The sequence below is a fragment of the Peribacillus sp. YIM B13472 genome (genome assembly GCF_042788005.1).
GTDB lineage: Bacteria > Bacillota > Bacilli > Bacillales > DSM-1321 > Peribacillus > Peribacillus simplex_E.
This window is the reverse complement of sequence record NZ_JBHZPG010000007.1, coordinates 115343-173013: the sequence shown is the minus strand read 5'-3', so window position 1 is coordinate 173013 and position 57671 is coordinate 115343. Positions and strand designations below refer to the sequence as shown.

At 40.0% G+C, this 57671-nt stretch carries 56 protein-coding genes, 1 other RNA gene, 1 riboswitch and 1 other annotated feature (2 of these 59 running past the window's edge); of the genes, 10 read left to right on the top strand and 47 right to left on the bottom strand.

Going from position 1 to position 57671, the window contains the following annotated elements:
- Together ACFX4I_RS08345 and ACFX4I_RS08340 are read left to right on the top strand one after the other, a co-directional pair.
- Window positions 1-184, top strand: partial view of a DUF2238 domain-containing protein gene (locus ACFX4I_RS08345; protein WP_377419985.1) — the 3' portion only. The gene continues 395 nt to the left of window position 1, outside the view; only the last 184 of its 579 coding nucleotides appear in the window; the start codon falls outside the window, past its left edge; its stop codon occupies window positions 182-184.
- 4 nt (window positions 185-188) lie between these two features.
- Window positions 189-764 carry a DUF2238 domain-containing protein gene (locus ACFX4I_RS08340; protein ID WP_377419983.1) on the top strand — a complete coding sequence of 192 codons (576 nt, stop codon included), beginning with the start codon at window positions 189-191 and terminating at the stop codon, window positions 762-764.
- A 229-nt stretch (window positions 765-993) separates the two neighbouring features.
- Here ACFX4I_RS08340 and ACFX4I_RS08335 read toward each other — a convergent pair whose 3' ends face one another.
- Window positions 994-1464 carry a hypothetical protein gene (locus ACFX4I_RS08335; protein ID WP_230300628.1) on the bottom strand — a complete coding sequence of 157 codons (471 nt, stop codon included), beginning with the start codon at window positions 1462-1464 and terminating at the stop codon, window positions 994-996.
- Window positions 1454-1834, bottom strand: coding sequence for a hypothetical protein (locus ACFX4I_RS08330; RefSeq protein ID WP_377419981.1), 381 nt, complete (start codon window positions 1832-1834; stop codon window positions 1454-1456). Before ACFX4I_RS08330 ends, ACFX4I_RS08335 begins: the two co-directional genes overlap by 11 nt.
- Before the next feature lie 509 nt (window positions 1835-2343).
- Here ACFX4I_RS08330 and ACFX4I_RS08325 point away from each other — a divergent pair.
- On the top strand, window positions 2344-2790 hold the full coding sequence (locus ACFX4I_RS08325) for a DUF5392 family protein (protein ID WP_230300626.1): 447 nt from the start codon (window positions 2344-2346) through the stop codon (window positions 2788-2790).
- 185 nt (window positions 2791-2975) lie between these two features.
- Here the strand turns inward: ACFX4I_RS08325 and ACFX4I_RS08320 are convergent, their stop codons facing one another.
- The 13 genes from ACFX4I_RS08320 to hmpA form a co-directional block, all read right to left on the bottom strand.
- Window positions 2976-4007, bottom strand: a complete 1032-nt coding sequence (locus tag ACFX4I_RS08320) for an aromatic ring-hydroxylating oxygenase subunit alpha (RefSeq protein ID WP_141993513.1) — start codon at window positions 4005-4007, stop codon at window positions 2976-2978.
- A gap of 65 nt (window positions 4008-4072) precedes the next feature.
- The gene (locus ACFX4I_RS08315; RefSeq protein WP_377419979.1) at window positions 4073-5515 is read right to left on the bottom strand and encodes an aldehyde dehydrogenase family protein; all 1443 of its coding nucleotides are present in this window, start codon (window positions 5513-5515) and stop codon (window positions 4073-4075) included.
- A gap of 74 nt (window positions 5516-5589) precedes the next feature.
- Entirely contained in the window at window positions 5590-7020 is a 1431-nt protein-coding gene (locus tag ACFX4I_RS08310) for an amino acid permease (protein WP_377419977.1), read from the bottom strand.
- 58 nt (window positions 7021-7078) lie between these two features.
- Window positions 7079-8260 carry a Glu/Leu/Phe/Val family dehydrogenase gene (locus ACFX4I_RS08305; RefSeq protein ID WP_377419975.1) on the bottom strand — a complete coding sequence of 394 codons (1182 nt, stop codon included), beginning with the start codon at window positions 8258-8260 and terminating at the stop codon, window positions 7079-7081.
- A gap of 85 nt (window positions 8261-8345) precedes the next feature.
- The gene (locus tag ACFX4I_RS08300) at window positions 8346-10010 is read right to left on the bottom strand and encodes a thiamine pyrophosphate-dependent enzyme (protein ID WP_377419973.1); all 1665 of its coding nucleotides are present in this window, start codon (window positions 10008-10010) and stop codon (window positions 8346-8348) included.
- Window positions 10011-10093: 83 nt separating this feature from the next.
- Window positions 10094-11587 carry a sodium:solute symporter family protein gene (locus ACFX4I_RS08295; protein ID WP_377419971.1) on the bottom strand — a complete coding sequence of 498 codons (1494 nt, stop codon included), beginning with the start codon at window positions 11585-11587 and terminating at the stop codon, window positions 10094-10096.
- Complete coding sequence (locus ACFX4I_RS08290; RefSeq protein WP_034307824.1) at window positions 11587-11778, bottom strand: DUF3311 domain-containing protein; 192 nt, start codon at window positions 11776-11778, stop codon at window positions 11587-11589. Before ACFX4I_RS08290 ends, ACFX4I_RS08295 begins: the two co-directional genes overlap by 1 nt.
- Window positions 11779-11856: 78 nt before the next feature.
- The gene (locus ACFX4I_RS08285) at window positions 11857-12831 is read right to left on the bottom strand and encodes a hydroxyacid dehydrogenase (protein ID WP_377419969.1); all 975 of its coding nucleotides are present in this window, start codon (window positions 12829-12831) and stop codon (window positions 11857-11859) included.
- Window positions 12832-13019: 188 nt separating this feature from the next.
- Complete coding sequence (locus ACFX4I_RS08280; protein ID WP_377419967.1) at window positions 13020-14954, bottom strand: sigma 54-interacting transcriptional regulator; 1935 nt, start codon at window positions 14952-14954, stop codon at window positions 13020-13022.
- Window positions 14955-15633: 679 nt separating this feature from the next.
- Window positions 15634-16068 (bottom strand): general stress protein, encoded by a 435-nt coding sequence (locus tag ACFX4I_RS08275; protein ID WP_377419965.1) that lies wholly within the window; start codon window positions 16066-16068, stop codon window positions 15634-15636.
- Window positions 16069-16148: 80 nt separating this feature from the next.
- Window positions 16149-17396 (bottom strand): glutamate-5-semialdehyde dehydrogenase, encoded by a 1248-nt coding sequence (locus ACFX4I_RS08270; RefSeq protein WP_377419963.1) that lies wholly within the window; start codon window positions 17394-17396, stop codon window positions 16149-16151.
- A gap of 38 nt (window positions 17397-17434) precedes the next feature.
- Window positions 17435-18523, bottom strand: a complete 1089-nt coding sequence (gene proB / locus ACFX4I_RS08265; RefSeq protein ID WP_214789145.1) for a glutamate 5-kinase — start codon at window positions 18521-18523, stop codon at window positions 17435-17437.
- A 57-nt stretch (window positions 18524-18580) separates the two neighbouring features.
- Window positions 18581-18795, bottom strand: a binding site (T-box leader).
- A 62-nt stretch (window positions 18796-18857) separates the two neighbouring features.
- Window positions 18858-20066, bottom strand: coding sequence for an NO-inducible flavohemoprotein (gene hmpA, locus ACFX4I_RS08260; protein WP_230300622.1), 1209 nt, complete (start codon window positions 20064-20066; stop codon window positions 18858-18860).
- A 171-nt stretch (window positions 20067-20237) separates the two neighbouring features.
- Between hmpA and ACFX4I_RS08255 the strand changes: the two genes are divergently transcribed.
- Window positions 20238-20702 carry an RrF2 family transcriptional regulator gene (locus ACFX4I_RS08255; RefSeq protein ID WP_076365790.1) on the top strand — a complete coding sequence of 155 codons (465 nt, stop codon included), beginning with the start codon at window positions 20238-20240 and terminating at the stop codon, window positions 20700-20702.
- A gap of 226 nt (window positions 20703-20928) precedes the next feature.
- Here the strand turns inward: ACFX4I_RS08255 and ACFX4I_RS08250 are convergent, their stop codons facing one another.
- The 4 genes from ACFX4I_RS08250 to ACFX4I_RS08235 all read right to left on the bottom strand — a co-directional run bounded on the left by ACFX4I_RS08250 (window position 20929) and on the right by ACFX4I_RS08235 (window position 22348).
- Window positions 20929-21126 (bottom strand): HD-GYP domain-containing protein, encoded by a 198-nt coding sequence (locus ACFX4I_RS08250; protein ID WP_377419962.1) that lies wholly within the window; start codon window positions 21124-21126, stop codon window positions 20929-20931.
- Window positions 21127-21216: 90 nt separating this feature from the next.
- Window positions 21217-21411 carry a hypothetical protein gene (locus ACFX4I_RS08245; protein ID WP_377419961.1) on the bottom strand — a complete coding sequence of 65 codons (195 nt, stop codon included), beginning with the start codon at window positions 21409-21411 and terminating at the stop codon, window positions 21217-21219.
- A gap of 74 nt (window positions 21412-21485) precedes the next feature.
- The gene (locus tag ACFX4I_RS08240; RefSeq protein ID WP_192205281.1) at window positions 21486-21671 is read right to left on the bottom strand and encodes a zinc-finger domain-containing protein; all 186 of its coding nucleotides are present in this window, start codon (window positions 21669-21671) and stop codon (window positions 21486-21488) included.
- Window positions 21672-21676: 5 nt separating this feature from the next.
- Window positions 21677-22348 (bottom strand): reverse transcriptase-like protein, encoded by a 672-nt coding sequence (locus ACFX4I_RS08235; protein WP_230300619.1) that lies wholly within the window; start codon window positions 22346-22348, stop codon window positions 21677-21679.
- A gap of 222 nt (window positions 22349-22570) precedes the next feature.
- On the opposite strand from ACFX4I_RS08235, the gene ACFX4I_RS08230 reads away from it, so the two are divergent.
- Together ACFX4I_RS08230 and ACFX4I_RS08225 are read left to right on the top strand one after the other, a co-directional pair.
- The gene (locus ACFX4I_RS08230) at window positions 22571-22984 is read left to right on the top strand and encodes a reverse transcriptase-like protein (RefSeq protein ID WP_230300618.1); all 414 of its coding nucleotides are present in this window, start codon (window positions 22571-22573) and stop codon (window positions 22982-22984) included.
- The gene (locus ACFX4I_RS08225; protein WP_076365784.1) at window positions 22968-23876 is read left to right on the top strand and encodes a DMT family transporter; all 909 of its coding nucleotides are present in this window, start codon (window positions 22968-22970) and stop codon (window positions 23874-23876) included. The genes ACFX4I_RS08230 and ACFX4I_RS08225 overlap by 17 nt, the downstream gene beginning before the upstream one ends.
- 44 nt (window positions 23877-23920) lie before the next feature.
- Here the strand turns inward: ACFX4I_RS08225 and ACFX4I_RS08220 are convergent, their stop codons facing one another.
- From ACFX4I_RS08220 to ACFX4I_RS08185, 8 genes are all read right to left on the bottom strand, one after another.
- Window positions 23921-24214 (bottom strand): DUF6123 family protein, encoded by a 294-nt coding sequence (locus ACFX4I_RS08220; protein WP_048688421.1) that lies wholly within the window; start codon window positions 24212-24214, stop codon window positions 23921-23923.
- A gap of 109 nt (window positions 24215-24323) precedes the next feature.
- Window positions 24324-25199 carry a 5'-3' exonuclease gene (locus tag ACFX4I_RS08215; RefSeq protein WP_230300690.1) on the bottom strand — a complete coding sequence of 292 codons (876 nt, stop codon included), beginning with the start codon at window positions 25197-25199 and terminating at the stop codon, window positions 24324-24326.
- 85 nt (window positions 25200-25284) lie between these two features.
- Window positions 25285-26112: a sulfurtransferase gene (locus ACFX4I_RS08210; protein WP_377419960.1), complete on the bottom strand. Its 828-nt coding sequence runs from the start codon at window positions 26110-26112 to the stop codon at window positions 25285-25287.
- Between the two features lie 12 nt (window positions 26113-26124).
- Complete coding sequence (locus ACFX4I_RS08205) at window positions 26125-26886, bottom strand: nucleotidyltransferase domain-containing protein (RefSeq protein ID WP_309518795.1); 762 nt, start codon at window positions 26884-26886, stop codon at window positions 26125-26127.
- A gap of 16 nt (window positions 26887-26902) precedes the next feature.
- Complete coding sequence (locus ACFX4I_RS08200; protein WP_377419959.1) at window positions 26903-30616, bottom strand: dynamin family protein; 3714 nt, start codon at window positions 30614-30616, stop codon at window positions 26903-26905.
- 190 nt (window positions 30617-30806) lie between these two features.
- Window positions 30807-30974: a hypothetical protein gene (locus ACFX4I_RS08195; RefSeq protein ID WP_377419958.1), complete on the bottom strand. Its 168-nt coding sequence runs from the start codon at window positions 30972-30974 to the stop codon at window positions 30807-30809.
- Window positions 30975-31153: 179 nt separating this feature from the next.
- On the bottom strand, window positions 31154-31684 hold the full coding sequence (locus ACFX4I_RS08190) for an isoprenylcysteine carboxyl methyltransferase family protein (protein WP_309518792.1): 531 nt from the start codon (window positions 31682-31684) through the stop codon (window positions 31154-31156).
- Window positions 31684-32772: a type III polyketide synthase gene (locus tag ACFX4I_RS08185; RefSeq protein WP_377419956.1), complete on the bottom strand. Its 1089-nt coding sequence runs from the start codon at window positions 32770-32772 to the stop codon at window positions 31684-31686. The genes ACFX4I_RS08190 and ACFX4I_RS08185 overlap by 1 nt, the downstream gene beginning before the upstream one ends.
- A 386-nt stretch (window positions 32773-33158) precedes the next feature.
- Between ACFX4I_RS08185 and ACFX4I_RS08180 the strand changes: the two genes are divergently transcribed.
- The gene (locus tag ACFX4I_RS08180) at window positions 33159-33416 is read left to right on the top strand and encodes a hypothetical protein (protein ID WP_377419954.1); all 258 of its coding nucleotides are present in this window, start codon (window positions 33159-33161) and stop codon (window positions 33414-33416) included.
- A 379-nt stretch (window positions 33417-33795) separates the two neighbouring features.
- On the opposite strand, the gene ACFX4I_RS08175 is transcribed toward ACFX4I_RS08180, so the two are convergent.
- The 13 genes from ACFX4I_RS08175 to ACFX4I_RS08115 all read right to left on the bottom strand — a co-directional run bounded on the left by ACFX4I_RS08175 (window position 33796) and on the right by ACFX4I_RS08115 (window position 49215).
- Window positions 33796-35109, bottom strand: coding sequence for a nucleobase:cation symporter-2 family protein (locus tag ACFX4I_RS08175; protein WP_377419952.1), 1314 nt, complete (start codon window positions 35107-35109; stop codon window positions 33796-33798).
- Complete coding sequence (locus ACFX4I_RS08170) at window positions 35102-35701, bottom strand: xanthine phosphoribosyltransferase (protein WP_230300610.1); 600 nt, start codon at window positions 35699-35701, stop codon at window positions 35102-35104. The genes ACFX4I_RS08175 and ACFX4I_RS08170 overlap by 8 nt, the downstream gene beginning before the upstream one ends.
- A 159-nt stretch (window positions 35702-35860) precedes the next feature.
- Window positions 35861-35962, bottom strand: a riboswitch (purine riboswitch).
- 261 nt (window positions 35963-36223) lie between these two features.
- Window positions 36224-37741, bottom strand: a complete 1518-nt coding sequence (locus tag ACFX4I_RS08165; protein ID WP_377419950.1) for a carboxypeptidase M32 — start codon at window positions 37739-37741, stop codon at window positions 36224-36226.
- Window positions 37742-37874: 133 nt separating this feature from the next.
- Complete coding sequence (locus ACFX4I_RS08160; RefSeq protein ID WP_377397594.1) at window positions 37875-39791, bottom strand: ATP-dependent DNA helicase; 1917 nt, start codon at window positions 39789-39791, stop codon at window positions 37875-37877.
- 225 nt (window positions 39792-40016) lie between these two features.
- Complete coding sequence (locus ACFX4I_RS08155) at window positions 40017-40217, bottom strand: cold-shock protein (RefSeq protein WP_034307871.1); 201 nt, start codon at window positions 40215-40217, stop codon at window positions 40017-40019.
- 193 nt (window positions 40218-40410) lie between these two features.
- A complete protein-coding gene (locus ACFX4I_RS08150; RefSeq protein WP_309518788.1) occupies window positions 40411-41559 on the bottom strand; it encodes a THUMP domain-containing class I SAM-dependent RNA methyltransferase in 1149 nt (382 codons plus the stop codon).
- 645 nt (window positions 41560-42204) lie between these two features.
- Window positions 42205-42594: RNase P RNA component class B (rnpB, locus tag ACFX4I_RS08145), an RNA gene on the bottom strand.
- Between the two features lie 80 nt (window positions 42595-42674).
- The gene (gene gpsB, locus ACFX4I_RS08140) at window positions 42675-42986 is read right to left on the bottom strand and encodes a cell division regulator GpsB (RefSeq protein ID WP_061463822.1); all 312 of its coding nucleotides are present in this window, start codon (window positions 42984-42986) and stop codon (window positions 42675-42677) included.
- A 201-nt stretch (window positions 42987-43187) separates the two neighbouring features.
- The gene (locus ACFX4I_RS08135; protein WP_098370730.1) at window positions 43188-43739 is read right to left on the bottom strand and encodes an SLOG family protein; all 552 of its coding nucleotides are present in this window, start codon (window positions 43737-43739) and stop codon (window positions 43188-43190) included.
- A 64-nt stretch (window positions 43740-43803) separates the two neighbouring features.
- Window positions 43804-44310: a CotD family spore coat protein gene (locus ACFX4I_RS08130; protein WP_283931888.1), complete on the bottom strand. Its 507-nt coding sequence runs from the start codon at window positions 44308-44310 to the stop codon at window positions 43804-43806.
- A gap of 453 nt (window positions 44311-44763) precedes the next feature.
- Window positions 44764-46026: a ribonuclease H-like domain-containing protein gene (locus tag ACFX4I_RS08125; protein ID WP_377419948.1), complete on the bottom strand. Its 1263-nt coding sequence runs from the start codon at window positions 46024-46026 to the stop codon at window positions 44764-44766.
- 26 nt (window positions 46027-46052) lie between these two features.
- Entirely contained in the window at window positions 46053-48332 is a 2280-nt protein-coding gene (locus tag ACFX4I_RS08120) for a DEAD/DEAH box helicase (protein WP_377419946.1), read from the bottom strand.
- Window positions 48333-48453: 121 nt separating this feature from the next.
- The gene (locus ACFX4I_RS08115) at window positions 48454-49215 is read right to left on the bottom strand and encodes an alpha/beta fold hydrolase (protein ID WP_377419944.1); all 762 of its coding nucleotides are present in this window, start codon (window positions 49213-49215) and stop codon (window positions 48454-48456) included.
- A gap of 141 nt (window positions 49216-49356) precedes the next feature.
- Between ACFX4I_RS08115 and ACFX4I_RS08110 the strand changes: the two genes are divergently transcribed.
- Window positions 49357-49809, top strand: a complete 453-nt coding sequence (locus tag ACFX4I_RS08110) for an Hsp20/alpha crystallin family protein (RefSeq protein ID WP_230300603.1) — start codon at window positions 49357-49359, stop codon at window positions 49807-49809.
- A gap of 68 nt (window positions 49810-49877) precedes the next feature.
- Here ACFX4I_RS08110 and ACFX4I_RS08105 read toward each other — a convergent pair whose 3' ends face one another.
- From ACFX4I_RS08105 to ACFX4I_RS08090, 4 genes are all read right to left on the bottom strand, one after another.
- Entirely contained in the window at window positions 49878-50462 is a 585-nt protein-coding gene (locus tag ACFX4I_RS08105) for a YppG family protein (protein WP_230300602.1), read from the bottom strand.
- A 77-nt stretch (window positions 50463-50539) separates the two neighbouring features.
- Window positions 50540-50908: a YppE family protein gene (locus ACFX4I_RS08100; protein WP_230300601.1), complete on the bottom strand. Its 369-nt coding sequence runs from the start codon at window positions 50906-50908 to the stop codon at window positions 50540-50542.
- A gap of 69 nt (window positions 50909-50977) precedes the next feature.
- Entirely contained in the window at window positions 50978-51253 is a 276-nt protein-coding gene (locus ACFX4I_RS08095; RefSeq protein ID WP_230300600.1) for a hypothetical protein, read from the bottom strand.
- Window positions 51254-51608: 355 nt separating this feature from the next.
- The gene (locus ACFX4I_RS08090) at window positions 51609-52556 is read right to left on the bottom strand and encodes a DUF2515 family protein (protein ID WP_230300599.1); all 948 of its coding nucleotides are present in this window, start codon (window positions 52554-52556) and stop codon (window positions 51609-51611) included.
- A 143-nt stretch (window positions 52557-52699) separates the two neighbouring features.
- On the opposite strand from ACFX4I_RS08090, the gene recU reads away from it, so the two are divergent.
- Both recU and ACFX4I_RS08080 read left to right on the top strand, forming a co-directional pair.
- Window positions 52700-53311, top strand: coding sequence for a Holliday junction resolvase RecU (gene recU / locus ACFX4I_RS08085; protein WP_230300598.1), 612 nt, complete (start codon window positions 52700-52702; stop codon window positions 53309-53311).
- 27 nt (window positions 53312-53338) lie between these two features.
- Complete coding sequence (locus tag ACFX4I_RS08080) at window positions 53339-56077, top strand: PBP1A family penicillin-binding protein (RefSeq protein ID WP_377419942.1); 2739 nt, start codon at window positions 53339-53341, stop codon at window positions 56075-56077.
- Between the two features lie 40 nt (window positions 56078-56117).
- On the opposite strand, the gene ACFX4I_RS08075 is transcribed toward ACFX4I_RS08080, so the two are convergent.
- The 3 genes in view from ACFX4I_RS08075 to ACFX4I_RS08065 are tightly spaced (at most 22 nt apart) and all read right to left on the bottom strand, a layout consistent with a single transcriptional unit that may run on beyond the window.
- The gene (locus tag ACFX4I_RS08075; RefSeq protein ID WP_377419940.1) at window positions 56118-56657 is read right to left on the bottom strand and encodes a YpoC family protein; all 540 of its coding nucleotides are present in this window, start codon (window positions 56655-56657) and stop codon (window positions 56118-56120) included.
- Complete coding sequence (gene nth / locus ACFX4I_RS08070) at window positions 56654-57310, bottom strand: endonuclease III (protein ID WP_076365732.1); 657 nt, start codon at window positions 57308-57310, stop codon at window positions 56654-56656. The genes ACFX4I_RS08075 and nth overlap by 4 nt, the downstream gene beginning before the upstream one ends.
- Window positions 57311-57332: 22 nt before the next feature.
- Window positions 57333-57671, bottom strand: partial view of a DnaD domain-containing protein gene (locus ACFX4I_RS08065; RefSeq protein WP_377419938.1) — the 3' end only. 357 nt of this gene lie beyond the right edge of the window; 339 of the gene's 696 nt are visible here — the last part of the coding sequence; its start codon lies off the right edge, out of view — the gene reads right to left on this strand; the stop codon is at window positions 57333-57335.

Genomic DNA, 57671 nt, shown 5'->3' with positions numbered 1-57671 from the left:
TTCAGTCACTGCCTCTGTTCTTTGGGAAATCTATGAGTTCGCGGGAGATCTCACTTTTACTCACACCATGCAGCGAGGCGGTAATAAAGATACCATGTACGATATAATTTTCGGTCTTACAGGCGGATTGCTTATTTCCATTTATTCTAGTGTACAAAAAAATTATGATGATTTGTTGAGGTAATCATATGAATCGTAAGCTAGTTATTTCATTTAGTTTGGTCTACGTACTTTTCATGGCAGCTTTATCTATCTTTTACTATACAACTGATGAAACTTTCAAATCCCTTGTTTCGATAGGCGGTGTGGTATGTGGGGCAATTCCCCTTTTATTGGCCCTATTTACCAAGCTTCAATTCAATCTGCCAATTATCATTTCCTATTTAATCTTCTTATTCGGTTCACAATTTTTAGGATCTATTTTAGGTTGGTATGGACTGGGGTGGTGGGACACATTATTACATTTACTAAGCGGTTCCCTTCTTGCTTTTACGGGCATTGCTTTATATGAACGATTGGTATACAGAAAAGCAGGCAAAGAGATATCCCCTTGGTTTGTCTTTTTGTTTACCCTCTCTTTCTCAGCACTTGGTGGTGTCATATGGGAGATCTACGAATTCAGTTCTGATCAATTATTCGGAATGACACTACAAGGCGGGGGAAATAAAGATACAATGGTAGATTTAATCGCGGATACTATTGGAGGACTTATCATTGCAGTGTGGGCCGGAGTGCGGACAAAGATTAAGGTAAAGAAAACATGAAGAGACGTTCCAGTTGATTTTAGAAACCCGCGACTGTCTGCCATGACTCCTCGCCGTAAGCATCCAGCGGGGTCACGGCTAGCCAGTTATTCGGCAGGAGTGCCGCAAATATCTTCAATCTAATGAAGTTTCATCCCATATAAAACGAAAAGGGTTCGGGAGAGAACATTCCTAACACCCTTTTGTCGACAAACTGAAACGACCATCTTATCGATGGTCGTTTTTATGTTCATTTAAATATGATGGAAATTATTTTTTCCGTCGTCATCGCACTATCTACCACATACGTTCCAGGTCGTAATCCGTTGGCCTTGCCTTTCTCTTCAACCGCATCAGAAAACTCATTGGCATTTTTGATGACTTTTGCCTTTTGTAGGGTTTTACCCACATCGATGCTTGTCGAGCCTTTAGACACTTTCAGAACTGTACGGTATATTACTTTCTCTGTTGGCTCTTTTGCATTTTCTTTTTCAGCTTCCGCTTTATCTTTAATCGACTTTGCTTCAGCAATCTGATCTTCCCATTCTTTTTCTGAATGTATGACATACCCTTCAGAAGCCAGAGATTCTTTCATCTCATCTTCTGATAGTTTCTCTGGTGTGCCCGTCGCTTCACTTGGACCAAAGAAATACACTGCACCGCACAAACCTGCCGCAACAATGAGGCCACCGGCAAAGCTGCGCATTGATTTAGATGTCATTGGCCACATTTCTCCTTTCACTCTTCGTTTTAATGTAAGGAGTAAGCAAGCCTTCTATCTCATTTTCCGTCTGTTTTGTTTTCAGTGCGATGCTTTCAAATGAATAGCCTCGCTTATGTAGGTCGAGTACTTCACGCAACAAGTTCCGCCTTTCGGAAGACATTGCTAGAAGGCCTGCTTCTTGCACCGTAATTTCAGCATCTATCTCGATGTTCCTGATTTTTTCCTGTAATACATTCATTTCATCTCCAAAAGTGATAGCAACCTGTTCCAATTGACTGTCCACTTTTACAGAATCCTTTTTAATAAACGATAAAATGAACAGTAATACTGCTGCAGCAAACAAAATGATCAGAGCCCATTCCATCATTCTATGTCCCTCCTTAATCTTTGAATCTATTATCTCGCTTTCTAATTATATATTGATTTATTCAAAAACTCGATTTTAAAGTACTAAATACCACAATAGTCACGTATTTATGACAAAAAAAGGCGCAGGGTGGCCATCCATAACTATTAATGATGAAAAAACGAAAAATACGACTTCCATTTGAGGACCATTTTACCATAATTCATTCATCATTTATACCATTGTGTGTATATTAAGGCAAATGATCTTTATTTGGCCTCTTCATACTGCAAGAACTCTGTCTATCTGAGTTAGTTCAACACATATAATTGGCATTCCATTCATCACCCACATACGTCAATTTCGTTTATTTTTCCATAAAAAAGTCCATGGGGTATATTAAATGACAAACACGTTTCCAAACGATAAGATATATATTATCAGGTTCCTTTTCCTGTTTCATTGAATAGGTACATTTTTTTTAGTGCCATATACTTATTGGGTTCATGCAAGATAAAAAGGAGGAAACAATGAATATCAAAATAAATAATATACCTGGCTTCATGCAAGCCGAAATCGAACAACTTCAATCAAAATTGTCCCCCTTGTTGAAGAAAAATATGAAATACGGTTTTTTATCGACAGTGATGATAGGCTTTTCCATCATTAATCTTTTTTTTCTTTTATTTAAGAACGAATCTTTACCCATCTCGAAAATCGCACTTGGAATCTATGCATTGGTGGGAGCTGTAGGATTTGCCTTATTAAAAGAAAACAAACACAACCAAAGAGAAATAGTGAAAATGAGTCAAAAATATATGTTGGAGAGAATCAAAAAAAGCGGCTATTTAACAGATTCCAGAAAAAGTAACTACTTTAAAAGAGTAAATGAGCATCCGCTTACTGCCATGAATGTTTTTTTTGAGTTTCTTGCTGAAGAACAACAATGGAAGAACAAATCCTCACACCCGGAATAAATAAAAGGCAGTTCGCAAATTTAATAACTTTATAGGTCGTTCAAAAAGGTCATCACAAATAAAACAACTCAACCAGTATGATTCGGTATACTGCCGAATCATACTGGTTGGTTCCTTAAGAGCTAATAAATTCACAAATTCACTATGAACGTTTCTTTTTTAAGTGCATTCCAATTGGCAGCTAGTTAGTTCTGGAGGTTATTATCAATAAGTTCATGAAAATAAACGGCAGCATGTTCAGTTGGAGAAAAGATACCATTTGTAAATGCCTCGGAACTTAATCCTTTTTGCAATTTTTCCACCAGTTCAAAATCTTCCTGCCGTACTTGATCAACAAATTTAAAATATTCTTCTTTTTCTATGGTTGTTTTTTCATCGAGGGAGTAATCACGATAAATACCTAACGACGTCTCAGCATCAACAGGAATAACTTGAATGGTATTCACATTCCCGTCTCCTGGATAAACGTTAATCATCATATTTGGCCAAACCCAATAAAAACGTGCTTGGTCACCCTCACCATTCTTGCTTACTGTCATATATTGATAGGTGAATTTGTCGTGTGTCGTTGTGCAAAAGTTTGATAAATCAAAAGATTTTGCAAAGCCAGGATGAGCAATGGAACAATGATCACATTCAAGGTAATTGTCAACAACAGCTTTCCAATTAGCTTTAACTACACGGCGGGTTTCCCTAACTAGTTTCAGTGAATCAAAGAAGGGATACTCTTTCATTTCCTCTAAAAATTCCTGATATGCTTCTGCCATAGAAGGTGCATTTTTGTCTAGATTGACAAAAATCATAGCATTCTGAACTTCTAAGCGTATGGATTTCATACAGCTGTGTATGCCCAGTTCATTCGTTTTAAAATTAGGCGCTCTATAAACACTTCCATCTAATTTGAACGTCCATCCATGGTATCCGCATTGTAAAATTTTTTTATTTCCTTTATCGGAGTTTTCTACTTTCATTCCGCGATGAGGGCAAATATTGTAGAAAGCACGCAGTTCACCATCGGTACCGTGAGAAACGATAATAGGCTCTCCGGCGATATCCAATGTCATGAAATCACCCACTTTTTCAACTTGGCTTGCATGCCCCGCTAATATCCAGCTCTTTCTAAAAATTTTTTTTCTTTCTTCATCGAATACCTTCGGATCAACATACCTTGAATATGGGAGTGTAGGGCTGAACTGTACATTTTCTTTAGTGGACATATTGAAAATCCCTCCTGTATTATGATTTAATTTAAAGTTTAAAAAACGCTTGGTACAATTTATTGTTATACCCGATCCATATAGACTGTCTTAACTTCTGTATAGAATTCAACGGCGCTCTTCCCTTGTTCACGGCTGCCTGCACTTGAATTTTTACATCCGCCAAATGGCATTTGCGGTTCGGTTCCTGCTGTTTCCGAATTGACATGGACAAGACCCACTTCGATATCTTCAATAAACCTTTGAGCCGCCGTTAAATTATTCGTGCAAATTGCTGCGCTCAATCCATACTCTGTATCATTCGCCATCATAACTGCTTCCTCATAATTTCCGGCCTTAAACAGGGCGATAACTGGTCCAAAGATTTCTTCACGTGCAATGCGAGCATGCTGAGCAACATTTTCAAAGATAGCCGGTCGGACATAATAACCGTTCGCCAATTCCTCTTCAGTCGGAATCTCTCCTCCACACAGTAGCGTTGCTTCTGATTTCCCAGCATCAATCATTTCAAGCACGCCATCGCGTTGTGATTTAGATACAGCGGGACCAATATATGTTTCTTCGCTGAGCGGGTCGCCCACTTTTAATTCTTTCGTACGGGCGACAAGACGGTCACGGAATGCTTCATATATTCCTTCTTCCACAATCACCCTGCTAGTGGCTGTGCACTTTTGCCCAGTGGACTTAAAGGCTCCGCCTACAGCAATTTCCACTGCTTTTTCTAGATCAGCATCAGCTAGTACGACGAGCGGGTTTTTCCCTCCCATTTCCACTTGCACTTTCTTCCCATGTTCAATGGCTTGTTTTTGAATTTGCTGACCTACTTGATTCGAACCGGTAAAAGATATAGCCTTCACATCAGGATGTTCCACTAATGCAGCACCAATGATGGAACCCCTTCCGAATACACAATTAATGACTCCAGCCGGAAGACCCGCTTCATCAAATGCTTTTATCACATTATAGACCGACTTAGGTGTAAGATCAGCCGGTTTAATCACGACTGTATTCCCATAAATCAGGGCAGGCGCCAATTTCCACACAGGGATGGCAATTGGAAAGTTCCATGGTGTAATCAACCCCACCGGACCGAGCGGGGTACGGGTAGTGTATAAAAATGTATTGGCATTAGCCGAAGGAATCACTTCCCCAAGTGGCTGCCGGGCTTCAGCAGCATAATACTCAAGAATGCTAGCAGCTCGATTGGCTTCCCCCATCCCTTCCAAGAATGTTTTTCCTTCTTCCTTTATCAAATCCCGTCCTACTTTTTGCATATTCTTTTTCAAAATATCAGCTGCTTTCTGCAAGTATGAAGCCCGTTGCTGAAACGATAGTTTTTTCCAAGCAGGAAATGAATTTTTTGCGGCAGCCACTGCATCATGTAAATCTGTGGCCGCACTGGATGGAAATTCCCCTAAATTTTCTCCATTATGGGGACTAAGATTTTCCTTATACTCCCCAGTAGTTGGTTCTTGCCATTTTCCATTAATATAATTTAAGTAACGCATACGATTTCCTCCCACATTCTATCGATGGTAGATTTTCTTTATGGTTCACTTTGCCGGCATTTGAACAATAATTTCTATTGAACGAAATCATTGGGCTGTTCATTCGATAATGCCGGAACCCCTATTTTCCTTCTCGTATATCTAAAATAGTAAAATATATAGCAAGCAACGACGAAACCTAATCCCCAATACAACGAATTACGCTGTGTCGGGTCATAAGCGGTGAAAACGAAAATACCTAGACACATAAGAATGCAGAGAATCGGGACAAACGGGAAGAAAGGTACTCTGTACTTCAGATCTTCAACCTTTCCGCCTGCTCTGATATACTGTTTACGGAATCTGTACTGTGCGAACGCAATCGCCATCCAAGTAAGCACCCCTCCAACCCCGCTTATGGAAAGTAGCACAACAAATAGCGTTTCTTCCGCTATTACACTAGTAAGTAGCGACAGCAAGGCAAAGACCATGGTGACGAGTAAGGCATTAAAAGGTACACCGCGCCGATTGAGCTTTCCAAATGCAGAATGCGCCATACCATTTTGGGAAAGGGAGAAAAGGATCCTGGTACAAGCAAACAGACCCGTGTTCCCAACAGAGAGTACCGCCGTCAAAATTACAAAATTCATAATGTCAGCTGCATAAGGAATACCTACCATTTCAAACACGGTAACAAATGGGCTTTCCAGTACCCCGACTTCTTGCCACGGAACGATAGCCGATAGAACAAAGATTGCTAGGACATAGAAAAGCAGCACACGTATTACGATGTTTCGAATCGCTCTCGGAATGCTTTGTTGCGGGTTTTCCGTCTCTCCTGCTGCAACACCCATGATTTCCGATCCTTGGAATGCGTATACGACTGTCATCATCGATATAAACACACCAGTGAATCCTGAAGGGAATAGTCCATCAACTATAAAATTGGAAAAGAACGGGGCTGGTTTTGCATCCTCCATATGAATCAATCCAAACATCGCTGCCGCACCGATAATTATGAATAGAATAACGGCAAGTACTTTAATCCCGGAGAACCAATACTCTGTTTCTGCGAAACTTCTCGTTGTTAAAGCATTTATAGTGAATAAAAGTACCGTAAATATCACACACCATATCCATACTGGTATATCGGGAAACCATCTAGTCATGAGCAAACCGGCCGCTACAAATTCCAAGCCTACGTAAAGAGCCCAGCTCAGCCAGTAAATCCAGCCAATTACAAAACCAGTGGCGGGTCCAATAAATTTCGTTGCATGGACCTGAAAGGAACCGGACACAGGCATCACTACAGATAATTCACCGAGACAAATCATCGCCAAGTACATTAATAAACCACCGACCAAATAGGCAACAATCGCTCCTGAGGGTCCAGCTTCACTGATTGCATATCCTGATCCCAGGAAAAGACCTGTTCCAATTACCCCACCTAAGGAGAGCATGAATAAATGTCTACTCTTCATTGAACGCTGTAATTCTTTTGGCTGATTTTCATGTTCTGTTTGCATGAATTCCCCCCCGTTTCTGATTGATAAACTACCTGAACACTTTTATGTTTAACACAAGTTAACGGGAATTCCCCGAAAACGCTTCGGAAGGCTCTGCATATTCCGGCAAGTCGCTGATTGTCGGTTTAAATATTTCATAAGCTACTTCTCTTTGATATTTATTTTGGTTTTTAGCTTGTGTAAACAAGTGATACGTATTTTTCCTGCATAGTTTTTCAATATCATCAACGATAGCTTGTGGATTTGGTTTAACTAGTCCGAAAATAACCACATCATAAAATCTTATCGCCCCCAGGTTGGCAACGAAATCATTGACAACATCAATCCCTCTTTGTTTTATGATTTCGTCTCCTTCAGAAGAAAGGGGAATGTTTGCCGCCTCCACAATCAAGCTCGCTTTTACGCTTTTAGCATTAGATTTGTGGATGACATCCTCCAGTGCGGACGGAATTAAAATGTCGCACTCTATGTCGAGCCATTCCGTGTTTGGCCTTACATCATAATGCGGTTCAAAAAAGGCTTTATCCATTTCTCCGTACATGTTCTTATGATCAATGAGCTTTTGGACATCTAATCCTTCTTTACACGTTACCAAAAGAGCTGCATCGGAAATTCCCACAACTTTATAACCTAACTGGGACATTTTCAATGCACAGCTTGCTCCTACACAGCCGAATCCTTGAATGACAACTCCCGCCCCACCTTTTCCGCTTTTAAATTTCCATGCCTCATCTGCGGAAAATGCCACTCCATAGCCTGTTACGACATCGTTTAAAAACAACCCGTCGATTTTTGTCATCAACAGTTCATCGAAGTCTTTTATCCCTTGCAGAACATTCGGATTCTGCTTCATTGATTTCGTTAGTGGGATATCAATACCAAATTCATTAAATATTTTGAGCACATCTTCATATTTGGTACCTAAATCACTGCCTAAAGATACCCCAATATCTATATAAGGCATCATCGCAATCAGAAATCTTCTTAACACTGCATATGCATCTGGCGCTTTATAATCATAGGCAATGCCCGCTTTACAACCGCCAGTCGTCTCAGACTCACAGGCTACATACTTATAAGCCATAGCCTCGGCCAACCTTTCGACCTCTTCTCTTGTAACCGTTGGGTGCATTCTTGTACCGCCGCCTGTGTAGCCTTTTACAAAGTTATGGACGACCAGCCAGCCTTTAGCATCTGTTTCCGTATCATTCCATTCCACAACTAAATATGGTTTTAACAACTATGAAACCTCCCTTAAATATCTTGCTTTCATTGGTTCCTCCTAACCCCCAATGCAAACAATACCAAAGCAGTCATGCTGGTAATTAATTGTTTGATACCAGCTTTTCGTGTACTTCCTTCTTGTCTTGGCCTACAGATAGAATCTTTGGATTGACTGCGACTTCGATTACAGCCGGCAGCCCAGAAGTAATCGCCCTTTGCAGCGCTGGCGCAAAATCACTATTTTTTTCAACCTTTTCACCATGTGCTCCAAATAAGCGGGCCAATTCGGAAAAATCAGGATTAGACAAGTCAGTTCCAGCCACCCGATTTGGAAAATGCTTTTCTTGATGTACACGAATTGTTCCGTAAATATTGTTGTTGACAACAATTGATATGGTCGGAATTTCATACCGTACAGCGGTTTCAATCTCTTGGAGAGTCATCATAAAGCCGCCATCTCCTGAAATTGATACAACATGTTTGTGAGGCTGCGCCAGCTTTGCCCCAATAGCTGCAGGCAGTCCATATCCCATCGCACCCGACGTTGGCCCTACGTATGTGTTTTCTTGTTCAAAACGGTAATATTTGGATATCCATCCGAAAAAGTTGCCAGCATCATTAGTAATGATGGTATCCTTCGGCAGACAGACGGCAAGATCATGCATCAATCCGTCCATATCCACGAAGTCTTCTGTGTAGTCGGCCTTCGGTTCAGAAAATTCCATATATTTATCATGTAATTCTTTCAAATTATCTTCGCTTGAAATAATAGATCCTGGTTCTGGCGCTTGCAGTGCTTGTTCCAAGAAGCTCCTGGCATCTGCTTCAATGGCAAGAGAAGGTGCATACACTTTACCAAAAATATCGGGACAAATATCCACATGGATCAGCTTTGAATTTTTAGAAAGCAATGTGTAATCTTGTGTTCCTACTTGAGAGAATCGTGTCCCTAATGCCAAAACTACATCTGCATCCCGGATTGCATCAAGTAAATATTGTGGTGTCCCAAACCCAAGCCATCCTGCATAACAAGGATGTGAGTTCGGAAACGCGTCAAATCGACGGAAAGCTGTAACGACAGGAAGTTTCATTGCCTCCACAAACTGTACAAGCAACCTGTTGGCCTTAGCACGAATCACGCCTCCACCAGCAATCAATACGGGACGCTCCGCATTTCGTATCATATCCATCGCCTGCTTCACATCTTCCATATGTGGTTGAGGAGGAAGCGAGCGATAAGAAGGATTTATGTTCAACTCTGCCTCATCTTCTAACATGTCATGCGGCAAAGCCACCAATACAGGGCCCGGACGCCCCGATCGCGCAATATGGAACGCCCGTTGCAATAATTCCGGGATCCTTTCCACACGATCGATCTCTACCGTCCATTTACATAAATGACTGAAAAAACCCGTCAAATTCACTTCTTGGAATGCTTCCTTTTCTTTAAAAGGGCGTTCGACTTGGCCAATAAGCGCAACCAAAGGGGTTGAGTCTTGAGCAGCAGTATGAATGCCGATAGCTAAGTTTGTAGCACCCACTCCACGCGTTGCCATACAAACTCCTACCTCTCCCGATGCCTTGGCATACCCTTCCGCCATAAAAGAAGCACCCCCTTCATGCCTGGCGGAAATAAGTTCTATTTCAGGATGTTGATAAAGTGCATCCATCACACTAAGATAACTTTCACCTGGTACACAAAAAGCTTTTTTTACCCCTTCTTTAGCCATTACTTCTACGACCGCTCTTCCTCCACTGACTTTCATAATCAAGCCTCCCGCTTTCAAGTACGTGTTATTGTTCTAGTAATTTATGATTATATGAAAATTGGACTCATTCCCACCATCATTTAACTAGTTTTGTCCATTCCTGAAGCTTGTTTATTATCTTCTTCCATCCCAATTGATGTTTTTCTTGTAACGGCACTCACTCCCAACGTTACTGCAATGTTGATGAATAATACAGCTAACCCTACATCAATATCTTGTATTACTTGAGGTAGAGATGGGAATAAAGTAGCAAGTGTCGTACTTGAAGTAGTCGAGTATATGACAATTAGAATTCCAACGACCATACCGGCAAAAGCTCCTTGAACGGTGACGGGATTCTTTTTCCACAGACTAAAAAATAATGCTGGAAACAACTGTGCCATGAAGCTATATGCCATAAGATACAACGTAAAAATCGACTCCCCGCCATTAAACGTAAAATATAGAGTCACTATAGAAATGACAGGTACTAACATCCTGCTCAGTCTTTGAAGCTGTTCATCTGATGTATTCGGCTTCCACACCTTATATACATTTTTGGAAAGTATCGTGGCAGTAGCCGTCAACACGAGTGAACTAGGTATAAGGGCAGCCATCGCCCCTGATGCTCCAATAACCCCAACAAACCAGGGATCAAATGACATCTTCGCCATTTTAAATAAAGCTAAGTCTGCTTCTGCCCCCTGTAAATTCGGAACTTGGAGAATCGCAGAAAAACCAATAAATAACGAGAAAATGATGATTACTTGATAAATTGGCATAACCCCAGCATTCCAACGAAGTGATTTTGGACTTTTTGCAGAGAAAACTCCCGCCAACATGTGAGGAAACATATAGAATGCCAGTGCTGTCATAATCGTAGCTGAAATAAACCAAGAGATACTCAAACCTTGTTCCGGGAAAATCAATAAACCTTGTTTTGCTGTATCGATTGCTTCAAACATCGGCTGTAAACCACCGTAATAATGCAGAGGAAAATAAATCCCCATGTAGACGACAACAGTCAGAATCATGATATCTTTAATGACCGCGGTCCACGCTACTCCATGCATCCCTGATACAGTTACATAAATGGTGATCGCAATGACACTTACAACTATAGCCACATTTGGCGAAATGGACCCATAGGAGGCTTCCGATACGATAATTCCTAACCCTTTTAACTGCATGATCAGATATGGAATAATTGAAATGACGCTAATTACCGCCACAAGAATTCCTAAAGCCGGACTATTGTACTTTTTATCATAAAAATCAGATTGAGATATGACATTATTTTTTTTGGCATATCTCCAAATAGGCGGCAACAGCCAATAGGCGATTACAAAATAGAAGCAATTGAAAGCGTATAAGGCAGGAGGCATACCTGACCTATATGCTCCGCCGCTTGCCCCCAAAAACGTATATGTCGTAAACATTTCACCTGCTATCAAGAAGAAGAGCAAAAAGCTGCCGAAACCTCTTCCGCCAATAGCCCATTGTTCCAAACTCATATTTTTACCTTTTCGAGCTTGAAGCCCTAACCAAATACACAGAACCAGAAAGAAAAGGATAACAAGCAGGGCTTCATTCATCAGTCTTCTTCCTCCTCCGTTGCAGGATCAAGTTTATTAGCAATTATTAAAAACACTGATGTAAGACAAACCCATAATATGGCCCAAAAAAGAACAAATGGCATCCCTAAAACATAAGGTTCAATCCGATTAATAACCACAAGCGAGCCAAGTGCCGGTATTGCACTTATCACATAGATTATTTTCTTCATTTGTTCACCATCCTTATCAACAAATGCCAAACTTGAACCATTCGTTTTCTGAAAAAACAGATAATTTTTTCTGTATTATTACATTGACAGCCCTTTAGTTAAGGGCTCATTTACAGCCCAATTCGGTTTCAGGCCTGTAAGAACTTGCTCCACTTGCATTGCTGCATGCACAGCCATGCGTATTGAGCCTTCCTTCGTCAATGCCGCATTATGAGGACTGACAATCACATTATCCAATTTAAAAAGGGGGTTCCATTTATCTGGAGGCTCAACTTCAAATACGTCTATTCCAGCGCCGGCAATCTGGCCCGCTTGCAAAGCATTTACTAAATCACTTTCCTTCACCACACCGCCCCTGGAAGCGTTTACAAAATAGGAAGAAGGTTTCATCCAGGAAAACTCACGGCTTCCTATTATCCCTTTTGTTGTTTTCGTTAACGGCAGATGCAGGCTAATAACATCAGAGTTTCTGAATACCCATTCTAAATCTGTTACTATCTCCAGCTCCGAATTCGTTCTAGCTGTTACATAGGGGTCGTAGCCAAACACTTTCATATCGAAGCCTTGGTAAGCCTTTTTTGCCAGTATTCTACCGATTCTCCCCAGCCCGATGATCCCCAAAGTCTTGCCTTCCAAGTCCATGCCAAAAAGTTGATTACGAATAGCAAAATTCCCGCTACGCAGTTCTTTATCAGCCAAGCTTAAGTTTTTGGACAAAGATAAAATTAACGCCATTACATGTTCCGCTACAGAATTCGCATTTGCCTCTGGGGTATTTGTTACATAAATGCCACGCTCTGTAGCAGCTTCAATATCAATATTGTCCAAGCCTACTCCATACTTGGCTATTACTTTGAGGTTTTCAGCTGCTGTAATAACTTCTCTATTTATTACAGCCGTTGATCTCGTTAGTACTGCATCACAACCCTTGATTTCTTCCATAAGAATTTCTTGCGACAAATCAGATCCTACTTTAATCTTAAAGCCTTTTTCTACTAAATAACTTTTCCCCTCTTTCTCAATATCTTGAGGAATATACACTAAATGACTCACACATTCCCACCAACCTTTCATGTTAACCTTGAAGGAAAAACCTTTCCTACTACATTGTTTATATACAATTATTGTGCCAACATAAAAAACATCCGTTTCTTCAAGAAAGAAGCCAATTCGTTCTCAAATTAAGAGATAAATAAAGTAAACAAATTGTTTCATAATGAATTAATTTGTTTCAATCCGTTTCAATTTGTTTCAATATTCAAATTTTTCATTTTTCTCCATAAAGTCGTCCGACTCATCCCTAACTTAAAAGCAGCTTTTCCTTTGTTAAAATTCACCTTTATTAACGTTTGAACAATTCTTTCACGCTCGGACAAATGTATCCCAGGTGATATATCCATCTCTTCGTTTTGTTCCGAAAGAAGTATTTTCTGATTACTTTTATTCGGAAAATACATTTCGATATCGTACACATCAATTAACTTGTTCTTATAAAGAGCGCATAATCGCTCACAAAAATTTTGCAATTGGCGAATATTCCCTTCCCAATTCCCTTCACTCAGCTTTTTCATGGCACTATCCGTGATCTTGATTTGTTTTTGTTCCGAATGACCTTTCCGAATAAAAGCATTCACCAATAACGGAATATCTTCTCTGCGTTCCCGAAGCGGAGGCAATACAAGGTCCAGCACGCTCAAGCGATAATACAGATCCTCCCGAAAGTCATTACTCTTTACCATTTGCATGAGGTCTTTGTTCGTTGCCGACACTATTCTCAAATCAACGGGGATTACTTTATCATCACCGATGCGCATGATTTCACGCTCCTGCAGGACACGCAGCAGCCGGCTTTGCATTTTTGGAGAGATTTCTCCTATTTCATCCAAAAAAATCGTACCTCTATGAGCCAGTTCAAAAAATCCTTGCTTTCCGCCTTTCATGGCTCCCGTGAAAGCTCCTTCTGCATATCCGAAAAGCTCACTTTCCAATAAATTTTCGGGAAGCGCTGCGCAATTAATGGCAACAAATGGGTTATTTTTCCGATTGCTATGATTATGTATGCTTTGGGCGAAGATTTCCTTTCCCGTTCCAGTTTCTCCAATTATAAGAATGTTTGAATCTACTTCACTATAACGTTGAGCCGTTTCAATCGTCCTCTTGATTTCCGAACTCCGATACAATATATCATCAAATGTGTACTTCGCCACATGTCCGCGTGAATGAAGCTTTCTAAAGAACTTCCCTTCCATCTCTTGAATGCGGGTAACATCCTGAAAGGCGACCATATCCCCCACTTTTTTACCTTTTAAAAATATCCCAACTTTTTTTACCGATAATTGAATCGATTGGTAAGCAACGGTATCTTTTTCGTATTCATCGTCGCTTAAAAGCATATTACGAAATTTCCCGGGCTTTATTATTTCGTATATAGAATTTCCAATTAAGCTCCCCTTGGAAATGGATAATATCTCCTGAGCCGCCGTATTAAATACAGATATTTGTCCTTTTAAATCTATAGCAATAACCCCTTCATAGGCATAATTAAGAATCGTTTGGTAACGCTTGGTCTTCTCCTGTTCCCTTCTGCTGACAAGAGCCACTCTTTTTGCCTCAATCAACGCCTGCCGAAATGATTCCTTTCCAGTGTCAACCAGAATGGCTCCCAACCCTATCTCTTCAGCATATTTACAGGTACTTAAACCACTCAACACCACCTCACAGCCATCTCTGGCTGCCAAATCCACTAAACTGACTGAGGACTCGATATCATTTAATATATAGGACTGAATTGGCAAATCAACAATATCCGAAAGGTTTTCCACGCCATAAATCATGTTTAACGCTCCTATAACGGCCACTTTTTTACTGCCAAAACGTGCCTTGCAATCATACAGGGAACGAATGAGGTCAATACCTTGTACAGGTATATCAACGATTGGAATGAATTCATTACTTTCTTTTAATAGTTTCGTGATTAATCCCCTTGATATGATCACATCAGCATCCAGCTTCAACTTCCCAATCTTATCGGCATCCTCAACTACCTCCTCTAAAACAAACTTCACTGAACCGTTATCATTGTAGTCCGATTCTTCCAACTTGTTGAATTCCTCAAATCTTTCAAAAGCATCCGTAATATACCCTTTTCGAGGAACAACGAGTTTTATTTTTATCAAAACACCCACCTCCAACGTAAATCATTTTGGTTTATTGGATATAAGCTCAAGCAACCTGTTATTTATTCTAGACCTTGTCATACAAGGACTTGATATAATCTGGTAAGCTAAGAATGCCGCAAAGTTTTCATTCAACCGCAATAGGAAAAGTAACGTCAAGTACAATTGAGACTTTGAAAATAGTAATTCTGCATTTCATTTAGATATTAGAATTCAGAAAATGACTTTGAAAAATAAAAAACCCTTTATCGTGGGTTTTTTCTATCATAAGGATTTCGATCGGTATTTAATATGGTCATTCAGGTCATTACATTAAAACTTGCTATTCTTCACTAGAATACGCTTTTTAACATTATCATCAGTATAATGATTCTTAAGGTGAAAATCATCATGAAAAAATCCTCTTTAATTTCTTAAAGTGGCATCGCCATCTACTCTATTTTCCATAATTCCCCTTCCTTTCTCGGTAATAGGACTATTCCTTTTATTCTTCATACAAATGTGGAATTCCTTTTGATTTTATAGTTACTGACAATAAAATTAGTCTACAAACATAATAACCCCGTTCAAGAAATCCTGAACGGGGTTATCCAATAAATATTATTTTGAGTTTTTGGGCATTGAGCTCAGTTGTCAAACTTCGTAAATCTGTTCATTCAAGGTGGTTTTACTTACGAACTTAAAAAGGGTCGGCGATGACAAGGATTTTCCCTGCTTTAATATCCTCCACATATTGATCGACTTCGGCTTCCTCCAGTCCAATATCCAATAACGGCTTTCTCAATCCGCCTGCTCCCGATGCTGCCCCGGCTGCGGCTCCGCCAAAAGTGGCGAAAATCGGTCCTGCTGCCAATATCGGACCAATTCCTGGTACGGCCAATGCACTCATTCCAATAAGCAGGCCTGTTAATCCGACAGCTCCGCCGGCTGCTGCACCAGCTACTAATCCATCAGTCTTTGCCGGGCCGACTTCCTCGGCTTCACTGGGTAATTGATCAATGTTTTTTGCCACTACTGATATTTGATCGGATGTATATCCTTGTTCCTTTAAGTTTTCGACTGCTGAAGTCGCTTCATTTGCATTTTCATATATTGCTATAAACCTCTTGTCCATGGTATCTGCTCCTTTAAAAGTAATGTATTATACAATACCCTTAATTGAGTTTTAATAACCTTCCATGAAAGAAATGAATTTCATTCCCGGATTTGCCCCTGGCCGTAAATGAAGTACTTGCTTGATGTTAAGGCAGGTAAACCCATTGGTCCACGTGCATGCAGCTTTTGTGTCGAAATGCCGATTTCTGCTCCATAACCAAATTCAAAGCCATCGGTAAAACGGGTGGAAGCATTGTGATAAACTGCTGCGGCATCTACTTTATTCAAAAATACGGAAGCATTTTGTTCATCCCTCGTTAGGATTGCTTCAGAATGTTTGGTACCGTATCGGTTAATGTGTTCAATCGCTTCGAATACACCTTTTACAGTTTTCACGCTGATTTTTAAAGCCGAATACTCCGTTGACCAATCTTCCTCCGTAGCCGTTTTCGCTCTTGGAAAGGAGCTGCAAACCGCTTCATCTCCATATACTTCAATATCCTTTTCGTCCAGGAGTTCCAAAATACGCACTCCGTTTTCTTCAAACCATTTTTCATGAATCAGAAGCCCCTCGATAGCATTGCATACGGATGGACGCTGAGTTTTACCGTTTAAGACAATTTTCTCGACCATCGTGATATCTGCGGTCTGATCGATGAAGATATGGCAATTGCCTGCTCCAGTTTCAAGAACGGGAACAGTGGACTCCTTAATGACCGTTTCAATTAAATTCTTTCCGCCGCGTGGAATCAAAACATCTAAATACTCATTAAGATGAAAAAGTTCCTTAGCGGTTTCACGACTCGTATCCTCGATCAACTGAACAGCTTCTACAGGAATTTCTGTATTCTCTAATGCCTTATGAATGGATGAGACTAGTGCCATATTGGAGTTTTTGGCTGACGAGCTGCCTCTTAATAGGACGGCATTCCCCGTTTTCAAGGACAATGTAGCTGCATCGATGGTCACGTTAGGCCTGGCTTCATAAATCATCCCAATTACACCGATCGGCACCCGTAACTTTTTAATCAATAAACCATTCTCTTTTTCGATAGTCTCCAATTGTTCCCCAACCGGATCATTTAAATCGATTAAAAGCATAATGGCCTCAGCCATGTCGTCAATACGGTTAACATTTAACATAATTCGATCCAATATAGACTCACTGAAGTCTTTTTTCCTGCCTTCTTCCAGGTCCTTTTGATTTTCTTTTATCAAAAAATCTTTATCGATAATAAGTTGCTTAGCAATGTTTCCAAGTGCCTCGTTCTTTTGTTCCGTACTCAATCCTATTAACTGATAACTGGCTTTTTTGGCTGCCTTTCCTTTAGCCGTCACTTCACTCATTTCCAAATGCCCCCTTTTCCTTTACTAAAATTGATTTTTTATGCTTTCACCCATTTATCGCGATGAATCACTTCTATGGAAGTGATCACAAGCTCGGATGTCCTCTTTCCCATCGCCTGTTTTAATTCTTCGTCGGAGTAAAGGACCTCACCCCGCCCCAATAATCCATTTGCACCATAGACTTCGACAACATCCCCCTTATTGAAGACTCCTTTAATTTCATAAATTCCAGCTGGCAGCAGACTGCTGCCATTTGAAACTAAAGCCCTTTCTGCACCTTCATCAACGAAAATTTTCCCGGATACTTGTGAATGAAGGGATATCCATTGTTTGTTTTTCGTTACCGTCGTCAAGACATCATTCCCAATATACGTGCCATCACCTTTGCCTTCTAGGATTGTTAGAAGTTTATCACTCCCATAACCAGAACCAATGAATACTTTCACCCCTAGAGACAATGCAGTTTGCGCTGCAATAAGCTTAGATTTCATACCCCCGGTTCCGACATTAGATCCTGCACCTTCTGCCATTTGCAATAAATCCGCCGTTACTTCGGATAGCTTGTCAAATCGTTTCGCCCCTGGATTTGTCTGTGGATTGGAATCATAGAGCCCATTAATGTCCGTTAATATGATCAAGTTGGTGGCGTGGACCAGCCCGCTTACTAAGGCGGATAGCATATCATTATCACCAAAAGTCAACTCCTCGACCGATACTGTATCATTTTCATTAATAATCGGAAGGATGCCGCGTTCAAGCAATTCCATCAATGTCGCATATGCATTTTTATATCTATCTTTTTTCGAGAAATCTTTCCTTGTTAACAAAATCTGCGCCGGAACGATTCCAAAATGCCCCAATTGTTCCATATATGATTGAATCAATAGGCTTTGCCCGACCGCTGCAGCGGCTTGTTTTCCTTTGAGAGTGACAGGTCTCGTAGGATAACCGAGCTTGCGAAAACCTGTTGCTACAGCACCTGATGAAACAAGGACAACTTCATGTCCCGCTTTCCTTAAAGCTGCCACTGCCTGGATATGATCGGAAAATTTATTTTGGTCGATTTCACCTTTTGTGTTGGTCAAAGAACTACTTCCTATCTTTACAACGATGCGTTTCTTTTCCATCGATTACTTCCTCCAATAAATATCTAAGACATGAAAAAAAGCCCTTTTCATCCTCGAAATAAGGACGAAAAGGGCTGCTCTCCGTGGTACCACCTTCATTGAATGCAAGTTCATGCATTCCACTTTGCCTGATAACGCCAGGATATGCGCCTATGTTTTGCATAGGACTCAAGAAGCAGGTTCTGCGTTTTCCTGTCGCGGGTCTTCCAGCAATTGACGCCGCTCTCTGTCACAGTGATTCTCGCATACTAATCTTCTCTCAACGTTCATTGTTTTAATATAGTATGCAAAATTATCTGCTTGATGTCAATAACATTCCTATGATGAATGAACCTTATAACGCAATTGCCGGGCCGAAGAACTCATAGTGAATTTTATCCGTATCTATCCCCAGCTCTTTTAGATAAGTAATGATGGCCTTCATGAAAGGAACAGGGCCACACACATAATAATCAGCTTCAGGTTTAACAAAACCGCTCAATAACTCCTTATCGATATACCCTTCCTTTTCAAAATTCGGCAGGTTCTTATCATCCTCACCCGGATTTTTAAAGACAAAGGATAATTGATAGCTGGTAAGCTTGTGGGCTAGTTCTGTCAGTTCCATTCTGAACGGCTGTAACCGACCATTATCGGAAGCATGAATGAATTGTACGTCACGCTCAGGTGTTTGTTCAGCTATCGCATGGACCATGCTCATGAAAGGTGTTATGCCAACGCCTCCGCTCAAGAATACTGCCGGTGTTCGTTTTTCCAAATCAATGGTGAAATCACCTGCAGGAGCCGTTACGTCAATACTGTCACCCATCTGAATGGATTCATGCAAGTAGTTAGAGACCCTTCCATCAGGAGAGGTTCCCGGTTTTTCTTTTTTAACGGAAATCCGGAAATAATCTTTTCCCGGAACATCAGACAAACTATATTGACGGTTGAATAAATAGCGTTCACCCGGTATCTCGATCCGAATGGTAATATATTGTCCGGGAAGAAATGATGGAACCTTCTCTCCATCTGACGGTTTTAAATAAAAGGATGTGATTACGTCACTTTCCCGTACTTTTTCCACCACTGTGAATCGTTTGAAATCAGACCATCCGCCGACCTGATTGGAAGCTTCGTCGTACATTTCCTTTTCGATGCTAATGAAAGCATCGGCAATGACTCCATAGGCCTCTCCCCAAGCTTGGAGGATCTCTTCTGTAGCTGAATCTTGTAACACTTCCTTGATTGCACCTAATAGAAATTCTCCAACAATGGGATAATGTTCAGCTTTAACGGCAAGACTTCTGTGTTTTTGTGCTATTTGCTTCACGGCAGGTATTATCGTTTCGAGTTGATCTATATATTTAGCTGCTGCCAAAACCGTGTTGGCTAGTGCATTTTGCTGGCGCCCTTTTTTTTGATTGGCGTGATTAAAAACATTTAATAATTCAGGATGTGCTTCGAAAAGATTTTTATAGAATACAGTTGTGATTGTTGTACCATGCACTTCTAATACAGGTACCGTTGATTTGATAACATCAATAGTTTTTTGGGATAGCATAGGTAAACCCCTCTTCATAAACAAGTATTTTAAATACATGTTTATATTAGAACTTAAATGCATTAAAAGCAATATATTTAATACATCTTTTTCAAATAATACGTTTTCATGTTTATAAAATGTTCACATTTATGATATAGTCAAATGGGGATAGAATGTGAGGCGATAAACATGAGGTTGACGAGTTATTCCGATTACTCACTTAGAGTGTTGATTTACCTGGCTTCCCACGACCAAAGCAAATTATCAAATATTAAAGAGATTTCTGAAGTTTATCAACTGTCTAAAAATCATTTGATGAAGATTGTTCATAATCTAGGAAAATTAGGCTATATTGAGACGATTCGTGGAAGAAATGGCGGATTTCGGCTTGCAAAATCACCCGCTGAAATAAATGTAGGGGAACTTGTACGGCGAACCGAGGAGGATTTTTATCTAGTGGAATGTTTTAAAGATCACGATAACTGTGTGATTTCTCCCGTTTGTTCATTGAAATTTGTTCTTAATAATGCCTTGGATGCTTTTCTAAAGGTCCTTGATCAATATACGATTGCAGACTTCAGCGAAAATAAAGTGATGCTCAAAACCTATTTCGATTCGGTAAAGAAGAATGACGAAGAGCCCGATTTTTTATAATCGGGCTCTTTTTCATTAATCGATGATTCGTTCGATCTTCCTTTCGTAAATCCATGATCCCTGTACTGGTTTTCAATAAAACTTTAAGGGGATCGTATAGATTGATCATAACGATCGTCCCGATCCGTTCATGGTGCTGAAGGGCTGTTAATGCAATCGACGGTAGGATTCCAGGGGTATTTTTAAGTAATTCATACCCATAAATGGCATGGCGTTTCATTTCTTCCTATTCTGCCGCAGTCAGTTTACCCGGTTTTTCCAATATACTATCCGAAATCCTTATTTTACCCACGTCATGCAGCGTGGCTGCCAATGTCAGGGCTGAAAGGTTTTCTTTCGATAATCCAAGCTTCATCCCTAGATAAGTGGCAATGATTCCGACCCCGATATTATGTCTATACGTGTACTCGTTTTTTGCTTGCATCTCATCGAAAAGGTAATAAATATCAGGATTCTTTGCAGCTTCTGCATGACAGGTGCTACTTCCGCTTTAATCAATTCAATCTTTCCTTCTTTACGTAATATGAAAGATGTTTTTCATTTGAAGAGAAGCTTCGTTGATTCTTTCATGAATCATTACGTTAGGTTGTACATGATCTTCCGTTAAAGAAGATTCACCTTTTTTCAATTCTTCCATTATGAAATCAATTTCAGGTATGGTAAGAGGCGTATTCGCTTTATTATTCCGCTTCCCTCTTCTATTTTTCATTGCTCTCACACTTTTCTCTATTAATACCATATCCTTCATGTCCTTGTGTCATAACGAAAGCAATTTTTGGGCACTTAAGAACGATCACTAAGTTCATTGCCCAGCTGTTTTAATTTTTCACCAACCGTACATTCTGAAATACAGAACTGATGGGCATACGTACGCCCTTTCTCTTTTCGAAAATGCTTTCGTAAAAAACAATCTTGGCAAAATGAAGCGAGAACGTCTTCCACTTCTTCATAAATTTTTTTCCTGTTCATTGTTGTTATGACTCCTTTGACTCAGCAATTTCCATTTTGCTGAAAATGGCTTTTCCCTGCAGTGCAAGTGTTGCCAGGCGATCGGCTTCCTGGTTTTCCTTTCGAGAAATTGGCTTGCAGACTGGAATGATCTTTAATTTATCCAGTTTCGCTTCAATGCGGTCAAGCCATTTATTTAAGTTTTCTTCCATACAGGGCCATTCACCGGAGAGTTGATTTAAAACAACAAGGGAATCCCCTTTAAAGACACAGCTTTGATGGTGGATTCCAAGTTCGTCCATCTGCCTGACCGCTTCATGAAAGGCCGCATATTCCGCTTCATTATTGGATTCGAATTGCTCCAATTTCAAATTGGTTCGTAACCGCCAGAACTTCTTTCCTTGACGAAAATAAATGGCAACACCGATTCCTGCCACCTTTTCATCTTTTTGATAACCGCCATCAAAAAAAACAGTCACATCCTGCGGTTCTTCCTCAACTTCCGTCAGGAGTTTCTTTAGCTCCTTCTTGGTCCAGGTTGTATCGAATTCATCCTTGAACTCCACTTCTTTCAGCCGTCCTGCCTTTTCAAGATCTTCCGTAATGACCAGTGCAGTCCCGGCATCAAGCCAATCCGAAACGAAATCGGCAGATGGTTTTTTTGAAGCATGATATGTCCATTGCATAATTACCTTCAAAGATTTCCAGCTCCTTATCCATTCACCATTCATGCAGAACAGCTAACAATTTTCATACCTTTTTTTCGTCTTACCCTTTATAATATATTGTAAGCATTTGTATCGCTTTTTTTAATTATAGTTCCCATATCAGCCTGAAATTCTCATGTTTCAATCTTTATTTTATATGAAAAGTTTCATTATCATAGCATATTGACAGTTAAACTCGAGGAGGAGCACATCTTGATCGAAGTGTATATTGATGGTGCCAGTGCAGGCAATCCAGGGCCGAGCGGCGCAGGTGTTTTCATAAATAATAATGGTGTGGTCGAGCGGCATGCCTTTCCGCTTGGAAATATGGAAAACCATGAAGCGGAGTACCATGCTTTAATCAAAGCATTGGAAATTTGTGTAGCCAATAAGTATCAAATCGTTTCTTTTCGTACTGACTCCCAAGCCATCAACCAGGCCATTGAAAAAAGATTTGCAAAGAATAAGTATGCCATTTTGTTGGAACGGGCGCTAAAGCTTTCCGATGAGCTTGAATTATTTTTCATGAAATGGATTCCAAATCTCGAAAACAAGTCCGCGGATGAGTTGGCGAGACGGGCCATTCGAATGAATAAATCTGAGGAAATTCATGAACAAGACAGCTGATTTTTCATTATTATTCGTTGTATTCATTTGGGGCGTCACTTTTGTCATGGTCCAAAATGCCCTATCTTTTCTAGATCCCTTCACGTTTAATGCGGTCCGTTTCTTCATGGCGTTCGTTTTCTTGCTCATCCCTTATATATCGACTTTACACAAAAAGGGGAAAACTTGGAACAAGGGTCTTTTTATAGCTGGGTTTCATATTGGGGTTTGGCTTTTTCTGGGGTATGGGCTTCAAACGATTGGATTGAATTATACAACTCCTGCGAAGACAGGCTTTATAACAGGATTAAGTGTCGTCATGGTACCCGTGTTTTCCCTGCTGCTTTTAAAACATAGGCTTTCCCGCAATACAATAATAGGTGTCGCAGCCGCAACCATCGGGCTTTATTTAATGACTTTCGCTGACCGCTCCAATTTGAATATCGGTGATTTACTGGTATTTTTATGCGCAATCAGTTTTGCCATGCAGATCATTACAACCGCTAGATATGCCAAGACCTTACCAGCTTTACCGTTGACGCTGATTCAGGTTTCCACCGTATCTTTATTATCATTTGTTTCAGCCTTCATTTTCAAAGAGAATCATTCCGTCATCTTCAGCTCAGAGGTCATGTTACAGAAGGACGTATGGACTGCTTTATTGGTTACGGCAGCCCTTGCCACTGCGTTTGCCTTTTTTGCACAAACCTTCTTCCAAGCCTATACGACACCTACAAGAGTGGCGCTGATCTTTTCAATGGAACCGGTTTTTGCCGCGTTATCCTCATACATATTGATAGGGGAAAAATTGACTACCGCCTCCATCATCGGCTGCGCATTCATATTCTTGGGGATGATTTTCGCTGAACTGCCTGTTAAGAAAAAGAAACCCGTGACACAGGAGTTTTCTTGAAAAGGCCAATAAAATAAATCGGACTTCCAGTTACGAAGTCCGATTTATTTAAGCAGCCCCTGTTCTTTTGCAAAAGATACCGCTGCACTACGCGTTTCAATGCCATTTTGTTTTAAGTTTTCCAAAAAGGAGATATAAAAGCTGCCATCAAAGTTCTTTTGTACCTTCAATGTCAATTCTATTGCTGCATTGACTAAAATATCACTCGCATCCGTGTAGCGCTTACCAAAATAAATAAAACCAATAGCGTCATTACCAAAAGTGAATCCCTTACCCTCTAAAAAACTAACATACTCTTCAGTTGATTTCGCCACTTCTGCATCCACTCCATACTTCATGCCTTATTTTCATCTTACCGTATATCAAAGATTTTGACTATCCATTTTTCGACAAAAAAATCACCGTACAAAATAAAAGAGCTCCCATTTGGAAGCTCCGCTTATTGTATTAGATCATTCGCAGTAAAGCCCTGAATTCATGATCCCTAGCCAGATTTTTGACCTTCTCGCGATCATACTGATAGACCGCATCGTCCAATGAGCATGAAATTGGTACATCACATTTTATTTCTGCTAGCTTTCTGGATAAATGAAGCATATCGACGGCGGATTCAATTTTAGCGCGCTGCCCGTTCGTCAATGAAGCAACATTTTCAAGAATTCCTTCGATACTTTGATACTGGATCAATAATTTCAACGCTGTCTTCTCCCCAATTCCTTTTACTCCGGGATAGTTATCAGCTGTATCACCCATTAAAGCTTTTAAATCGATCATTTGTCTTGGTGTGATCCCTTTCCAATCAAAAAAGCTATCGGGATTATGAACTTCATAGTTACCATATCCTTTTTTTAACAATAGCACGGAAATGTTTTCATCTATTAACTGAAGCATATCTTGATCGCCAGTCAATATACCCACCCGGCTATGTTGGGCAGATGCCTTGGCAATTGTCCCGATACAGTCATCCGCCTCATATCCAGAGAGCCCTATGTTAGGGATATCAAATGCTTCAACCGCTTGTTTCGCTAGGTCGAATTGAGGGATCATTTCGACTGGAGCTTCTGATCGATTAGCCTTGTATCCATCAAATAATTCATTTCTGAAAGTCTTGCTGCCCATATCCCAGCACACCGCTACATGACTAGGTGAAAAGTGATTCACCGCCGTCAGCATATGCTTCAAAAAACCTTGAACGGCATTAGTCGGGATGCCTTTTGAGTTAATCATGAATTGACCAGTAACTGCCGTTGCATAAAAAGCTCTAAATAAAAGCGCCATCCCATCGACAAGCATAAAGGAAGGATGCTGCTCGTTTTCTTTCATTAACACATTATCACCTCTATCATGATGTACTTCCATTTTACCATAACTGTCCCCTTTTTTAAGGATCGTTTAATTGGAAAAAGTATTATTCAATTGGATTATCATCATACGAGATCCAGTCACTGAAACTGCCAATATAAATCTTCACATCTCTAAAGCCCGCTTCTTTCAGGGCGATATAATTGGGTGATGCCGTTACACCTGAACCGCAGTACACAATGATTTCCTTATCTTTACCGATGCCTGTAAAATTCGACTGAAGATCTTCAGTCTTTTTAAAATAGCCATTATCCAGAACGTTCGTCCACACCTTATTTACTGCTCCAGGTATATGGCCGGCTTTTTTATCAATCGGCTCCTCGATTCCCTCGTAGCGCTTAGATTCCCTTGAATCCATTAATAAGATATCGTCAGGCCTATTCAAAGTGTAATCCTTCACTGTTTGAAAAGATGCAAAAACGGACTCATTTAATTCGATATTATATTCCGTTGGCACATATTTCGTTTGATTCGAGTCAATTGGATAGCCCTCATCCCTCCAGGCGCGAAAGCCCCCGTTAAGAACAAAAACTTTCTGATGCCCAAGGTAGCTGAGCAGCCAGACAAACCTGGAAGCAAAAGAACCTTCCCCGCCATCATAAGCAATAAGTACCGTATCATTGGTGATTCCATTTGATTCCAGTTTATCCTTAAAGGTTTCCAGGTCAGGAAGAGGATGTCTTCCGCCATGTTCTTGAACCTGCCCCGATAAGTCTTTTTCAAGATCGAAATAAACAGCGCCGGAAATATGGTCTTTTTTGTATTCATTATACCCCGCATCAGGAGAGCCTAGCTGAAAGCGGCAGTCACATATTCTGATATCTTGAGAATTCAACATCGGCAACAGCTCTTCTTTTTCAATTATAAAACTCATCTGAAAAACCCCCTATTCCAAAATGGTCCAAATTAATTCATTAAGCTCCGTTTCCATCTTCTTTCCTTGATGTAGCCTAGTTATCTCATTCTTTAAGGAAAGTGATTTCCCTTCTATTATCGAAAAATTCTTTTCACTTTCCTTATTGCTTATATATTCCTCCATTTGTTTTGCTTTAAATATCCGGGTAATCCTGGTTTTCAATTCTTGATCAATTGAAACCAAATCAAGTAATTCCCATACCGATAAAGGTGGCAGCGAACCCAGTTGGATTATATATTCAAGGATTAAATACGAACGGTATACTTGTACCCATGTTTTTAGTTCTTTTCTTTCGGACCCCCTTGTTTTTGTCAATTGTTGAAGGTTGTCGCTCATCATCCGATAGTAATGGTGGCCCAGTGCCTTTTTGGAATAGCAATCAGCTATCAAACCCTTCATTTTCCTATAATAATCCGGATGCGTAATCAACTTGATTCGCGACTGAAATAATTCAAATAGTGCAGGATTACTCTTTAAGGCAAGACGTGATGATTTAAATAAATCCCAGCCTTCCATGTCAAATAGGTCTTCTTTTATTTGAATGACTTCAACTGGCTGACTCAAGCTAAGGTATGACCGCATATCATTATGAACATATATAAACCGAACATCGTAATCTGATTGGCCGGATGATAAACCAAAAGAATGGCTGCCAGTAACAGCAGCCATCAAAATGGTCATATCCTCTTTCTTTTCCAGGTATCTCAATCGTGAAATAAGGTTTTCTTTCATGAACGAGACCTCGTTTCTATTTCGAATGCATTTTAGCCAATTCCGCTACGGCATTTTCATAATACGGTAAATCGACCGTTTCCTCCAATGCTGCACGTAAACCTGCAAAGATATCCGATATTTCCGTCTTAAACTCTTTTTGAATCGCAAGTAACTCTTGATCGAGGACTTCATTATACATTTCGAAAATCCGTCCGCCCTGTTCTTTTACATATAAAAGGGCAGGATCATCCAAACGCTTCTGAAGCCCTTCGCTCATTTTCGCTTTTTCATTTTTTTCAAAGAAAGATTTTGGATTTTTAAATAATGCCAATTCCTTTTTGAATTCCCCCGTATCTAATTGGGCAAAAGCTCCTGTAAATTCAAGGGACTCCCTCTCATTAGGTTCATATGGCTGTAATGAAAGGTTTCTCCTTATTTTTTGCATTTGCAAAAGCAAACTGCTTTGTTTCTCATTCAGTAATTTATTTACAAACATTTCCGTCCTTAAAGCCGTTGCCCGCATTTCTTGGGCGAGATCAAAGCCTAAAGCATCCAATAAGTTCTTCATAGATTGCTTGAGGACAATTTTCAGATCGCCTCCATCATCTTTTAAAACAGCCGGATTGAATGATTCTTTAAAGAAATCATTAAACCGGAAGAAGACCCGTTGTTTACTATAAAAAGTCAATTCGTCTATCTCTTTTTTCAAACGTTGCTTTTCGGCATCCCCTTTAATGACTGAGAGGAGTTCCGAAATGGACTGTGCCTCATGGGAAAGGGTCTCCAGGGCATTTCGTTTCGCTTTCTCATCCTGCCTGGAAGCTGTAATTACATCTCGTAGCAGTTCTTCCGTTCTTTTTACAGCCGCTTGAGCCGATTCAATTGCAAGTCCCGTTAAATCGTTTTCTATGAAAGAATCGAATTGACCTTGGAATTCCGAGATTCCGCTATTAGGAAGGAACGAATGCTTAAACGAACCAGGCGTTTGTTTTTCCATCAACGCTCCCTTACTCGTAAGCGGGAACAGTTTTGGAAAACGGATTCCGAATCCATTCAATTGATCTGTGACATAATCCATCACTTCGTCCAATTCGTCAGTGTTTTGTGCCAAATCGACGGCATTGACGATGAAAAACATCTTATCCATAGCGAAAGAATCTTTCACACGTCCAAGTTGTATCAAAAACTCCCTGTCCGCCCGTGAAAATGGGTGATTATAATAGGTCACAAATAGGATGGCGTCCGAATTCTTAATATATTCAAAAGCTGCTCCTGTATGTCGTGCATTTATTGAATCGGCCCCAGGTGTGTCAACAAGGACCATCCCCTGCTTTGTCATTTCACAGTCATAACGCAATTCAATCAGATCAACAAGGCATGACTTGGACTCTTCTGCAGCAAAACGTTTAAATCCTTCAAGATCTACCGTAACCACATTTCCTAAATCATTTTGGTACTCGGGCAGCCCTTGATGAAAAGCCCTAAGAAAGGATAAATGCGTTTTCCCCTTATCAACTTCCCCCGCCTTCGCAATGATTTGTCCTGCAAGTTGAAGTGCTTCATCTAGAGTTTTTGCCGATTTATCAAAAGCTGCCAAGGCGAGGCTTACATCTTCCAACAGCATCGCTTCCGTCTTTAATTTGACGGTTGCCGTTCCATGTGGATGCTCAGCGTCTGAAGACATGATTTTGTTGATTGCGGCAGTTGTTGGATTTGGTGAAACAGGAAGGACGCTTTCTCCCATCAACGCATTGGCAAAGGAAGATTTACCCGCACTGAATGCACCGAAAAGCGCAAACGTAAACGTCTGCTGTTCCAAGCGACTTGCCTTCTCTTTCAATTCTTTATAAAGTGATTGAAACCCTCTCAATGGTTGAATTAGCTTGGCAGCCTGTTGTAAGCTCGTTGCAGTCTCCATCAGCTTTTCTTTTCCGCGTAAATCAGTAGCATCGGATGTAGAAACAGTCACGGAAGGTACAGCTTCCTTGTTATCTTTATCATGATCCGTTTCAAGTTGTTCGTTGACGGACCTTGAATTACTTCCTTTATCGGTTTTCATGATTTTGACTGTAATATTTTTTTCCTCTTCATTCCATTGAGTTAAAAGCATATCGATATCGCGCTCATCGACTAATGATTCAGTTTGATGAGCAATGGCCTCTAATCGTTCCGTTTGGTACTCGATTTCCGCGTTCATCGCAGCAGTAACTTTAAGGGCTTCCGCAAATTCGGAAAAACCTTCAAGTTCCTTATCGATGGATATGGACTGCTGTTCCACTATCCCTTCCATAACGGTAACCATATTTTCCAAAAATCCTTCTGATACATCACGCGCTTTCTTTTTGATGGCTGATGCCAAATCATTCGTATAGTTTAAAACGTATTCACCCGTAATATCGACTTGAGGCTTCAAAGAGTTTTTTATGTAAGCTTCCGTTACCTCGATCTGAAGTGCCTGAGCCTTACTTTCAAGTGTTGAATCATGAATCTCCGCTTGGTTAAGCGTTTTAACGGCTAGTTCTTTAAGATGCCATTCAAGCTGGGTCTTCACCTTTTCTTGTAAATCGGTCAAGAACGCCTCGATACGTGCCTCACGTTCGGCATCCGTTTTTTTCTTGGCAAATAATAGACCAACTTTAAAGTCCGGCTGAGCCGATTCCAAGAAAGATTTACCTAGGTCCCGTGTTGCCGCGGGCATGATGTATGCACCTTTCAAAATGGTTTCTAATGCATCAGCATATTGGAACTTGATTTCCTCTATACGTCCAGTTAATGATTTTTTTTCTTTCAATAGGCTGTCCACCTGATTCGTCAGGTGTATTCGCTCTTCATATGGAAGTTCTGATAATACTTCAAAATCATCTGCATGTTCCTCTTCATACTGGTCTTTCAGCCAATTAAGATGCCTTTCGACCAGGGCATTAGCCGATTGCATGATGGCATCTTTCCCATCATTTAGACCTTTGCCCGCAATTTCAGATATGAATTGCTTGACCAATTCTATTTCATTTTCGGTATTGTTCAAGTCTCTTACGGATGTATAAAAAATACCATCAGGATATACATTCCAGTTCGCAAATGCCTCAGAAACGGAAAGCTTGAAGTCTTGAAAGCTAAGCTCGTTCTCATCATGCTTATCGATCATATTGATAATTAAGTATGTCGGTTTTTCAGCCTCTAACAATTCTTTCGTGAATAGGAAGTTCACTTCTGATTGGACGTGATTGTAGTCCATGACATAGAAGACGACATCAGCTAGATGCAAGGCAGATTCCGTAGAAACTCTATGTGCATCGTCTGTCGAATCGATTCCTGGCGTATCCATGATCGCACATGAATCCGGCAGTGAAAAATCATTGGAACTTATCGTTATTGCCGATACTGAATCTCCATCCTTGGCAAATTTCTTGACCTCTTTAAAATCATAAGGTGCAGGAAATAAGACTGGTGGCTGATGATGGTAAAAGACTTTGGCATAGTCTTCCCCTTTTTGGACTTTTACCGTATTTGCACTTGTTGGAATCGGGCTTGAAGGCAATACTTGATCACCGAGGAGAAAGTTGATCATACTAGATTTACCCGCTGAAAAATGCCCGCAAAAAGCAATGATGAACTCTTCATTATTCACTTTCATGATTAATTGTTTTAGTTTATCGGCATTTCCTGTATCACCTGCCGATTGAAATTTCTCATACATGGCAGTCAAAATCCCCAATTTGGACTGTTGCTTTAATGTTTCTTGAATCATGAATCCATACCCCTTAATCTATCGTCATTTTGATATTCTTATTGTAAACGATTTCGTTTGTTATTCATACCATCAGCTTTATTTTTACTATATGATTCATTACTGGCCATGGTCAAAAAAAAACCACCGATTGGTGGATTCTTGCAGTTTGATTCATATTGAAATGAATGCAAAAAAAAAACCAGGATGTTTACCTGGTTGTAGGGGTGGGGTTAAAAGCAGTTCGGTTTTCCATCATTGGTGACTCGGTATAAGGCTTCACTGCCTTTGCCGGTTTTTGAATATTACTAAATACATGTTTCATCACAAAACCATATGTAGCGATTGTCAATAAAATGAATACCCAGACCATTACCAACACCATCCTCTTATATATTGATTAGCTTTTAGTTATTAGTTATTAGTTATTAGTTATTAGTTATTAGTTATTAGTTATTAAAATAAATTTATCGAAATCCGAATGAGAATAATTTTCATCTTCATTTAGAATCTTATCACGAACGATAATCGTTTTCAATAAGAAATTAACATTTTTTATTATTTTCCCTTAAAAACCGTAGAATATTCCGTATGTTCCTTTAAGGCTTTCTCTTCCAATGGGATTCTTACCGCCATCATCCAAACATTCAATAAACTAAAGATGACAGCAGTATAATATGCATCGAATAATAAAGAAATAACTATTATCTCAGTTGCCACTATGATATAGTTCGGATGTTTGAAATATTTATAAGGACCTTTAATGACTACATCGGCATCAGGAACCACTATGATTTTTGTATTCCAATGTTTTCCCAATGAACGGATTACCCAAATCCTGCCTGACTGTGCAATTAGAAAAAGGGTCAGCCAAATTGGCCAAAGTCCAGCCACAGCCCTTTCAAGCACGACCACTTCAATAATGAGAACAATAAAAAAACTAAGGTGCATTAGAACCATCCAACTGTAATGGGACTCACCATATTCCACTGCCCCTGCAACCTTTAACTGTTTTTCATTTTGTTTGGCGATATATAATTCAAACATGCGCTGTATAGCGATCAAGATAATGAAGATGGCAAAGATCATCACTTCCACCTCATTAACACAAGTTCAGACGAAAAACCGGGCCCCAATGCAGCAGCCAAGCCCACCTCATCTTTATTCCCGCCACGCTGCATGAACCTCTCCAGGACGTACAAAATAGTTGCTGAGGACATATTGCCAAATTCCCTCAATACGCTCATTGACTCTGCCGTCATGCTTTCATCGAACCCGAGGGCTTCGTGATAAGCATCAATTACTTTTTTACCTCCAGGATGAGCAATGAAATCCTTTATATCCCTGAGATCGAATCCATTCTCCATTAAGAACTCTTGAACATTCGGTTTAAGCCAATCTTTGATGATTGTAGGGATATCTTTTGAAAAGATTACGTATAACCCTTGATCTTTAACATCCCACCCCATAACATCCAAGGAATTCGGCATTAGCGTGGATTGCGAATTCAAAAATTGAAGATGTCTTACTTTTTTGGAAAATTGTTCATCAGGCACTTCATCACCGCAAACCAATACACAGCTTACTCCATCGGAAAATAAAGAAGTTCCAATTAAATTGCTTTTGGAGATATCATTCCTTTGAAATGTCAGACTGCATAACTCCACACATAAAACAATGACCTTCGCCGTCGGGTATGCTTGGCAATATTCAAATGCACGCGATAGGCCACTTGCTCCCCCTGCACAGCCAAGTCCCCAAATCGGAATCCTTTTAGCATGCGGGCTAAATGGAAGTTCATTCATTATCCTGGCATCAATGGTCGGGGTAGCAATACCCGTGCTTGAGATAAAGAAGAAAGCATCTAGCTCGTTTGCCTGCAATTCTTCTTTTAAAAATTCTGTGTTGGCTAAGCATTTTTCTATAGCTTCTTTCCCAAACTTGACTGCCTGTTGAATATATAAATCATTCCGATCGGCAAAAGAATGATCCACTTTAAACCAATCAAGATCATTAGAAAAATATCGATTTTCCACTTGTCCATTCTTAAAGGCTCTTAGTAACCGTTCTATATTCTTAAATGAGGATCCAAATATTTCTCTCGAAAATTCCATGATTTTCTCCTGAGAAAGTAAATGTGGCAGCTTTATATGTGATGCAGATAATAAATACGGCATGATTGCACCCCTTATTATTCATGATATGGTTAATATACCCACAAGAATATCAATTATGCTTTATCGATAAATGGTCATATTTATTGACGGTTCAGAAAATTTTTTTCTCTTTTTCTTAAAAAACCAGGTAAAAAAAGACTGAGAAATTGATAAAAATAGAGAACTTGATCATACAAGCAGAGGAACGAAAATGGAATCAACGCTATAATCACAAAAGTGTTAAATGGATTCATCGTGGCCGTTAAGTCCGTTATTCCTTTCTCTTTGGACATTCCAAAGCCGTACCTCATAAAACAGCCTTTCGAACAGGAATCCATAAGCGTCCTTATTGGCATGACAGGGGATATCCGTGGAAGAATAATGATTGAGGGAACAAACGGGGATGCATGAGCAATTTAGGTGAAAGCATTTTTTCCATGCCGTTGGATGGTGAGTTGCTTGAATCTTTTGCAGCAGAACTCGGCAACTTGCTTGCCGGGAATATTGCCACTTCTTTAGCAGGAGGGGATGCATTTAATGATATTACCCCACCCACCGTTTTTGTGGGCAATACCAAAATGTATGGGTTTCATGAAGCTATCCATTTACCCATGTCATCAAAAGGCGTAGGCACTCTTCATATCATCTTAATGATTGAAATGTAATCATGAAATATTAAACCCCCTTACCCAAAATCGGTAAGGGGGAGCTTTCATTCTTCTTTCTTTACAGAAGATTGGTTTTGCACTTGAATAATGATATTTTGAAACTCCTCTTTTCCACAAACGCTGCACCTATACTCCTCGCTTAAAATGGTTCGACAATGAATACAATATTTTCTCTCCATCCCTATCACTACTTTCCTGAACATATACTATCAATATATTCAAAAAGTGAAGAGAGTTTCCTTTTATCTGACAAAACTCTAATTTCATTATCAATGTTATGCTTCGGCATAAATGAAAAAATGCCTAAAATCCTCATCACATGAGGATTTTAGGCATTAAATGGTTGAATCTATCAAGTTTACCGAATCTATTTTAATCAGGCTACTTTTTGCCCTTCAATACGTGCTTCCTTCACTTTCCCTTTTGTAGGGACGATGTTAAAGACGATATTCAAGAAAATGGCTGTCAAACTTCCGGCTACAATACCGTTTTCCGTTAAGATTTGAAAGCTTTCCGGAATTTGCGCAAAAAGTTCAGGAACGACCGTCACACCAAGTCCCATACCTACTGAACAAGCGATGATCAATAAATTTTCTTGAGAAGCAAAATCCACTTTGCTCAACATCTTAATTCCTGCGGCAATTACCATCCCGAACATCGCAACCATTGCACCGCCAAGCACGGATGGAGGGATAATTGTCGTGAATGCACCAATTTTCGGAACAAATCCTATGAAAATGAGAATGCCCGCAGTTGTGTATATGACATTCCTTGTTTTAATGCCTGACAATTGAATCAACCCGACATTTTGTGAAAATGCCGTATACGGAAACGCATTGAACAAACCGCCAATCATGATGGCCAGTCCTTCAGCACGATATCCGCGAGCCAAATCGTCTTCTGATATTTCTTTGTCCGTGATTTCACCAAGGGCATAATAAACACCAGTCGATTCCACCAAGCTGACGATCGCCACCAATGTCATCGTAATGATCGCCGTGACGTTAAATGTCGGAGCTCCAAAGTAGAAAAAATGAGGCATATGCAGCCAAGTGGCATTGGCCACTGAGCTAAAATCCACTTTTCCAAGGAAGAATGCTGCTAATGTTCCGACTAACAGCCCCAATAAAATAGAAATGGATCGTACGAATCCAGATGAGAATTTATACATGAATATAATGAATAACAAAGTTCCAAAACCAAGAGCTACATTATTCAAGTCTCCGAAATCAGCAGCACCTTGACCTCCACCAAGATTGTTGATTGCAACAGGAATGAGCGTTATGCCAATAATCAAAACGACCGATCCTGTGACAATGGGCGGGAAAAACCTTGCCAGTTTTCCGAAGAATTTACTAATGATAACGACGATCAATCCCGACACCAAAATAGATCCATAAATGGAGTTGATTCCATATTGCGTACCAATTGCAATCATCGGGCTAACTGCTGTGAATGTACAGCCTAGGACGACCGGAAGCCCAATTCCAAAGAATTTATTTTTCCACACTTGCAATAAAGTTGCTATCCCGCACATCAAAATGTCTATCGAAACTAAATAAGTCAACTGCGCTGCAGTCAATCCCAGCGCCCCACCGACAATCAATGGAATGACGACTGCACCGGCATACATGGCAAGGACATGTTGTAATCCTAAGGAAGCAACTTTTAAAGGTGATTGATTAGACATTGACGGTTGCTCCTTCCATTTCGTCGGCGAACGTAATCTCACCGAATTTCAACTCGGCAATCCTCGCAAGTGATTCAACTTGAAAACCTTGTTCCCTAAGATCCTTACCACCACTTTGGAATGCTTTTTCAATCACGATGCCGATTCCGGCCACTTCTGCTCCAACCTGCTTACAGATTTCCACCAAGCCCCTGGCTGCCTGTCCGACCGCAAGGAAGTCATCGATGATCAAAACCTTATCCCCAGCTTCAATATATTTATTGGAAACCGTAATAGTATTGGTTTCTTTTTTTGTAAAGGAATGAACGGACGCAGTCACTAAATCATTTGTTAAAGTAAGTGATTTACGTTTACGGGCAAAAATTAGCGGAACTTCCAATTCCAACGCAGCCATCAAACCAGGTCCAATGCCTGAAGATTCAATTGTCAGCACTTTCGTTATTTCCTTTTGTTCGAAACGTTTTACGAATTCTTTACCAATTTCTTTCATTAGTATAGGATCCATTTGATGATTTAAGAATGAATCTACTTTTAAAATATCTTCTGATAAAGCTTGACCCTCGGACAAGATTTTTTCCTTTAAAAGTTGCATGAAGGTTCCTCCCAATCTTGGATGATTATTGACCCATAAACCACGCAATCATTCCCTGCATATAAAAAAGCCCAAGAAACATTGCGACACTTTTTGGAGTGAAGCAATACTTCTTGGGCATGAATGAAAAATGAATCAGCAAAAGCCTTCATTATGCAACAAGATCTATTACTCACCCATAGTCGAATTATTTACGGTAATCCGGTAGAAACTTGCAGGCCATATCCCTGCTATTATACGAGTGAAACTTTAAATTTTATTAATATATGAATTATATCAACGCTGACTCTATTTGAAAAGTAATTTTCGATAAAAACCGAACTTTCATTTAAAAAATTAAATCATCATTCGTATTATTAGAAAATTGCGAAATCCCAATGCCTAAATAACAGGGATTTTCCTCTCAAAAGAAAAAATCATCCCATCTTCATGTTCCATTTACTATCATACACGTAACTTTTGCAACGACCCATAAAAAAGAAGAAGGTCTTGACATTTAATCCAAGTCCTTCTTCTATTAATTCATTTGATTTTATAAACTTCTTTATATTTATTTTCAAGATACTTTATTAAATACTGAACATTCAGGCCCTCTCCTGTCGTTTCTTTCAAAATCTCAAGAGGCTTTTTTGTTTTTCCGTATTTATGTATCTTTTCATTAAGCCATTTCCTGATTGGAGCAATATCACCCGCTTCCAACAGGCCATCAAAATCAGGCAAATCTTTAAGCATCGATTGCTTGATTTGGGCTGCATACATATATCCCAATGCATAAGAAGGGAAATAACCAAAGCTTCCATCTGCCCAGTGTACATCTTGCAACACGCCCATGGCATCATTTTCAGGCACAATTCCCAAATAATCCTTGTATTTTTCATTCCAGACTTCCGGTAAATCCTTCACTTCAAGTTCTCCATTAAAGAGAGCCTTTTCCAGTTCATACCGAATCATAATATGTAGAGGATACGTCAGTTCATCTGCTTCAATACGGATGAACGATGGTTTTGTTTCGTTAATGCCCCGGTAAAATTCATCCAGTGTCACATCATTGAATTGTTCGGGAGCATATTCTTTTAATAAGGAGAATTTATTTTTCCAGAAGCTATGGTTCCGTCCAATGAAGTTTTCGAAAAACAATGATTGTGATTCATGAATCCCCATTGATGTCCCGCCATCGAGAAGTGTTCCAGTTAATTCTTCGGCGATATTCTGCTCATAAATGGCATGTCCGCATTCATGAATGGTACCAAAGATTGCCCCCCTAAAATCATTTTCATCGTATCGGGTCGTCACCCGGACATCGCCCCTATTTATTTTAATTTCAAAAGGGTGAACTGTTTCATCCAGCCTGCCAGCCTTGAAATCGTATCCTAGCTGTTTTAAAATTTCCAAGTTAAGTTGATGCTGTTTTTCTTTTGGAAATTCTTTATACAGGAACGCTGTTTCAGGTCTATGTTCGCTTTCGGCAATCTGTTTTACCAATGGAACGATCCTCGCCCGAAGCTCACTGAATACGCTGTCAAGTATATCTACTGTCATGCCTGGTTCATACATATCTAAAAGGGTGTTATATTTCGTCCCTTCATATCCCCAGTACTCTACGAACCTACGGGTATAAGCTACAATTTGCTCCAGATAAGGTTGAAATAAAGAAAAATCAGCTTTTTCCCTTGCCTCTTCCCATGCACTTTCAGAACGCGATTGTAAAATGACGAATTCCTTGTATTCGTTGGCAGGAATTTTCTTATTTCTTTCAAACTCTTTTTTACACTCTTGTACCATTTTATTCGTCGTTTCACTAAGAGTGGCTTTCTCCTTCGAAAGTTCTGCAATGAAGGATTCCATTTCATTACTTGTGCTCATATTAAACACCTCGGAGGAAAGCACGCCGATAACTTCGGAACGCTGCTCACCTCCCTGTTTCGGTGCACCTGTACGTAAATCCCAAAAAATTAACGCGAGAGCTTCATTATAGGCCGAGATTTTCTTTACATATTCTCTAAACTCTTTTTCTATCAGATCGATACCCTTTTTTATCATATTCACTGCTCCTTCCAAATACACTTTACCATATTATACAAAAATCTTTCATAACAGAACCACTTCGTTTAATAAATTAAAATAAAATAAGAGCCAAGGGGCACCTTGGCTCTTATTTTGGATTGGACTTTAGTTAAAGCGTTACAGGAAGAATGGATACAATCTTCTCTTTCACCTGTTCCGAAAGATCCTTTTCAGTCAAAATCTGGACTGTTCCCGAATCATTGCTCGTCCTGATCAATCGCCCTATTCCCTGGCGCAATCGAAGGAGCATGTATGGAAGATCCACTTCTTCGAATGCGTCGGTAACCGAGTTGCGTTTGGCCTCGAAAACTGGATCGCGTGGCGGGAATGGAAGGGAGTGTATCACTACATTTTGCAATGAAGGCCCCGGAACATCAAGCCCTTCCCATAAATGATAGGAGAAAAGGACAGATTGCTCATCCTCTTGGAACTTCTTAACAAGCTCGCTGATTTCCGCTTCCCCTTCAAAATAAAATGGATAAGAAGATATTGGGCAGTTTTCCTTGAACCAATGCAATTCTTCTTTTGAATGAAATAACACTAGTGTTCGACCTTCATTTTCTTCAATTGTCTTCATCGTATATTGAAGTTTTGCCAATTGATCTCCATTTTCGAAGACCGGCATGTTCATTTTCATGACTTCATCGTAATCAAATGGTGATTCAACGGAGAAGCTGTCATACTTTTCTATCCCTAAACTATCAGCAATATATTGGAAGGATTTATTATCCGATAATGTTGCCGATGAAAAAATGTAAGGGATTTTTTTAGAGAATACCTGTTCAGACAAAATATCCTGTACAAGCCTTGGCATGATGACCAATGTTTTGGTCATTTCATTTTCTTCAAACCAGGAAACGGCCTGTTCATCCTTCACAAATAGAGAAAGTGAGTAACCCAGCTGCTCTAAATATTCTTCCGTCACTTTTAAATCATAATCATTGATCGTGTACATTTCCGCTTCAAAAACAAGGTTCTCCTCTAACTCTTCAACCTTTTTGTGAAGCTTTTGGGCAAAGCTTGTTATTTCTTTGGACATCGGAATTTCATAACGATTAGATCCGCTGACATGTATCGCTTTTTCATCCAACAAATCAAAAAATTCTTCATTGATATCAATTAAATCCTCAATGATGTATAAGGTTTCTTCACGAACCTGATTGGCTGTAAGCAATTCTAAAACCGAAGCAAGGGTCTGTTCCCCAACTTTATAAGTTAAAGCCTTCTGAGCAGCAAATTCCAATAGGTGACCTTCATCAAAGACAACGCAGCTATGATCAGGCAGCAATGGTAACTGTCCTTCACGCTTACGCTTTTCCTTGGTCCATACATGCTCCATGAAGAAGTCATGTGAACAAATGATCAAATCACTTGATTTTCGGTAGTGGTCCCGTGATAGGGTTTGCCCACAACGATGGCGTTTATCACAAGTAAAGCAGTTTTGGAGCTGATCCCAGCCAACTTTAGACCAGTCTTCATCATTTAAGTATGGATACTGTTTACGGTCCCCATATGCTGTATAGGCGTTCATGGATGAGTTATCATGGACAAACTTGGGAAGTTCATCATATAGCTGATCTATTCCCTCGGAATCTTCATGATTCACTGCGTAATCCAATTTCTTAAGACATACATATTGATCGTGATACTTGGCAAGCCGAACATCCACTTCAATACCTAAAGCATTCTTGATTTTTTGGATGTCGCCTTCCTCTTTGACAAGCTGTTCAATCAACGTTTCATCCGCACACGAAATAATTGCAGGTTTATTCGTATATCTCGCATAACAAATCGCATATAGTAAATAGACCAAAGTCTTACCGGTCCCTACCCCTGCTTCAGCAAAACTTACATTCTTTTCTTTAAAGGCTTTTTCTAACTGAAAAGCCATGAAGATTTGTTCGTCACGCAGCTCAAATCCTTTTTCGGGAAGAATATCGTAAAAAACATCACCGATCCATTCTGAAAGCTTGTCATAAAAAGAATCTTCCTTTGTTACCGAAAAAGGCAGTGTTTTAAGCATCATGGTCTCCCCTTTTATCTATCATCAGTATATAGTAAACGAATCATTACATATCTTAAGCAAAAGTATATTATCCTTTATTTCACATTAATAGTCAAGATATTTACCAACCATCAGAAATGAAGCGTATTATGTATGTTTTTCTATGTATGCTGCCTGGTTGCCCGATTCGTAAAATAAAAGACAGGCTCCAAAAGAGAGCCTGTCTGTAAATAATATAGGGTTGAATTAAGCTTTGTTTACGTTTGATGCTTGTGGTCCACGTTGACCTTGTTCTACATCAAATGTAACGTCTTGGCCTTCTTCAAGAGTTTTGAAACCTTCGCCTTGGATAGCTGAGAAATGTACGAATACATCGTCTCCACCTTCACGTTCGATGAATCCAAAACCTTTTTCTGCGTTAAACCATTTTACTTTACCTTGTTCCATTTTTGTTGCCTCCTAGTGTGTTCTCCACACATTATATTACTATCCTTGCTCAAAAGAATATTAAGGTATTCCTTAAATCTGAACAAAGATAATTCATTATTAGAATAACAGAAAAGGAAATGATAAGCAAGACTGGAACCTATTATGAATAAATCGTCCTGACCATCAAAATCCTCCGTTATATTCTACCTACCTATTCACCTTGAGGCTGTCTTGGCGGCCTTTTCCCCCAATATTGATAAAGGTCAGCACGGATGAAACCATTGAACAATTTCCTTTTTTTCGTTGCAGGCTTACCGTAATGCTGTTCGAAGTCAGGATTGGAGGTAATCATGTATACTGACCATGTATCAAGCTTCTTGAAGGCTTGGCCCATTTCTCTATACATCTGCTCAACCGCTTTTTGCTCACCAAGACGTTCTCCATAAGGCGGGTTCCCGACAATGACACCATACTCTTTCCTTGTCGAGATATCCCTCACCTGCATTTGTTTGAATTCAATCAGATCACCAAGACCCGCTTCAAAACTATTTGTTTTAGCTATATCGACCATTCGATGGTCAATATCACAACCTGTTATGTCCAAGTACTGATCATAATCGGCTAAATCTTCAGCCTCAATCCGTGCTTCATCCCAAACCTTGCTGTCCATCCATGCCCAGGTTTCAGATACGAATTCCCTGTTAAACCCAGGTGCTATGTTCTGCCCAATTAAGGCTGCCTCGATGGGAATCGTTCCAGATCCACAAAATGGATCTATGAAAGGTTTATCCGGTTTCCAATTGGTCAGCATGATTAAGGCAGCCGCCAATGTTTCTTTAAGGGGTGCCTCCCCCTGCCCTGTCCGATATCCCCGTTTATGCAAACCTGCACCTGAAGTATCTAAGGTAAGTGTCACTACATCTTTTAAAATAGACACTTCAATTTTAAACAAAGGACCAGTCTCTGCAAACCAAGACACTTGCTTATATTTACTTTTCAATCTATCAACAATCGCCTTTTTGACAATAGCCTGACAATCAGGGACACTGTAAAGCTTTGACTTAACGGATTTTCCACTCACAGGGAACTCTACATCGGCTGATAAGTAATCTTCCCAATTCAATGCCTTTGTTTTTTCAAACAACTCATCAAATGAATATGCTTTAAATTCTGCGACTTTAATTTTCACCCTATCGGCACTGCGCAGCCATAAATTAGAGCGGGCAATGGCGGATTGGTCCCCTTTATATGTGATTTTACCATTTTCGACTTGACAATCGTATCCAAGATCCCTAACCTCCTTGGCAACAATTGATTCCAATCCCATTGCTGATGTTGCGATAATATCGAATTGTTTCATTAATCTTGCACCTTCTTTCCATTAATCCAAATCCATGGCACCTTTTCCCGAATTTCTTCATTTATGTATTTAAGAATCAGGCATTGATTTTTTTACATGTAAACCTTATTTAAAAGGTCCACCGCCTTTTTATATTTCAGTTAGAATTCTTCATTGTTTGCTTAGCTTATTTCATGATCATGTAGCGAGAACATTCATTAATTAAATAAAACATTACTCAATTATCCATATACCTTAAGATACACGCTGCAATCATATGATTGAAATCATCAAAACCAATTATGTATGCTTCCCATCCATTATCCTGAAATTTGTAGTTTTCCGTCTTGATACCTTCATTTTAGGGCTAACAGAAGAGTTAAGGAACCTTTAAAAATAGGATACCCAGAATCAAGGAAATGCTTTACATTCCGACACTATTTTTTAGAACGTTACCGACTGACTTCATTCAAACCCATTTTCTTTCCGCTTGACACTTTTCGAAATGGAATGGAAAACTTGCCAAGTTCTAAGTTTAACACAGCGGTGTTTCAGAAAACGAAAAAATAAATGGAAACGCCCAATCTTTTTATAATCAGGCAATCTCCATAAACAAAAACTCCCCTTTTAAAAGGAGAGTTGTGCTTTTGGTGTAATATGATAACGTTCTGTAAGCCATGTTTTGTTCCTCAGTACTGCAAGCGACTCGCGTCTCGTACTTCGGCGGTAATCATCTATCTACAGAAGCATATGCTTCTGTCCTTCTCCTCGTTCAATTCCAAGGAAGAAAGCGCCCCTACCATTAATTTGGGTTTCTCGCTCGTGGGGTTTACCTCGTTCCACCCTTTACATTTCTGTAAAGGCTACGTCACTGTGGCACTTTTATAGGTATTCATGCCATATCCAAAAGGACTTAGGCATTTTCCCAGCCGTCAGCAATCCAAGATTGCTGCCCAAGCTTATTTTTTCGCCAGGCACGAACACTACGGACATCGCAGTCCGTGCGAGCATGGACTTTCCTCTACTGCATAAATGCAGCAGCAATTACCCAAACGTTAACATAACATAATTGATTATACTCCATTATTCATGAAAAAACAATACCAAAATAATTTTCACTTTTACAATGTAAAATCTCAGTCAAAAAGCTTGTTACCAAAAACATGCTTTTCCAAGTTGGATAACCGTTTAAGGATGTCAAAGTTAGTGGTTCCCGGAGTGGCACTTGGAGCAGGTTGATTTGGACGTTTTGTACTCTCTTCTGCTTGTTTTTTCAATTTAAGATTCTCTTGTTTAAGATCTTCAATTTCCTGGTGGAACACTTCATAATCTTTAATGATCAGATCCAGGAATTGATCCACATCTTCAGGTTTATAACCGCGCATGGCTGTTTTAAAATCTTTTTCAAGAATATCTTTAGCCGTTAATTTTATCTTATCGGATAGCATAAGACTTCACCTCAATACTTTCGCCAATACAATCGACTTTTTATTATTTTTTCAAATCTGCTTGGGTTTGTCAACGAAACACCTTTTTGTATGCATACTGTTTAGTGAACGATATGTATTCCCATTAAATCTGTATCTAAATTTCATAATAATATGATTATGCTTAAGAAACAACTTTTAATCCAAATTATTTTCACTCCATCATTCTTCGGACCAGCTCGCTTCTTCCGCAGCCAGTTGCAGATCATCAAAGTTTATCTGAAAGATGGGGTATGGCTGTGTTTCGGCTTTTTTCATCGCCTCGAAATAAGGATATCGGGATGATCCTTCTTTTTCAGCTTCGAAAATGATGAGCATGGCATCGCTTTTATGGACCATATACCTATTTTTGATTTTCAGTTGTTGTGGCCCTTCATATGGTTTATTGAAAATGGACTCTACAAAATCGGCACGGGCCAATATGGATCGGTAATAGTCTTGATTCGTCTCGTTCCATGACTCTTCCTGTTTCAGGAAAGGAGTAAGCACCCCTAATTTGAGCTGAGGATATTCCTCCTGTAATTCAAACACCACTTCCGCACCCCAAAGTTCCGTACCCAACTGACCTGAGATGATCACCCATTCCAGCCCATCTTCCGCCAATGGAAGGAGACGCTGCTTCATCGCTTTCTTTATATATTTTACGGCTTCATGGTCATTTTTGAATATCCCGAATTCAAAAGCCTTATAGCCCGTCATATACAAAACCTTCATCGCTTGGCTAATCTCCTTTAACATGATTATGTAAGAAAACAAGGGCTTAATAAGCCCTTATTTTTTAATATCCGAAATGTCTAGGCGGACAGCATGGGTTTTGCGGCGGCCTTCCACAAATCAAGTGTTGATTATAGCACTCATTCACCACGGATTGAGTATGCGGGAAATAATGTTTAAACGTGTTCACATGTTTATTGACATTTGTAGTATGTGATGGATGAACGACAGGAATCACTGTGTTCGATACATTCGTATTGACAAATTGCTGTGTCGGAGAGACTTGCGCTGGGGCAACTTGAGATGGAGATGTTTGTGTTGGACCATATTGCGCTGGAGACACAGCCGATGGACCATATTGCGCTGGAGACACAGCCGATGGACTATAGGCTCCCATTACGTTAGAGTTTTTACCGGTTGACGCTCCCATTACGTTATTGGGGTGTTTACTGGTTGATGCGCCCATTACGTTATTGGGGTGTTTACCGGTTGATGCGCCCATTACTCCAGGTGCGTTCCCGTAAGCTCCCATTACATGGGGTTTATTTCCTCCACAATTACGAAAATACATTTATAATACGTCCCCTTTCATCATGATAAGTTTAGTCTTACCATTACAGACTATGAAAAAAAGGGGATACGTGTACTGATGAAATGACCTAATTATACAGAATAAGTATAAAACGATGTATGGCTGTCGATAAGTACACTATTATATTAATGCTATCCCATCAAATATACTGAGGGTAATTTTCTACAAAAAGGAATAGAGACTGTCTTTTAATGAAGTAAATATAACAATCGTTAAACAAAGGACAACAAAAAATAGAAATAAAGTCGTTTTATACATTTCTTCGCTCCGCTTTCACCTTGAATTTATGATGTAAAGGAATGAAATGAACGCTTCGGAATTTCACCCTCAACTCTTTCCATTTTACACATAATAGTTGAAGGCTACAATAATTGTATACATATTTTTTATTTTCAGCCTTTTGCACTAAAAGACCATTTCAATTCCCATATTTTATATAGTAATATCCATAGATTGCTCTTTCTTTTCGAGCCGATGGATCCTCTTTTCCAATTCCAACTTTTTTTTCCCTGGCAGGTTCCCTTCGCTCACCATCTCTTGAAGTGCGATTATTGAACATTTTAGAGCAAGACCGACGTCCTTAAATTGATGTTCATATAATTTTGCACATTCAATCTGTGCCTGTATCCTTATTTGCACATTTCCTTTTAAGGCGGCTTCCTTCCAAATTTCCAAAGCTTCATTGAATAGTTTTTGCTTCTTTTTCTGGAAGGCTAAGGCATGGCCAGCTATTATCCGATCTTCCTCATTTCCTGCTTCCAATATTTTTTGATATGTCTCAACTGACTCCTCTTTTTTCCCCAAATAAGCGAGCCATCGTGCAATTTCCATGGACTCTTCCGTATATCCATCGATTTGGAGGATTTTTCGGGACAAATGAATATACAATGTGATCAGTGATAAGATATCCAATTCATTATGCTTCATGATCCCAAACAGAATTTCCGGATTCTTCCGCTCAACAAAATCAAAATAAATCATCGGCGCCAAATATCCAGGAATATCATCCTCCCTATATACACCTAAAATATCTGTTTCGACTGCTGATAATTTCACTCGTTCCAATTTGTTTCTCCAAAGGCGTCTTGAAGCATGATATAAATCGAAATGTCCGAATTCCGGTAGTTTTGGTACATGCTCTTTTATCAAGGTATGTCTGGTTTTTAGTTGGGGCCAATCAAAGGATTTACCATTATATGTGACAAGCGTTTCATAATTGATGTTTTCCAGAAAGCTTTGATACAGCGGGATTTCACTTCCAGGCTGCGGAAGGATATGTTGCTTCACAACTACTTCTTCACCTTCTAAATAAGCATAGCCAAGTAAAAAAATGGTATTGCCGGCTCCGCCTCCAAGCCCAGTTGTTTCCGTATCGAAGAAAAACAGATCTTCACTTTTAACGCCCCTAGCGGATAGTGGATGCTCCAATGAAGTTTGATTCCACTCTTTTACAACCTTTTTCAGCTCGGAAAATGCATATAACCCGTGTTTGTGATTTATAGAGTAGCGGACTTCCCTAATGAAACAATAGTCACCATCGAAATGAAAGGAAACGGTATCGTTCTCCAGCCACTTTTCATAGTAAGGAATTTCTTCATTCACTGTCCGGTCATCGTCTTCTACGGGTGAAGGATGTTTCACGGCCTCTAGGTTCATATGCGTTTTCATACGGTTCAATTTATTTTTTAAAGACATAAAATTACACCTCTTTTCACTGCGATCTATTCATGTTTTTGCTTACAAAATTGACCCAATAATCGTTTGGCATCACTCTTGGCTGTTTTCGTTGCGGATTCCGTCCCGATACAGGAAGGACAGCCGCTTTCACAAGCGCAATTTTCGATCATTGATATTGTTTCAAGCAGAATGACTTCAGAGTTTTCATATACTTTATCACTTAACCCTATGCCTCCCGGATAACTATCATAGATAAAAATGGTCGGTTTTTCATTATGTGCTGCCTTAACCTGCGGATAAACATGAATATCATTCGGATCGCACATAACATGTAGCGGAATCATGTAATTAAGAGCATGGGAGGCACCTATCATTCCTTGTTCTATACGATTTTCGTCCCACTTAAATATATCGGGATCCATGGAAAGCATGGCTGAGCTCGTGTGCAGTTCCATCTCCGGGAGACTGATTGGTCCTGAACCAATATTCTCATGAGTTTCGAATTTGATTTTTTTGAAGATTGTAGGCATCGCCCGGATTGCGACATCACCAAAAGCAGCTGCTGTGGAAGCGAAAGTTCGCTGTTTATCGACTTCCAATACAGACAACTGAACAGCAAGGTTAGCATCCGTATAATAGTCCACATTGACTTCACGTACATAAGCTTTCTTTTCATCCCAATCAAGTTCTTCCACCTGAAATTGAATTCCCTGGTGCAAATAAATGGCTTCATCGTGGAGGAGGGTCATTGCACTGAACGTATCCATTTCCCCTATGACCCGATTAACCGGTGCATTCGTTTGGTCGATGATCACGACATTTTCCTGTGCCGCTGAACGCAGGCTGATATTGCTTGCTGGAAAAGCATCATTCATCCAATGCCATTTGTCCCCATTTAAGTGTAAGACCCTTTCTTCCGTAAGGAATTCAAGAACGTCCATAATCTCTGTTTTCCCAAAGGTATCGCCTTTTTTAAATGGAAGCTCATATGCTGCACATTTTACATGATCAACCAAGATTAAAAGATTATCCGGATTGATTCTTGCAGTTTCTGGATTCCTGGTAAAGAAATATTCGGGATGCTGTACGATATATTGATCAAGGGCACTAGAACTGCCGACCATGACGATCAAAGCTTCACCATGCCTTCTACCTGCTCGTCCCGCCTGTTGCCAGGCACTGGATATGGATCCAGGGTAACCAGTCATTATGCAAACCTGAAGCTGGCCGATATCGACGCCTAACTCAAGTGCATTTGTGGAAACCACTCCATAAATGGAACCATCCCTGAGCCCTTGTTCAATTTCTCTGCGCTGTGTTGGCAGATATCCACCGCGATAGCCCCTGATTGACTTTGGCCCCAATTGCTTTGACACATGTTCCTGTAAATATGTCAATAGAATTTCCACACGAACCCTGCTTCGCGCAAAAACGATCGTTTGAATTTTATTTTTCAAAAATTCATTTGCCAGTTTCCTGACCTCCAAAACCGCACTCCTTCGTATGTTCAGCGGTTTATTTACTATTGGGGGATTGTAAAACACAAAATGCTTTTTCCCACTTGGGGCTCCGTTATTATCGATTAGGACCATTTGTTTTTCCGTGAGCTCTTCTGCCAACTCTTTTGGGTTATTGATCGTAGCGGAAGTACAGATGAATACAGGGTCGCTTCCATAAAACTTGCAGATCCTTTTTAACCTTCTTATGACGTTGGCTGTATGACTTCCGAAAACGCCGCGGTAAATATGAAGTTCATCGATTACCACATACTTCAAGTTTTCAAACAAAGAGACCCATTTCGTATGATGGGGCAGGATTCCGGAATGGAGCATATCAGGATTGGTGATCACGATATGCCCTGCCTGGCGGATTTTTTGCCTGATATTTGAAGGTGTGTCCCCATCGTATGTATAACTATTTATCTCTGCATCCATTTCATGAATCATTTCATTCAATTCACTCTTTTGATCATAACTCAGCGCTTTTGTCGGAAAAATATAAAGCGCCCTAGTTTTTTCATCTTCCAATATTTTTTGAAGGACCGGCAAATTATAGCATAATGTTTTTCCAGAAGCTGTAGGTGTGACCGCTACAAGGCTATTGCCACTGACAGCAGTATCAAATGCAGTTGCCTGATGGGTATACAATCCATTTATCCCCCGCAATTCAAGAGCATGCTTGATTTTATCATTCATTGCATCGGGAAAAGGTACATGTTTTGCCTCTTTTGCTTCAATTACTTGCCAATGTACTATATTATCTTTAAAATCCTCATTTGTTTTTAAATCATTGATGACTTCTTGTAAATTTTTTCGCAGTTTCATATGACCACCTCATACTCCTATTCTACCGAATGAACGTTCTATGCAAAAGGGAAACTATTTCCTTTTCAAAAAAAAAAGCTGGAAACGTCATCATCTCGTTTCCAGCTCGGTCTTTTTTCATTTAATTCTTCTCGACAAAGCGAATGATTTCTTCGATTAGTCTGCTTGGAGCTTCCAACATTCCCATATGGCCGCTGCCCTTAAGTATAACTTCATTGATATGGCTCCCTTTCACAGAAAAGGTTTTATCAATGGGAATCACCTTATCCTGTTCACCTGCAACCAATAGGACAGGCAACTTCGTATCTTTGAGTACATGATTTCTGTCTATTCTGTTCCTCATGGCATGTAAAGTCCCTATTGCACCAATTTCACTTGTTTTATATCCGATTTCCTTTATATGGTCAATATTGGGATCATCGGAATTAGCGAAAAGCTTTGGTATAAGTCCGTCAATGAAAGCGGGGATTCCCTCACTTTCGATTTTCTCGACAGATTTTAAGCGCCCCGCCTTTCCAGTCTCATCGTCCGGGAAAGCGGTGGAATGTACCAATGAAAAACCAGACAATTTCCCAGGAAACCTTTCTGCGAATGCCAAGGTGATATATCCCCCAAGCGAATGACCAAACATATATACCTGTCCGATTTCCAGTTCTTCCATAAATGACGCAATATCATCAGCCATATCTTCAATCGAGAAAGAACCCTCTATTTCCTCACTTGCACCATGCCCCCGTAAATCAACGGCAATAATCCGGTATTCCCCCTTTAATTCAGCAATGATGTCACTCCAATATTCATGGCTTCCGCAAAATCCATGGATAAACAACAATGTTTCATTACCTTTCCCGGTATCTATGTAGGAAAGCTTGCTATTTGTCATATTAATCCCTCATTTCCTTTACTAATCATTCAGTAACGTTATTCCCTATAGACCTGTATCTGAAACCCAACAGTGCATTCACATTTCTTCATTCCTCACATAGCCTATAGGCAAAGGAATTTTTTAGAAAGGAGCACCGTGATGACCTCTTCTGAAAAAAATAATAATCGGAATCGAATAGAACCCTTTACCCATTTCATAAACAAAATGGATCGGCTGTTTTCCGAGAGGCCGCCTAAAGGCATGTTGCAATCTCTTGACGATTTCTTCGGTTCGGCGAAAGAACGCAGCTTTCCGGTTGATGTTCAAGAAACGCATTCAGAATATACCCTTACTGCCACCTTGCCCGGAATTGCACGCAGCCAAATATCAATTGATGTACTGTCCCATGCCGTAACCATATCTGCAAAGCATGTAGATAGAAAGCATAGAAATCAAGGATTGTTCCAAAAGGAAGTTTCAGCCGGTACTTTATCAAGAACCATTTCCTTTCCAAAGCCGATTGATGAAGCAAAAGTGACCGCGCGACATCGTGATGGCATCCTCACGCTTAACCTACCCAAAATCAGAGGGAATCGGATTGAAATTCATTAGGCATGAATAAAAGCAGACTTAAAAAAGTGGCTGGTCACTTATAAGTCTGCTTTTCCTTTATTCTCCATCTAAACTTTGAAGAAGCCCCCTACTCCTTTGACCATTGAAGATACTTGAGAAACAGTATTCATCATTTGTCCGGCTGTATTCATCATCTTCGTTATATCCATGGAGCCATCTTGTGTTTTGAATTGATTCATGACCGATTTGAAACCCGATGGCTGGGGTTTTTGCATGAACTGCTGCTTAGGATATGGATTATGGGCCTGCTGCGGACTTTGCGGAGGTCTTTTAGCTGGCTGTAACGGATTGGCGAACGGACTAAAAGCTTGTGGCTGCTGATTGGACTGGATCGGGTGCATTTGTGCCATTGGCTGCATTACACTGTTGCCCGGATAAGCCCCCACAGGCATCGCCTGCTGCTGGATTTGTTGGAATGGATGATAGGCCGCATGCTGATAAGGATCATGATATGGCGTCATATAGCCTCCTGTATCCTGGAGATGATATGGATACATAAATGATTGTTCAAGATTATGATTATTTGGCGGAGGATACGGCATTGGCTGTTGGTATCCTCCCCAATATTCCGGCATTGGTTGAGGAAACTGTCCTTGATTTGGGGAGATTTGGTTAAAACCGGATCTCATCATGTCAATGAGCCCTCCTCTTTTTTCATTACATGGTTCTGATAATATATGAAAAAAGAGGTAATAAAGTGTAGGTGTTTTTATGATAAAATCCGATCGATTTCCGTTTTCACATTATTAAGGATGAATTCGACCGATTGGACGTGGCTTTTAAATCGCTTATAACTTGTTTTAGGAAAAAATGCCTGAACGGCCACATCAGAAAGGTTATGGGCGGTTTGTTCGATTTGCTCGGGGAAAAGATGCCTGAATTCGGTTTCTTTCATCCACTCCTTCATTCCGGTTTCCCATTCGATGCATGCGGTCCTGACAAGGTCTGCAAACGGCTTGACTTCCGAAAAGAAATCCTTTTCCTTACCTTCCTTGCGTACACCCTCATAAATCTCATCCGCTTTGTCCGTATATTGTATTAATTGTTCTGTCAATAGCTGCATTTTTTCTTTTTGCACATTAAATTCCTCCGTACAATTGTTTCCCTTAGTATAATCCAGTTCTTTATAAAATGATATTCCTCCGGCTTATACGGGCAATTCCGTGAAAACCTTGTGCTTTATCATTCTTTTTTCCGGGACAATGGAAAAGGAGTGGTTTGGACCTTCAGCATTTACCCAATAATCCTCGGCTTTCTCAATGGCCTCCTGGGCATCATTAACTAATGTATATTGCTCCGCCCATAGTTTGCACCGCACTGTATTTACAGTTTCCCCATATGAAATTTCCAAACGATCCAGGCTGGTACTGATCTCAGCTATCATCCTTAATATCTCTTCTGTTGCGACACTTTTATTGACCATGCTGATCCCTCCCATTCTTTACCTGTACTATTCTTTTTTTTATCTGAAAGCCCTTCATGACTGACAAAACTAGAAGGGAATCGGCAAAGAAAGTGCAATTCACTTAATTTATTATGCACTTCGACAACAATGGCAGAATGAAGAATGAAGTTTTAAACAAGAATACAGACAGGAGGTGATTTTATGCAGTCGAATGAAAGCAGACAGCAAAAAAACGAAAAACGACAAAAGCCGCCCACTAAAAAGGCAGGAACGGGAAACCCGAAACTTAGTGGAGAAAACCGCCCCTCTACGTAAGACATAAATACTGAACGATAAACAGGGAAGGCTTGATCGACGCCTTCCCTGTTTCCTTTTATAAAATCAAATTTTTGATTATTGCTGCCGTGTGCAGCTGCTTTTGTTTATGATCATACCAATCGGTCAAATGAGGGTCTTCTTCCCATTTGGGTTCAATGAACCATTTTTTTTTAACCCTTTTTTTCATATCCCATTGCTCTGTCTCCCCTTCTCGATGATGAATCACTGGATATACTCCCCTCAGCATCGGGGTTTCATGGTACCTAGGCTTTTTTCGATATTGTTCATAATCATATCTGGCACCCGTTGGTTCAGTCCTGCAGGAAAATTCATAAAATAGCGGAAACAAATCTTCAGAAAATAAAAGGCCAGCCAACCTTTTCCCCAATTCAATCCTTTTATCTATATTTCTAAATTGCGAAACCGACGAGCCATACAGTTCTCCATTGCAAGTAGGAAATAAAACGGTGCTAAAATGCATCCAGTCCTGCAGGAAAAATAATAGAGAATGAAAAACGAAAGATTGCTTTTTAATAACCGGTTCTTCAATGATGTTTTGTTCATTTATGATAAGAGCAGTGACTAATTTTTCACGATCTCCATGTTTCCAAAAGGAATACCATTCGTTCTTCATGAATTTGGTAATAAAAAAATAATGACATAAGTGAAACAAAGGACGTCCATACTTCGTCGAATAATGATAGAGAAGTAATTGCGGATACGCATCTTGGAATATTCTCCAGTTGGCTTCTTCATACGTTAGGAATAAGTGATGCCTATATTTAAAGCCAAGCAAATGGGAAAACCAAATTCCTTCAAGATCACACATATTCCAGCCTGCATTCCTAGAAACCATCCCAGCTAAAAAAGACCATTGTATTTCTGGATGCATTCTGAAAAATTGTTCATATGCTTTTGTTCTTGATATATTATCCCTGTTCCCTTTAGCGGTTTGGGCTTTTATGGAATGGAGCAATTGCTTTTCCGTCTTTAACATTCGCATCTATGAGTCCAGCCTTTCTATAGCGATGAATTGTGACATATAGTTGTACATAAATCCTATCGTTCTAAGAAACAATTCTTTTTATTCACATTTTGGATTCTTTTTTTGCTAATATAGATAAGTGAAAAAAAGGAGGGGTAAAAGTGGCATTTCATTATCCCAACGGACGAAAGTTTGTACCGCAGGCTATGAAAGAAAAGAAAAGCCCACTAAAAAAAATCAGTTACAGCAACCGGGGAAAAACATTGGAAGACGATTTGAACGAAACCAATCAGTATTATTTAGCACACGGCATTGCCGTCATCCATAAAAAACCGACACCCATTCAAATTGTCGATGTCCACTATCCGAAAAGAAGTGCTGCAGTCATTAAAGAAGCTTATTTCAAACAAGCATCGACCACCGATTACAATGGTGTTTATAAAGGAAAGTACATTGATTTTGAGGCAAAGGAAACGAAAAACAGCAGTTCGTTCCCTTTGAAGAATTTTCATGACCATCAAATTGAACATATGAAACATATCGTTCAGCATGACGGAATTGCGTTTGTCATCATCCGTTTTTCCGCAATGGAAGATATATATCTAATGAGTTCGGAACAACTGAGTTTTTATTGGAAGAGAATGAAAGAAGGCGGACGCAAATCTATAACTCTTCAAGAGGTTGAAAGCAGTTCACGAAAGATTACTCTTGGCTTTCAACCGAGAATTGACTATATTAAAGTAGTAGATTCGCTCATCGCAGAAAATTTTTAGTTTTTTTAGAAAGGCAGGTTAGCTGTAATGGCTGAAAAATATAATACTAGAGAAGAACGCCGAAAGCAGGGGCAGACTCAAAAAAAGGGACAGAATAAAGGTCCTAAAAAGCCAACCAATATGCTTAAGCGAATTTTCCTTATACTTGTTACAATCGGAATAATAGGCCTTGTTGCCGGAGGAGCTGCAATGGCTTACTTTATAAGCGACGCTCCAAAACTTGACGAAAAGCTTTTGAAAGATCCGGTCACATCCAAGATTCTCGATGAAAATGGTAAATTGCTAGCTGAAATCGGAAAGGAAAACCGGGATTATGTAAATTATGAAGACATACCCGATCTTGTCGAAGAAGCTTTCCTGGCAACGGAAGATTCACGCTTTTATGAACACCACGGGGTCGATTTATTACGTCTGGGCAGTGCCGTCATAGCAAACTTCAAAAACGGATTCGGCTCAGAGGGTGCAAGTACATTGACCCAGCAGGTTATCAAGCGTTCTTATTTAACACCTGATAAGACCATTAAAAGGAAAGTCCAGGAAATGTGGCTATCCATTCAGCTTGAAAGAAAATATACCAAAGAAGAAATTTTCGAAATGTATGTGAATAAGATTTTCTTTGCAAACCGCGCCAACGGGATTTTAACTGCATCGGAAACTTATTATGGAAAAGATCTTAGCGAATTGAAATTGAACGAAGTGGCCATGCTTGTAGGATTACCGCAAAGCCCAAGCAGGTATGACCCGTATAAATACCCTGAACGTGCGAAAGAACGCCGTGATATTGTCCTGCACTTAATGAATAAACATGGATATATCACCGAAACGGAAATGAAAAATGCACAAAGCATCGATATAACACAAGGGCTTCAAGAAATCGATAAGAGCCAAATCGATACGACCGCATACGATGCATTCATCGATTTGGTAATTGAGGAAGTCGGGGATATGGGTGACTATAACGTCTTTACAGATGGTTTGGAAATCCAAACGACCATTGATAAAGATGCCCAAGAATATGTCTATAACATGTTGAACAGTGATGAAATCATCAATTATCCAAGTAAAGATCTCCAAGCAGGAGTCACATTACTCGATACAGAAACTGGTGAAATTAAAGCAGTGGGCGGCGGCAGGAACACGACGGTTAAACGCGGCTGGAATTATGCAACGGATGCCAAGCGGTCACCTGGTTCGACCATTAAGCCGATTCTGGATTATGGTCCTGCCGTTGAATATTTAAATTGGTCCACCTACCATCAAATCAAGGATGAGGAATATACTTACAGCAATGGAACACCGCTTAAAAATGCTTCCGGACGACATTATGGTACTGTAACCACTCGTGAAGCACTGGCACGGTCATTAAATATTCCTGCCTTAAAAACGCTTCAAGCAGTCGGATTGGACCGGGCACGTGATTTTGCCACTGACCTCGGCATTCCTTTTGACAAGGAAATTACCGAATCGGCAGCATTGGGCGGCGGTAAGGATGTTTCTACACTTGAACTTGCCGGTGCATACAGTTCATTCGGAAACAACGGTATCTATAATGAACCGCATAGTGTGAAAAAGATTGTTTTACGTGATAAAACAACCATCAAAAACAAGACGGAATCAAAGCCGGTCATGAAAGATTCAACAGCTTTCATCGTGACGGACATGTTGAAAAGCGTCATGAAAGAAGCTTATGGAACAGGAAGATTAGCCAATATACCTAGTCTCCCGGTAGCCGGTAAAACAGGTTCAACCAATTTCACGCCTGAACAGCGTGCAGCGAACAACATCCCATCTTCCGGTGTAAAAGATAGCTGGATGGCGGGTTATACAACCAATTATACAGTCGCGGTTTGGGCTGGTTATGATAATGCATCTGGTGAGCAAATGGAATATCTGGGTGAATCATCTCAAAGGATCCCTAAATTCATCTTTAAGAATTTAATGGAACATATGGCTCAATCAAAAGAAACGAAAGACTTTGATCAACCTGACAGTGTTGTGAAGGTTGGAGTCATCAAAGGTTCGAATCCAGCTGTTAAAGCTAATGAATATACACCAAGCAGTAAAATCACATATGAATATTATGTTAAAGGTCACGAGCCAACACAAGTGACGACAGAATATGAAAAAATCGACTCACCTGGCATTAACGCTTCTTACAATCAGGAAAGCAATGAAATCAATCTATCATGGTCATATCCTAAAGGTAATGGGAATACCCAATTCGAGGTTAAGATGTCCGTGGACGGCGGAGCACAGAGCGTATTAAAAAAATCGAAGGATACTAGTTTAACGATCCCTAATCCAACCCCTGGAAGTAAATATACTTTCTCAGTGGTAGCTCTAGTTGATAACCAACAAAGTGATCCTGCGAGTACATCTGTCAAAATACCTGCTGAAGCGGAAGTCCCTGAGGTTACTGAGGACGAGAAGATTGAAGATCCGGCCGAAGGTGAAAATCCGGAACAAGAAACTCCTGCTGAAGGCGAAGAGGATAAACAAGACGAAGACAAAAATAACAATGGCGACAATGGTGAAAACGGCAATAACGCCGATAACGGAAATAATGGAAATGGCAACAATGATAATAATGGTAATGGAAATGGCAACAACACTGATGACGGAAATGGCAATAAGGGTGATGAGGATGTCGAAGGCGGGGATAATGTCCCTGACCCTGGAACGGTAGAAGAGGAAAAACCAGGCGAGACCCCTGAACCTGACCCTAACCCTAACCCGGACCCAGATCCAAACAAAGAGACGGAATAAATATTATAATGATTGACTAAAAAACGTCTAAGCTTTTAGCTTAGACGTTTTTTTGGCTGTTCTTATTTTTGATCATGAACTTCACATATTGTTTTTCAAATTCTCGGAACAACTCACTAAGCTGTCTATAAGAATGAAAAAAAGCGGGTCTAGCAAGGATGAATGAAAGCCTTTCATCCATATTTACCGGAATATTGTTAAAGAATTCTATTTGGACCCGGAAATCATTCAATACCACTGGCTTCCCATGCAACCAGTAGACTGCGGTTAAAAACAAACCGATTCCCTTCTTCATGAGTCCCAAAGTCTGTCCCACTTTACGCTCAGAAAATAGCAAACTGCATTCTGAATCAATTCCCTTCCATATTTCCAGAAGTTCCTTTACATGCATTGCCCCCTTAGTCCAAGGAGTATACGCCTCTACATTATTATAATAAAGTAACTCATACGGGAAAGCCTCGAATGGGATCGTTTCACTCCAACCTGCATATCGCTCTTTTTGCAAGAAGGTTTCCTTTTCAGGAAAAAACAAAGAATGGTCCAATTCTTTAGGAACTTTTAATGATATGGACTGCGTCAATTGGCTTCTTTCCTTTTCATTCTTTTTTTACCTTCACGGCATAATTCGAGAAGCGGGCAGGTTTCACATCTTGGTGACTGGGCCTTGCAATGATAGCGTCCAAAGAATATCAGGCGGTGATGCGTAACGGACCATTCATCCTTTGGTATCTTAGCCATCAACGTTTTCTCAACATCGAGGACACTATCCTTCCAACGGCATAATCCCAGACGCTTGGAAACACGCTCTACATGGGTATCCACAGCAATCGCTGGCACATCAAAAGCAACCGAAACGACTACATTCGCCGTCTTTCTGCCAACGCCAGGCAATTTAACTAGCTCATCACGATCTCTGGGGACTTCCTTACCGTATTCTTCGATTAGCATGTGCGACAACTTTTGTATGTTCTTCGCCTTGTTACGAAACAAACCGATTGAGCGAATGTCATTTTCCAACTCTTCTATCGGAACGCTTATGTAATCCTCAGGCGTTTTATATTTCTGAAATAAATCCTTCGTGACTTTATTGACTAATACATCCGTACACTGAGCTGACAGGGCAACAGCAACCACCAATTCAAATGGATTGGAGTGATTCAGCTCACAATGGGCATCCGGAAACATTTCACCCATCGTATCCAGACAATATCGAATTTGAGCTTTATTCAACATATTGGTTCTCCTTCAATTTACATTACTGCTCGAGCCAGTTATAGAAAGGCACATCTTTCAACGGTTGTGCAGTCTCCGTCTTTCGGTCCCTCTTTTGGTGAACTCTAAATTTTTGTCCTTGCTCCCTTGCCTGTTCCAAGGTTTTAATTCCATTCTTTTTCCACTCGAATAAAATTCGGTCAATGTATCGGAAATTCAATTTTCCGGAAATGACAGACTCCCTCAGAGCTGACTTAATGATCTCAGGTTGATGGTCGTCTTCCATCCACATTGCCAATGTCTCACATTCAAATGGAGATAAAGGGCGGCCGAACTCCTGTTCAAATATCGTATAAAGGCTCTCCCCCGCTTTTTGGATTTC

Bases quoted from the DNA above. Each gene is read 5' to 3' on its own strand.
- ACFX4I_RS08205 (WP_309518795.1), bottom strand. From the start codon at position 26,886: ATGAAAGAAAACCTTATTTCACGATTGAGATACCTGGAAAAGAAAGAG.
- ACFX4I_RS08295 (WP_377419971.1), bottom strand. From the start codon at position 11,587: ATGAATGAAGCCCTGCTTGTTATCCTTTTCTTTCTGGTTCTGTGTATT.
- ACFX4I_RS08300 (WP_377419973.1), bottom strand. From the start codon at position 10,010: ATGAAAGTCAGTGGAGGAAGAGCGGTCGTAGAAGTAATGGCTAAAGAA.
- ACFX4I_RS08225 (WP_076365784.1), top strand. From the start codon at position 22,968: ATGAACAAGACAGCTGATTTTTCATTATTATTCGTTGTATTCATTTGG.
- ACFX4I_RS08250 (WP_377419962.1), bottom strand. From the start codon at position 21,126: ATGCAAGCAAAAAACGAGTACACGTATAGACATAATATCGGGGTCGGA.
- ACFX4I_RS08330 (WP_377419981.1), bottom strand. From the start codon at position 1,834: ATGATGGAATGGGCTCTGATCATTTTGTTTGCTGCAGCAGTATTACTG.
- ACFX4I_RS08215 (WP_230300690.1), bottom strand. From the start codon at position 25,199: ATGAAAGAAAACGAGCAGCATCCTTCCTTTATGCTTGTCGATGGGATG.
- hmpA (WP_230300622.1), bottom strand. From the start codon at position 20,066: ATGCTATCCCAAAAAACTATTGATGTTATCAAATCAACGGTACCTGTA.
- ACFX4I_RS08190 (WP_309518792.1), bottom strand. From the start codon at position 31,684: ATGATCTTTGCCATCTTCATTATCTTGATCGCTATACAGCGCATGTTT.
- ACFX4I_RS08270 (WP_377419963.1), bottom strand. From the start codon at position 17,396: ATGAGTGAAGTGACGGCTAAAGGAAAGGCAGCCAAAAAAGCCAGTTAT.
- ACFX4I_RS08210 (WP_377419960.1), bottom strand. From the start codon at position 26,112: ATGAGTTTTATAATTGAAAAAGAAGAGCTGTTGCCGATGTTGAATTCT.
- nth (WP_076365732.1), bottom strand. From the start codon at position 57,310: ATGTTGAATAAAGCTCAAATTCGATATTGTCTGGATACGATGGGTGAA.
- ACFX4I_RS08175 (WP_377419952.1), bottom strand. From the start codon at position 35,109: ATGTCTAATCAATCACCTTTAAAAGTTGCTTCCTTAGGATTACAACAT.
- ACFX4I_RS08320 (WP_141993513.1), bottom strand. From the start codon at position 4,007: ATGTCCACTAAAGAAAATGTACAGTTCAGCCCTACACTCCCATATTCA.
- ACFX4I_RS08290 (WP_034307824.1), bottom strand. From the start codon at position 11,778: ATGAAGAAAATAATCTATGTGATAAGTGCAATACCGGCACTTGGCTCG.
- ACFX4I_RS08095 (WP_230300600.1), bottom strand. From the start codon at position 51,253: ATGGTCAATAAAAGTGTCGCAACAGAAGAGATATTAAGGATGATAGCT.
- ACFX4I_RS08160 (WP_377397594.1), bottom strand. From the start codon at position 39,791: ATGATGCTTAAAACACTGCCTTTTTCGGTAACAAAGGAAGATTCTTTT.
- ACFX4I_RS08255 (WP_076365790.1), top strand. From the start codon at position 20,238: ATGAGGTTGACGAGTTATTCCGATTACTCACTTAGAGTGTTGATTTAC.
- ACFX4I_RS08120 (WP_377419946.1), bottom strand. From the start codon at position 48,332: ATGAAACTGCGAAAAAATTTACAAGAAGTCATCAATGATTTAAAAACA.
- ACFX4I_RS08150 (WP_309518788.1), bottom strand. From the start codon at position 41,559: ATGAAACAATTCGATATTATCGCAACATCAGCAATGGGATTGGAATCA.
- ACFX4I_RS08245 (WP_377419961.1), bottom strand. From the start codon at position 21,411: ATGAAAAATAGAAGAGGGAAGCGGAATAATAAAGCGAATACGCCTCTT.
- ACFX4I_RS08165 (WP_377419950.1), bottom strand. From the start codon at position 37,741: ATGATAAAAAAGGGTATCGATCTGATAGAAAAAGAGTTTAGAGAATAT.
- ACFX4I_RS08200 (WP_377419959.1), bottom strand. From the start codon at position 30,616: ATGATTCAAGAAACATTAAAGCAACAGTCCAAATTGGGGATTTTGACT.
- ACFX4I_RS08090 (WP_230300599.1), bottom strand. From the start codon at position 52,556: ATGCGAATGTTAAAGACGGAAAAGCAATTGCTCCATTCCATAAAAGCC.
- ACFX4I_RS08130 (WP_283931888.1), bottom strand. From the start codon at position 44,310: ATGTATTTTCGTAATTGTGGAGGAAATAAACCCCATGTAATGGGAGCT.
- ACFX4I_RS08220 (WP_048688421.1), bottom strand. From the start codon at position 24,214: ATGAAGTATGGAGTGGATGCAGAAGTGGCGAAATCAACTGAAGAGTAT.
- ACFX4I_RS08315 (WP_377419979.1), bottom strand. From the start codon at position 5,515: ATGCGTTACTTAAATTATATTAATGGAAAATGGCAAGAACCAACTACT.
- ACFX4I_RS08335 (WP_230300628.1), bottom strand. From the start codon at position 1,464: ATGACATCTAAATCAATGCGCAGCTTTGCCGGTGGCCTCATTGTTGCG.
- proB (WP_214789145.1), bottom strand. From the start codon at position 18,523: ATGGAAAAGAAACGCATCGTTGTAAAGATAGGAAGTAGTTCTTTGACC.
- ACFX4I_RS08340 (WP_377419983.1), top strand. From the start codon at position 189: ATGAATCGTAAGCTAGTTATTTCATTTAGTTTGGTCTACGTACTTTTC.
- ACFX4I_RS08275 (WP_377419965.1), bottom strand. From the start codon at position 16,068: ATGGACAAGAGGTTTATAGCAATATATGAAAATGCAAATGAAGCGACT.
- ACFX4I_RS08240 (WP_192205281.1), bottom strand. From the start codon at position 21,671: ATGAACAGGAAAAAAATTTATGAAGAAGTGGAAGACGTTCTCGCTTCA.
- ACFX4I_RS08155 (WP_034307871.1), bottom strand. From the start codon at position 40,217: ATGGAACAAGGTAAAGTAAAATGGTTTAACGCAGAAAAAGGTTTTGGA.
- ACFX4I_RS08170 (WP_230300610.1), bottom strand. From the start codon at position 35,701: ATGCAACTTTTAAAGGAAAAAATCTTGTCCGAGGGTCAAGCTTTATCA.
- ACFX4I_RS08180 (WP_377419954.1), top strand. From the start codon at position 33,159: ATGAGCAATTTAGGTGAAAGCATTTTTTCCATGCCGTTGGATGGTGAG.
- ACFX4I_RS08310 (WP_377419977.1), bottom strand. From the start codon at position 7,020: ATGCAAACAGAACATGAAAATCAGCCAAAAGAATTACAGCGTTCAATG.
- ACFX4I_RS08110 (WP_230300603.1), top strand. From the start codon at position 49,357: ATGACCTCTTCTGAAAAAAATAATAATCGGAATCGAATAGAACCCTTT.
- gpsB (WP_061463822.1), bottom strand. From the start codon at position 42,986: ATGCTATCCGATAAGATAAAATTAACGGCTAAAGATATTCTTGAAAAA.
- ACFX4I_RS08115 (WP_377419944.1), bottom strand. From the start codon at position 49,215: ATGACAAATAGCAAGCTTTCCTACATAGATACCGGGAAAGGTAATGAA.
- ACFX4I_RS08080 (WP_377419942.1), top strand. From the start codon at position 53,339: ATGGCTGAAAAATATAATACTAGAGAAGAACGCCGAAAGCAGGGGCAG.
- ACFX4I_RS08185 (WP_377419956.1), bottom strand. From the start codon at position 32,772: ATGCCGTATTTATTATCTGCATCACATATAAAGCTGCCACATTTACTT.
- ACFX4I_RS08125 (WP_377419948.1), bottom strand. From the start codon at position 46,026: ATGTCTTTAAAAAATAAATTGAACCGTATGAAAACGCATATGAACCTA.
- ACFX4I_RS08325 (WP_230300626.1), top strand. From the start codon at position 2,344: ATGAATATCAAAATAAATAATATACCTGGCTTCATGCAAGCCGAAATC.
- ACFX4I_RS08135 (WP_098370730.1), bottom strand. From the start codon at position 43,739: ATGAAGGTTTTGTATATGACGGGCTATAAGGCTTTTGAATTCGGGATA.
- ACFX4I_RS08105 (WP_230300602.1), bottom strand. From the start codon at position 50,462: ATGATGAGATCCGGTTTTAACCAAATCTCCCCAAATCAAGGACAGTTT.